Source organism: Burkholderia singularis, assembly GCF_900176645.1.
In the GTDB taxonomy this organism is placed as follows: domain Bacteria; phylum Pseudomonadota; class Gammaproteobacteria; order Burkholderiales; family Burkholderiaceae; genus Burkholderia; species Burkholderia singularis.
This window is the reverse complement of the sequence record NZ_FXAN01000053.1, coordinates 1-53,836: the sequence shown is the minus strand read 5'-3', so window position 1 is coordinate 53,836 and position 53,836 is coordinate 1. Positions and strand designations below refer to the sequence as shown.

The 53,836-nt window shown below is 61.3% G+C and carries 65 protein-coding genes and 2 pseudogenes (1 of these 67 cut by a window edge); 44 read left to right on the top strand and 23 right to left on the bottom strand.

Annotated elements, in window-relative coordinates:
* From BSIN_RS26110 to BSIN_RS25315, 11 genes are all read right to left on the bottom strand, one after another.
* On the bottom strand, nt 1–129 hold the start of the coding sequence (locus tag BSIN_RS26110) for a hypothetical protein (RefSeq protein ID WP_175581865.1). Its footprint begins 465 nt before the window's first position; 129 of the gene's 594 nt are visible here — the first part of the coding sequence; its start codon is at nt 127–129; the stop codon falls past the left edge of the window.
* A 9-nt stretch (nt 130–138) separates the two neighbouring features.
* Entirely contained in the window at nt 139–1,326 is a 1,188-nt protein-coding gene (locus tag BSIN_RS11520; protein ID WP_089340611.1) for a DNA cytosine methyltransferase, read from the bottom strand.
* 40 nt (nt 1,327–1,366) lie between these two features.
* Nucleotides 1,367–2,104, bottom strand: coding sequence for a hypothetical protein (locus BSIN_RS11515; RefSeq protein ID WP_256583758.1), 738 nt, complete (start codon nt 2,102–2,104; stop codon nt 1,367–1,369).
* 123 nt (nt 2,105–2,227) lie between these two features.
* Complete coding sequence (locus BSIN_RS11510) at nt 2,228–2,587, bottom strand: hypothetical protein (protein ID WP_089340609.1); 360 nt, start codon at nt 2,585–2,587, stop codon at nt 2,228–2,230.
* A 136-nt stretch (nt 2,588–2,723) separates the two neighbouring features.
* Nucleotides 2,724–3,308 (bottom strand): Lcl C-terminal domain-containing protein, encoded by a 585-nt coding sequence (locus BSIN_RS11505; protein WP_089340608.1) that lies wholly within the window; start codon nt 3,306–3,308, stop codon nt 2,724–2,726.
* Nucleotides 3,309–3,361: 53 nt separating this feature from the next.
* The gene (locus tag BSIN_RS11500; protein ID WP_089340621.1) at nt 3,362–3,973 is read right to left on the bottom strand and encodes an Lcl C-terminal domain-containing protein; all 612 of its coding nucleotides are present in this window, start codon (nt 3,971–3,973) and stop codon (nt 3,362–3,364) included.
* A 284-nt stretch (nt 3,974–4,257) separates the two neighbouring features.
* Nucleotides 4,258–4,467 carry a hypothetical protein gene (locus BSIN_RS25325; protein WP_143757417.1) on the bottom strand — a complete coding sequence of 70 codons (210 nt, stop codon included), beginning with the start codon at nt 4,465–4,467 and terminating at the stop codon, nt 4,258–4,260.
* A 335-nt stretch (nt 4,468–4,802) separates the two neighbouring features.
* A complete protein-coding gene (locus tag BSIN_RS11495) occupies nt 4,803–5,126 on the bottom strand; it encodes a hypothetical protein (protein WP_089340607.1) in 324 nt (107 codons plus the stop codon).
* A 55-nt stretch (nt 5,127–5,181) separates the two neighbouring features.
* The gene (locus tag BSIN_RS26485) at nt 5,182–5,304 is read right to left on the bottom strand and encodes a hypothetical protein (RefSeq protein ID WP_256583757.1); all 123 of its coding nucleotides are present in this window, start codon (nt 5,302–5,304) and stop codon (nt 5,182–5,184) included.
* 40 nt (nt 5,305–5,344) lie between these two features.
* Nucleotides 5,345–5,545, bottom strand: coding sequence for a hypothetical protein (locus tag BSIN_RS11490; RefSeq protein WP_089340606.1), 201 nt, complete (start codon nt 5,543–5,545; stop codon nt 5,345–5,347).
* 564 nt (nt 5,546–6,109) lie between these two features.
* Nucleotides 6,110–6,418: a hypothetical protein gene (locus tag BSIN_RS25315; RefSeq protein ID WP_143757415.1), complete on the bottom strand. Its 309-nt coding sequence runs from the start codon at nt 6,416–6,418 to the stop codon at nt 6,110–6,112.
* Nucleotides 6,419–6,920: 502 nt separating this feature from the next.
* On the opposite strand from BSIN_RS25315, the gene BSIN_RS11485 reads away from it, so the two are divergent.
* Nucleotides 6,921–7,259, top strand: a complete 339-nt coding sequence (locus tag BSIN_RS11485; RefSeq protein WP_089340605.1) for a hypothetical protein — start codon at nt 6,921–6,923, stop codon at nt 7,257–7,259.
* A 694-nt stretch (nt 7,260–7,953) separates the two neighbouring features.
* Here BSIN_RS11485 and BSIN_RS11475 read toward each other — a convergent pair.
* Nucleotides 7,954–8,355 (bottom strand): hypothetical protein, encoded by a 402-nt coding sequence (locus BSIN_RS11475; protein ID WP_089340603.1) that lies wholly within the window; start codon nt 8,353–8,355, stop codon nt 7,954–7,956.
* 127 nt (nt 8,356–8,482) lie between these two features.
* Between BSIN_RS11475 and BSIN_RS11470 the strand changes: the two genes are divergently transcribed.
* A complete protein-coding gene (locus tag BSIN_RS11470) occupies nt 8,483–8,680 on the top strand; it encodes a transcriptional regulator (RefSeq protein ID WP_256583756.1) in 198 nt (65 codons plus the stop codon).
* Between the two features lie 10 nt (nt 8,681–8,690).
* Here BSIN_RS11470 and BSIN_RS11465 read toward each other — a convergent pair whose 3' ends face one another.
* The 3 genes from BSIN_RS11465 to BSIN_RS11455 form a co-directional block, all read right to left on the bottom strand.
* Nucleotides 8,691–9,032 carry a hypothetical protein gene (locus tag BSIN_RS11465; protein ID WP_089340601.1) on the bottom strand — a complete coding sequence of 114 codons (342 nt, stop codon included), beginning with the start codon at nt 9,030–9,032 and terminating at the stop codon, nt 8,691–8,693.
* Nucleotides 9,033–9,204: 172 nt separating this feature from the next.
* The gene (locus tag BSIN_RS11460) at nt 9,205–9,690 is read right to left on the bottom strand and encodes a hypothetical protein (protein WP_089340600.1); all 486 of its coding nucleotides are present in this window, start codon (nt 9,688–9,690) and stop codon (nt 9,205–9,207) included.
* Between the two features lie 53 nt (nt 9,691–9,743).
* Nucleotides 9,744–10,214, bottom strand: coding sequence for a hypothetical protein (locus BSIN_RS11455; RefSeq protein ID WP_143757414.1), 471 nt, complete (start codon nt 10,212–10,214; stop codon nt 9,744–9,746).
* A 735-nt stretch (nt 10,215–10,949) separates the two neighbouring features.
* On the opposite strand from BSIN_RS11455, the gene BSIN_RS11445 reads away from it, so the two are divergent.
* The 12 genes from BSIN_RS11445 to BSIN_RS11390 all read left to right on the top strand — a co-directional run bounded on the left by BSIN_RS11445 (nt 10,950) and on the right by BSIN_RS11390 (nt 18,188).
* Complete coding sequence (locus BSIN_RS11445) at nt 10,950–11,396, top strand: phage regulatory CII family protein (RefSeq protein WP_089340597.1); 447 nt, start codon at nt 10,950–10,952, stop codon at nt 11,394–11,396.
* A 462-nt stretch (nt 11,397–11,858) separates the two neighbouring features.
* The gene (locus BSIN_RS11435; RefSeq protein ID WP_089340596.1) at nt 11,859–12,704 is read left to right on the top strand and encodes a ParB/RepB/Spo0J family partition protein; all 846 of its coding nucleotides are present in this window, start codon (nt 11,859–11,861) and stop codon (nt 12,702–12,704) included.
* Complete coding sequence (locus BSIN_RS11430) at nt 12,701–13,507, top strand: helix-turn-helix domain-containing protein (RefSeq protein WP_089340595.1); 807 nt, start codon at nt 12,701–12,703, stop codon at nt 13,505–13,507. The genes BSIN_RS11435 and BSIN_RS11430 overlap by 4 nt, the downstream gene beginning before the upstream one ends.
* Nucleotides 13,504–14,151 (top strand): DUF6475 domain-containing protein, encoded by a 648-nt coding sequence (locus BSIN_RS11425; RefSeq protein ID WP_089340594.1) that lies wholly within the window; start codon nt 13,504–13,506, stop codon nt 14,149–14,151. Before BSIN_RS11430 ends, BSIN_RS11425 begins: the two co-directional genes overlap by 4 nt.
* On the top strand, nt 14,148–14,324 hold the full coding sequence (locus tag BSIN_RS26210; protein WP_218192418.1) for a hypothetical protein: 177 nt from the start codon (nt 14,148–14,150) through the stop codon (nt 14,322–14,324). The genes BSIN_RS11425 and BSIN_RS26210 overlap by 4 nt, the downstream gene beginning before the upstream one ends.
* Before the next feature lie 86 nt (nt 14,325–14,410).
* Nucleotides 14,411–14,884: a DUF1064 domain-containing protein gene (locus tag BSIN_RS26015; RefSeq protein WP_256583755.1), complete on the top strand. Its 474-nt coding sequence runs from the start codon at nt 14,411–14,413 to the stop codon at nt 14,882–14,884.
* A complete protein-coding gene (locus BSIN_RS11415) occupies nt 14,884–15,354 on the top strand; it encodes a hypothetical protein (RefSeq protein WP_089340593.1) in 471 nt (156 codons plus the stop codon). The genes BSIN_RS26015 and BSIN_RS11415 overlap by 1 nt, the downstream gene beginning before the upstream one ends.
* Nucleotides 15,354–16,016 carry a hypothetical protein gene (locus BSIN_RS11410; protein ID WP_089340592.1) on the top strand — a complete coding sequence of 221 codons (663 nt, stop codon included), beginning with the start codon at nt 15,354–15,356 and terminating at the stop codon, nt 16,014–16,016. The genes BSIN_RS11415 and BSIN_RS11410 overlap by 1 nt, the downstream gene beginning before the upstream one ends.
* On the top strand, nt 16,013–16,477 hold the full coding sequence (locus tag BSIN_RS11405) for a DUF1364 family protein (protein WP_089340591.1): 465 nt from the start codon (nt 16,013–16,015) through the stop codon (nt 16,475–16,477). Before BSIN_RS11410 ends, BSIN_RS11405 begins: the two co-directional genes overlap by 4 nt.
* Nucleotides 16,478–16,768: 291 nt before the next feature.
* On the top strand, nt 16,769–17,008 hold the full coding sequence (locus BSIN_RS11400) for a hypothetical protein (RefSeq protein ID WP_089340590.1): 240 nt from the start codon (nt 16,769–16,771) through the stop codon (nt 17,006–17,008).
* A 26-nt stretch (nt 17,009–17,034) separates the two neighbouring features.
* Entirely contained in the window at nt 17,035–17,625 is a 591-nt protein-coding gene (locus tag BSIN_RS11395) for a DNA-binding protein (protein ID WP_089340589.1), read from the top strand.
* Nucleotides 17,626–17,732: 107 nt separating this feature from the next.
* On the top strand, nt 17,733–18,188 hold the full coding sequence (locus BSIN_RS11390) for a hypothetical protein (RefSeq protein WP_089340588.1): 456 nt from the start codon (nt 17,733–17,735) through the stop codon (nt 18,186–18,188).
* 115 nt (nt 18,189–18,303) lie between these two features.
* On the opposite strand, the gene BSIN_RS11385 is transcribed toward BSIN_RS11390, so the two are convergent.
* Nucleotides 18,304–18,699 (bottom strand): helix-turn-helix domain-containing protein, encoded by a 396-nt coding sequence (locus BSIN_RS11385; RefSeq protein ID WP_089340587.1) that lies wholly within the window; start codon nt 18,697–18,699, stop codon nt 18,304–18,306.
* Complete coding sequence (locus tag BSIN_RS11380) at nt 18,696–18,953, bottom strand: type II toxin-antitoxin system RelE family toxin (RefSeq protein ID WP_089340586.1); 258 nt, start codon at nt 18,951–18,953, stop codon at nt 18,696–18,698. Before BSIN_RS11380 ends, BSIN_RS11385 begins: the two co-directional genes overlap by 4 nt.
* Nucleotides 18,954–19,015: 62 nt before the next feature.
* Here BSIN_RS11380 and BSIN_RS11375 point away from each other — a divergent pair, with 62 nt between their 5' ends.
* The 27 genes and pseudogenes from BSIN_RS11375 to BSIN_RS11245 all read left to right on the top strand — a co-directional run bounded on the left by BSIN_RS11375 (nt 19,016) and on the right by BSIN_RS11245 (nt 44,180).
* On the top strand, nt 19,016–19,408 hold the full coding sequence (locus BSIN_RS11375; protein ID WP_089340619.1) for an HNH endonuclease: 393 nt from the start codon (nt 19,016–19,018) through the stop codon (nt 19,406–19,408).
* A gap of 128 nt (nt 19,409–19,536) precedes the next feature.
* Nucleotides 19,537–20,016: a terminase small subunit gene (locus BSIN_RS11370; protein WP_089340585.1), complete on the top strand. Its 480-nt coding sequence runs from the start codon at nt 19,537–19,539 to the stop codon at nt 20,014–20,016.
* A complete protein-coding gene (locus BSIN_RS11365) occupies nt 20,016–21,758 on the top strand; it encodes a terminase large subunit (protein ID WP_089340584.1) in 1,743 nt (580 codons plus the stop codon). Before BSIN_RS11370 ends, BSIN_RS11365 begins: the two co-directional genes overlap by 1 nt.
* 7 nt (nt 21,759–21,765) lie before the next feature.
* The gene (locus BSIN_RS11360) at nt 21,766–23,061 is read left to right on the top strand and encodes a phage portal protein (RefSeq protein WP_089340583.1); all 1,296 of its coding nucleotides are present in this window, start codon (nt 21,766–21,768) and stop codon (nt 23,059–23,061) included.
* On the top strand, nt 23,039–23,881 hold the full coding sequence (locus tag BSIN_RS11355) for a head maturation protease, ClpP-related (RefSeq protein WP_089340582.1): 843 nt from the start codon (nt 23,039–23,041) through the stop codon (nt 23,879–23,881). The genes BSIN_RS11360 and BSIN_RS11355 overlap by 23 nt, the downstream gene beginning before the upstream one ends.
* A gap of 4 nt (nt 23,882–23,885) precedes the next feature.
* Nucleotides 23,886–25,163: a phage major capsid protein gene (locus tag BSIN_RS11350; RefSeq protein WP_089340581.1), complete on the top strand. Its 1,278-nt coding sequence runs from the start codon at nt 23,886–23,888 to the stop codon at nt 25,161–25,163.
* Nucleotides 25,164–25,241: 78 nt separating this feature from the next.
* Nucleotides 25,242–25,406, top strand: coding sequence for a hypothetical protein (locus BSIN_RS26010; RefSeq protein WP_173678667.1), 165 nt, complete (start codon nt 25,242–25,244; stop codon nt 25,404–25,406).
* A 3-nt stretch (nt 25,407–25,409) separates the two neighbouring features.
* On the top strand, nt 25,410–25,751 hold the full coding sequence (locus BSIN_RS11345; protein WP_089340580.1) for a head-tail connector protein: 342 nt from the start codon (nt 25,410–25,412) through the stop codon (nt 25,749–25,751).
* A gap of 2 nt (nt 25,752–25,753) precedes the next feature.
* A complete protein-coding gene (locus BSIN_RS11340) occupies nt 25,754–26,083 on the top strand; it encodes a phage head closure protein (protein ID WP_089340579.1) in 330 nt (109 codons plus the stop codon).
* Nucleotides 26,076–26,498: an HK97-gp10 family putative phage morphogenesis protein gene (locus BSIN_RS11335; protein WP_089340578.1), complete on the top strand. Its 423-nt coding sequence runs from the start codon at nt 26,076–26,078 to the stop codon at nt 26,496–26,498. Before BSIN_RS11340 ends, BSIN_RS11335 begins: the two co-directional genes overlap by 8 nt.
* The gene (locus BSIN_RS11330; protein WP_089340577.1) at nt 26,495–26,842 is read left to right on the top strand and encodes a hypothetical protein; all 348 of its coding nucleotides are present in this window, start codon (nt 26,495–26,497) and stop codon (nt 26,840–26,842) included. Before BSIN_RS11335 ends, BSIN_RS11330 begins: the two co-directional genes overlap by 4 nt.
* A 61-nt stretch (nt 26,843–26,903) precedes the next feature.
* Complete coding sequence (locus BSIN_RS11325) at nt 26,904–27,359, top strand: phage tail tube protein (RefSeq protein ID WP_089340576.1); 456 nt, start codon at nt 26,904–26,906, stop codon at nt 27,357–27,359.
* Nucleotides 27,360–27,385: 26 nt separating this feature from the next.
* Nucleotides 27,386–27,850, top strand: coding sequence for a phage tail assembly chaperone (locus BSIN_RS11320; protein WP_089340575.1), 465 nt, complete (start codon nt 27,386–27,388; stop codon nt 27,848–27,850).
* Nucleotides 27,850–28,137: a phage tail assembly protein T gene (locus BSIN_RS11315; protein ID WP_089340574.1), complete on the top strand. Its 288-nt coding sequence runs from the start codon at nt 27,850–27,852 to the stop codon at nt 28,135–28,137. The genes BSIN_RS11320 and BSIN_RS11315 overlap by 1 nt, the downstream gene beginning before the upstream one ends.
* 14 nt (nt 28,138–28,151) lie before the next feature.
* Nucleotides 28,152–32,297: a tape measure protein gene (locus BSIN_RS11310; protein WP_089340573.1), complete on the top strand. Its 4,146-nt coding sequence runs from the start codon at nt 28,152–28,154 to the stop codon at nt 32,295–32,297.
* A 45-nt stretch (nt 32,298–32,342) separates the two neighbouring features.
* Nucleotides 32,343–32,678: a phage tail protein gene (locus tag BSIN_RS11305; RefSeq protein ID WP_089340572.1), complete on the top strand. Its 336-nt coding sequence runs from the start codon at nt 32,343–32,345 to the stop codon at nt 32,676–32,678.
* A gap of 1 nt (nt 32,679) precedes the next feature.
* On the top strand, nt 32,680–34,020 hold the full coding sequence (locus BSIN_RS11300) for a tail fiber domain-containing protein (RefSeq protein WP_089340571.1): 1,341 nt from the start codon (nt 32,680–32,682) through the stop codon (nt 34,018–34,020).
* Nucleotides 34,017–34,706: a phage minor tail protein L gene (locus BSIN_RS11295; RefSeq protein WP_089340570.1), complete on the top strand. Its 690-nt coding sequence runs from the start codon at nt 34,017–34,019 to the stop codon at nt 34,704–34,706. The genes BSIN_RS11300 and BSIN_RS11295 overlap by 4 nt, the downstream gene beginning before the upstream one ends.
* Before the next feature lie 3 nt (nt 34,707–34,709).
* On the top strand, nt 34,710–35,438 hold the full coding sequence (locus BSIN_RS11290; protein ID WP_089340569.1) for a C40 family peptidase: 729 nt from the start codon (nt 34,710–34,712) through the stop codon (nt 35,436–35,438).
* Nucleotides 35,435–36,028 (top strand): tail assembly protein, encoded by a 594-nt coding sequence (locus BSIN_RS11285; RefSeq protein ID WP_089340568.1) that lies wholly within the window; start codon nt 35,435–35,437, stop codon nt 36,026–36,028. The genes BSIN_RS11290 and BSIN_RS11285 overlap by 4 nt, the downstream gene beginning before the upstream one ends.
* 6 nt (nt 36,029–36,034) lie before the next feature.
* The gene (locus BSIN_RS11280; protein WP_089340567.1) at nt 36,035–39,721 is read left to right on the top strand and encodes a TipJ family phage tail tip protein; all 3,687 of its coding nucleotides are present in this window, start codon (nt 36,035–36,037) and stop codon (nt 39,719–39,721) included.
* Between the two features lie 9 nt (nt 39,722–39,730).
* On the top strand, nt 39,731–40,087 hold the full coding sequence (locus tag BSIN_RS11275; RefSeq protein WP_089340566.1) for a hypothetical protein: 357 nt from the start codon (nt 39,731–39,733) through the stop codon (nt 40,085–40,087).
* A gap of 288 nt (nt 40,088–40,375) precedes the next feature.
* Complete coding sequence (locus BSIN_RS11265; RefSeq protein ID WP_089340564.1) at nt 40,376–40,660, top strand: phage holin family protein; 285 nt, start codon at nt 40,376–40,378, stop codon at nt 40,658–40,660.
* A 2-nt stretch (nt 40,661–40,662) separates the two neighbouring features.
* Complete coding sequence (locus tag BSIN_RS11260; protein ID WP_089340563.1) at nt 40,663–41,082, top strand: lysozyme family protein; 420 nt, start codon at nt 40,663–40,665, stop codon at nt 41,080–41,082.
* The gene (locus BSIN_RS11255; protein ID WP_089340562.1) at nt 41,079–41,555 is read left to right on the top strand and encodes a DUF2514 family protein; all 477 of its coding nucleotides are present in this window, start codon (nt 41,079–41,081) and stop codon (nt 41,553–41,555) included. The genes BSIN_RS11260 and BSIN_RS11255 overlap by 4 nt, the downstream gene beginning before the upstream one ends.
* A 1,127-nt stretch (nt 41,556–42,682) precedes the next feature.
* Nucleotides 42,683–42,949, top strand: a pseudogene (locus BSIN_RS26895) (BON domain-containing protein); the annotation flags it as partial.
* A gap of 277 nt (nt 42,950–43,226) precedes the next feature.
* On the top strand, nt 43,227–44,180 hold the full coding sequence (locus BSIN_RS11245; protein WP_089340560.1) for a glycosyltransferase: 954 nt from the start codon (nt 43,227–43,229) through the stop codon (nt 44,178–44,180).
* Between the two features lie 18 nt (nt 44,181–44,198).
* Here the strand turns inward: BSIN_RS11245 and BSIN_RS11240 are convergent, their stop codons facing one another.
* Nucleotides 44,199–45,185, bottom strand: a complete 987-nt coding sequence (locus BSIN_RS11240) for a sigma-54 interaction domain-containing protein (protein WP_089340559.1) — start codon at nt 45,183–45,185, stop codon at nt 44,199–44,201.
* Between the two features lie 339 nt (nt 45,186–45,524).
* On the opposite strand from BSIN_RS11240, the gene BSIN_RS11235 reads away from it, so the two are divergent.
* Nucleotides 45,525–46,892 (top strand): sigma-54-dependent transcriptional regulator, encoded by a 1,368-nt coding sequence (locus tag BSIN_RS11235; RefSeq protein ID WP_089340558.1) that lies wholly within the window; start codon nt 45,525–45,527, stop codon nt 46,890–46,892.
* 515 nt (nt 46,893–47,407) lie between these two features.
* Here BSIN_RS11235 and BSIN_RS11225 read toward each other — a convergent pair.
* On the bottom strand, nt 47,408–48,100 hold the full coding sequence (locus tag BSIN_RS11225; RefSeq protein WP_089340556.1) for a PIG-L deacetylase family protein: 693 nt from the start codon (nt 48,098–48,100) through the stop codon (nt 47,408–47,410).
* A gap of 116 nt (nt 48,101–48,216) precedes the next feature.
* Here BSIN_RS11225 and BSIN_RS11220 point away from each other — a divergent pair, with 116 nt between their 5' ends.
* Complete coding sequence (locus BSIN_RS11220; RefSeq protein ID WP_256583754.1) at nt 48,217–50,670, top strand: ATP-binding protein; 2,454 nt, start codon at nt 48,217–48,219, stop codon at nt 50,668–50,670.
* A gap of 144 nt (nt 50,671–50,814) precedes the next feature.
* On the opposite strand, the gene BSIN_RS11215 is transcribed toward BSIN_RS11220, so the two are convergent.
* From BSIN_RS11215 to BSIN_RS11205, 3 genes are all read right to left on the bottom strand, one after another.
* A complete protein-coding gene (locus BSIN_RS11215; protein WP_059514005.1) occupies nt 50,815–51,303 on the bottom strand; it encodes a PRC-barrel domain-containing protein in 489 nt (162 codons plus the stop codon).
* A 93-nt stretch (nt 51,304–51,396) separates the two neighbouring features.
* Nucleotides 51,397–51,828, bottom strand: coding sequence for a CBS domain-containing protein (locus BSIN_RS11210; protein WP_059514002.1), 432 nt, complete (start codon nt 51,826–51,828; stop codon nt 51,397–51,399).
* Nucleotides 51,829–51,891: 63 nt separating this feature from the next.
* Nucleotides 51,892–52,185 (bottom strand): hypothetical protein, encoded by a 294-nt coding sequence (locus tag BSIN_RS11205; protein WP_089340555.1) that lies wholly within the window; start codon nt 52,183–52,185, stop codon nt 51,892–51,894.
* Nucleotides 52,186–52,493: 308 nt separating this feature from the next.
* Between BSIN_RS11205 and BSIN_RS11200 the strand changes: the two genes are divergently transcribed.
* Nucleotides 52,494–52,799 carry a hypothetical protein gene (locus tag BSIN_RS11200; protein WP_059513996.1) on the top strand — a complete coding sequence of 102 codons (306 nt, stop codon included), beginning with the start codon at nt 52,494–52,496 and terminating at the stop codon, nt 52,797–52,799.
* Between the two features lie 550 nt (nt 52,800–53,349).
* Here BSIN_RS11200 and BSIN_RS26205 read toward each other — a convergent pair.
* Nucleotides 53,350–53,836, bottom strand: a pseudogene (locus BSIN_RS26205) (hypothetical protein); the annotation flags it as partial.

Genomic DNA, 53,836 nt, shown 5'->3' with positions numbered 1-53,836 from the left:
GACATCGCCAACCTCTGGTTTATCAAAAAACGTATCGAGCAACTCGGCGAGCGTGTCGTAATTGAAAGTCTCGTCGTCACAGCTCCAAACAGTGCGCTTTGGTTCGGTATTGCTGTTCGTTTCTTTCATGGTGGTCTCTCAATAGTTCAGGTACTCGCGCGCGGCGAGGATGAACTGCGTCGCCGCTTCGGCGTTGATCGCGTTTCCGTATCCCCGGAGTCGGCCTTGTCGGCTGCCTTGGTCTTTGCGTGGGAGAAGCGCGGTGAGGCGTTCTTGATCGGCGCGCACTCGTCCCAAGCGACCGGCAGACCCATCAACCAACGGGAATGAGCCGGGTTCAACTGGCCGCCACTTTTCATCCCGGCAGAGCAGCCAGTCAGCAGCTCGCCAGAAACCGTTAGTCGGGCCGGCCGGTTCGTCGCGACCAACAAAACGAAGTCGTTCAGATTCGATCCGTGCCGCGTCTCGCCCATCGCCCGTTTCACTTGACCGCCGCCCGTCGAATCCGATGCCTGTGGCGTCGGCCAACTCGATAGGCAAGCCATCGCCGCCAAATCCGGACTGCGCGAGCGCATCGCTTCGCGAATCCCGCCCTCCGTCGATCGAACGCCCTTGTCGGCGAGCGCTGCTGTCGGCGTCGGCCACCCCGCGAGAACCGCTGCATGGTTGAGCGTGATATTGGTCGTCGTGAAGTTGTGCGACGGTTTGCGCAGTGCGTCTGTGCTCGTGGTGCTCGGCCAGCCGGCCAGCCACGCCACTCTGCCGAGCAGCGCGTTCAGCGGCACGTTCGCGCATTCCGCGCCGTCTTTGTGATCGCGCGTGGTCGGCGTAGGCCATCCAGTACGCCCGGTCGCGGATGTGCGGAGCACCGACGCCCGCAGACGGAAACGGGATACACCCGAAGGCGTATTCCAACGCTTCCATGTCAGCGTGTACAAGGTCGATCCAAGGCTCGACACCCTTGCTCGCAACCTGTTCTCCAAAGATGACTGAAGGGCGGCACTCGCCGATGAGCCAGTGCCACGCAGGCCACAGGTGCCGCTCGTCATCAAACCCAAGTCCTTTGCCTGCCGCGGAGAAAGGTTGGCACGGACAGGAACCAGTCCAAACAGGTCGATCCTCTGGCCATCCGGCGCGCCGAAGGGCATACGACCAAACGCCGATTCCGGCGAAGAAATGGCACTGGTCGTAGGCTCGCAGGTCATCAGGTCGGACATCCTCAATGCTCCTTTCGTCAACATCACCGGGTGCGATGTGCCCGGCGGCAATCAGGTTGCGCAGCCATTGCGCGGCGTATGGGTCGAGCTCGTTGTAGTACGCGGCCACGGTCGCGCATCCTCTGTTAAATGGTCAGCCTCAATGGCTGTTACTCCGCGTCGATCATTCGCGAAAAGAGGTCGTGTGCGCTGGCTTGGAGTTGCTGGACGGTGGGTTCAAGCTTCGTACATGCGGCGGCCCGTGCGGCGGCCAATGCGGCGTCCCCTGCGGCGTCCCGTGCGGCGTCCCCTGCGGCGTCCCGTGCGGCGGCCCGTGCGGCGTCCCATGCGGCGTCCCATGCGGCGTCCCATGCGGCGGCCCGTGCGGCGTCCCATGCGGCGTCCCATGCGGCGGCCCGTGCGGCGGCCGCGTCTCTCTTGGCAGCATCAAGTTTCGGCTGAGCCGCGCGCAGATCGGCCACGCAAACGATCGGCGGTAACGCTTTCAGCGCGTCAGCGTGATGGGCCAATCCGGGATTCAGCGCCAGCCACGCAGCCGCGTATGTGCGAATGAGCCAGTCCATCGCCATCCAGCCGCGCTTTTGCGACAAGTCGGGGCCTTTGTTCGTGCCCGGAAGACGGGTGATGTACACCTTTAACTGCGCGCGTTCGTCATCCGATCGCATGCCGTCATTCCACGATCTTCCGAACTGCGCGAGGATTGGATCGACGCATTTGGGCGAGTCGCCAAAATCCTCGCCAGCAAAGAGCGAGACGACCTCGAGCAAACAATGCCCGGACTCGGGCGAGCTGTGTGCGCCATGGTTGAGCATGATGTTGTCGAGATCTTCAATGGTCAGCTTCATGTCGGAATCCTGTTTAATGTTCGGCCTCAACGTCGTCCGCACCGCTCGCGCGCGATACGCGTTTGGCACGTTCAGTTTTGAATAATCAGTTTGTCGGTCGAACAGCAGTCCACGAGCGCGTCGTACACGTCGGCGGTTACGTTATGAAGCGCCATGTTGAATGAATCAAGCAGTGAATCTGCTGACGGCGAGCCCGCGGAGCCCGACGCTCTTGGGGCTGGTGCCCTGGTAGCCGTTGTTGCCGGTCTGGAACCAGGCGGAGGCGGAGTCCCACTCAACATCATCGTCCGTCCAGTACGCCCCAGATTTCACGAGATCGCGGTATTCGTTGTAGATGATCAGTGCATCGATACGGTTGAACAGAATGCCCCCGACACTCTTCGCCCATTCGCGCTGCAACTCACGCGGCAGGCGTTCATCGTTCACGGCGATGAGCACGGTATGCTCGACATCTCCACTCTTGTTGATGCGGCCGTAGAGATAGGTCTGACCTTCAGCAAGCGGCGGTAATTGGATTTGTTGCATGACTTCTCCTAAATAAATTCAAAACGGTGGTTTCTCGGAATATGAGCCACGAGACGACTTGATTCGCATGTCAAATCAAGCGCATCTCTGTAAATCGGCAGATCGTTATGGAGCGCCATGTTGAATGACTAAATAGTTAAAAACTCAATCTGCGGAAGGCTCGGACGCGACCCTTGGTGCCCTTGTCCGCGGTGCCCTGGTAACCGACATCGAAGTCCTGGGGCCAGGCGTAGTTGGCCGAGTACTGCGTAGATGACCAATACCAATACGGCCCAAATATCTGCGCGACCGTCGCCCAGGCCAGCGATAATTCACGTTGTGCCGGCAGATAGAAATCGCTGTGACCGTCTTTCATATATTCGGCGCACCATTCGGCCGCTGGATGGCTCTTCGAGTCGGCGACGAGTGCCCGTGTATTTGCGGCACCGTCGAGTTTGCTGTTCGCATCCGCCGTTGTGTGGTCATAGCCGCCGTATTCGAGGTTCTCGGCCTCGTCAATCGACACAATACGATGCGCGAAGCCGCCGCTCTCGGTCGGCATTACCCCGACATAGATGCCACCTTGGCCTTCCCAATAATCGCCCAAGCGCGGTACGCTGCCGAACTCCTTAGTCGGCGCGTTATTCGTCGCACCGAGCACCTTGTCAAGCCACGCGCGCGCAGCCTGTTCTTGCGGCACAACCAGCTTGCCGCCGTGAAACGGAATGGTGATTTCGCTCATCTGATCCTCTTGGATGTGATCGCTCGGTCAATGCCGTCGAAATGATTGAATGATTAAAGTTTGATGCTGCGGAAGGCTCGGACGCGACCCTTGTCGTCTTTGCTCGCGGAGCCCTGGCGACCATCACCGAAGTCCTGGTTCCAGGCGCCGTAGGCCGAGTACTGCGTGCTGGCCCAATACCAGTCATCGTCGAATGCTTCAGCGCCGCCCTCGCGAAACAACTCGACCTCAGTTTGGCCCGGCAGGTGAATCGTGTACGGATAACCTGGCGGCAGGCTGCTTGGGTTATCGCCATTGCGCCAAACATAGTTATCTTCGGAAGTCGGTTTGAGTCCGCGACAAGCAAGCTCAAGTTGATCGCGTGCCGGGATGAACCAGTCATCGAAATCGCCGATGCGTAGTTCGAGTACGCGTTCGGCGATAGCGAAGCCGGCCTCTGCCATGGCTTTCGTGTTGGACAGACCGTCGAAGAAACTGGAAGCGCCCGGAATTTCGGTGCCGTATTTGCCCCATTCGTGTGTCTTGGGCAGTTGTCCATGTGCCTTTGGAGCTACCACTTGTGCATACACATCGCCACTGAAGCTGAGCAAGCCGACATAAAAGCCGCCTTCCCAGGGAGTGCCGATGGCGGTTGGAACGGCACTCGGCTTGAGAATGGAATTCATGGTTTGATCCATTGAATAAATTTAAAAAGCAGCGCGTTATACGGGTTGCGCCTTCAAAGTTCCGCGCGGAAGAGCCAGGAAACCGCGCGGCAACAACAATCGGCGATTCAAAAAAATGGGCGCTTTACGAGCCGCCCATAAAAAGCGTCGCGCTATCCGAGGGCCACTATTGCGCGCGACGCTGAGAGGGGGTTACAAGTGGGCAGCAATTCTTAATTCGTCCCGTGCGGCCTGTAGGCGCTCGACGGAAATAAGATGTCGCTCCGACGCATGAAGAGCCCTGTCTAACGCGTTTTTCCACGTGCGCACGGTATGAACATCACCTTCCCGCACATGGGGGGGATAACGCTGCCGAGTGCAGTTATTTCGCTGCGGATCACTTTCTTGAGTTGTTCTTGTTCGCGACGTTTCTCTTCGCGCACCTCACGGGCCTTTGCGAGACGAGCCTCGCGCCGCTGTGCGCGCTCTTCATCCGTCAATTTCTTGCGTGACATGATCACTCCTATTAAGGAATGCTTATCATATAAATCAATATATGAAAGGTGGGATAGTTCGGAATTATGTGCAGTGACCAATTGTTACGCGCTCAAGCTTCTCGGCGTGATCCCGCTGGATTGCCAAAATTCCGAGAAAGAGCACAACTGCCGCGAAGGCACCGAGCCAGATTTTCAAAAATTCCATCGAATCACTCCAGCGCGATAGGCGGTACAGAGAAACCAGATACAGCCAGCGGCTACACCGTAGACGAAAGCCATGCCGCACGCACGAGCGGCGCGACCGTGGGCGCGACTACAGCGAGCGAGCAGTGCGTTATCGTTCGCGATGCGCATCATGATTGCCCCCGTGTACGCCAGCCGGCCTTTGCGAGCACTGCGTCGACAACTTCACGCATGCCCGTCGTCAGCACCACTTTCGAGACGACTGCATGGAGAACATGCGTGACTTCACCGACCCTGGATGCATTGAGTGCAGCCATTGTGATTTCGTCGACGCGCGCATCGTCTTTAGCGACGAGTCGAAAATCGGCCGGTCGCATTGTTCCGTTGCTCCATGCTGACCAGATTCGAGTGCAGTCGTAGGCTTCCCCCAGCGATTTGGTAATGGCCGTGCGCACCGCTTCGAACTGCGCCGGCGTGTGCTTAATCACATTCATTTTTAGGTTCCTGTTGCCCTCGGATAATTTGGTCTATGCAGATTCGAGGGTAGATTCAGAGGCCGCCGAGCACACTCGCAACGCCTGGCGCGATAAGGTTTAGCGCCAGGCGGCGCAACTCGGGCGACGCTGGATCGTCGCGGCGCAGTTCAATCAGGTCGCGTGCTGTTTGGCTCACGATGTTTCCCGTTGGATTGGTCGTGTAGCGGGAGCGGTTGTTAGGCGGAAGCGCGGGCAATACGCTCCGCCGTGCGATATGCCGCGTAATGCTCAGGTTCGTTCGCGTACCAATATCCAGACGCGCGGCCGGCGCAATACCCGACGCCTTTGTCCAACGCCCAATCGAAATGGTCCGAACCGAGCAGGTTGCGCGCATCGTCTTCACTCATTTCATCGCGCCAGTAGTCTTTCTTTTGCATAGTCGTTTCCCTTCGAATTGGTTCTGTGATTAGGAATCCGAAACTTAAACAACGCTCAACGAACGACACTGAATCAATGCCGTCCGATCAACGCTGTCGAAACCCTCAAGGGCGCGCACTCAGCAATCAGTGAGGCTTGCAGGTAGGTTGATCGGAGCGGTCGATGCCGCAGCCGAATGCGCGCTCTTGAGAACATTGTTTAACGCCCCCGTCCGGCGACTCCTGGCCGGACCAGCTCCGGATCGGGGGCGGTCGCGACGAGTTACCACGCCACTCATCGCTGGGCGCCTTGCGGAAACAGCTCATCTGGCCGTCATTTCTGCGCTTTTACATTCAGCCGCGCAGGCCAAGGGCTGGGTGCCGAGCACCTATTCATCTTCCAGTCGGGTTAAAGAACACCCTCATTCGAGGGGCGCGCCGATGCGCTTGGTATTTCAATCAGCACTCAGTGGGGACGCCTGCTCTTACCAACTCACTGAAGGAGACCAATACGGGCTATTTAGAGTCGCCGCGCCGACTTCAGGCGCCCCCACTCAGGGTTGAAAACTTAGCTTCGTGATACGGTCAGGACGGGAAGTAGAAAATAAATTTTCTTCCCGGCTTCGCAAACGAACCAAGGAGACCAAAATCAAAATGAACATCCGTTGTGCTCGCGTTTTTGGACCTGACAGGGATCGCTTCACTTGCACTGTCGATGGTCGGACATTCAACGTCGTTCTGCGTCCCGCATCCGCTTTCCCCGATGCCTTGAACATTGACAACCCTGATCTCGATAGTCGGGAAACTCATATCTCGTTGATTGATAAACCCCGCAAGGCCGACAAGGTGATCGGCAAGCCATTCGCGAATGGCTAAATCGGGTGAACTTGTCATCCTGCTTTATGCTGGTGACGAATCCCGCAAGGCGACCCTCACTGTACTTGGCCTTGATGAGCCGATTGCCGCACGCGATCGAGACTAGTTCCCAGTTCTGCTGGTCCATTCTTAGCTCCACGTTGCCGCCCCTCGCCGGGGCGGTGGCGCAGCGATCTGGGCTGCGTTGAGAGAAACTTTAGCGAAACGCGAAAAGTTTGTCTATAGCGAAACGCGAAAATTGGCGAAATTTTTGTATTGCTTTTGGCTCGCTTGCGACGATCGAGATGGGTGCAGACGAAAAAAAGCCCGCCTGTGGCGGGCGGATTCTTCCGTTCGGGTCGATATGCTGGCATGCTTGATTGCATCATGGACAGGTATCCGCACCGGAATAGATGTACTAGGCTGTTTCGGGGTGGGGCAGATTTAGATGAAATCGGTGGGTTAAGACTCGGTGGAAATCAACAGTGGTGTCGGCAAATCCGTGCAGAAGAAAGTCGGGGCGAGCAAGAGAGACTAGAAAATGAACAAATACTGGATCGCAGTCGCGATCATTGCGGGGGGCATGCTCACTGCATGCGGCGATAAAGAAGATGATTTGATGAAGCGGGCGCTGCGCGAGAGGGACGTTCGGGCAATTACCTTGTGCCAAGACTATGCTCGGTCCCAAGCCACCCATCCGAGCACGGTTAGCTTTTCTCTCTTGGGGACGCGGGTTGCTGAGCAGCCGGATGGCAGCGTGATCGCGGCCTCAACCTTCACAGCGAAAAACGGGTTGGGCCTTGAGTTGAAGTACGAGGTCGCCTGCCAGGTCAATGGAAGCGGTATTGTTGAATCTGGCGTTCGCGCGGCTCGCGACTAAAAATCCCGGTGGATCACCTGTGCTACAAAGTTTACCTGGAGCGAGCCATAACGCCCTACGACATGATCACAATCTTCGAGTGGCTGAACGCAGAGGGAAGGGCGTCGGGACGGCCGAACTGAGTGGTTGGCGAGGGCGATAGTGGGCGCTGCGATCGCGACGCAAAGCAAAATTGCAATTATCTTTTTCATTTTGTGGTCTCTCAGTTCCGCGATCCCGGCTCGCGGTTCGCCGTTCATAGCGGCATCTCGCGCTTATCACTGCGACTGCGCGGTCGCGCGATTATATCTGGCCCCGCCGATTCTAGCTTCTGATTACAAATTCCTCATATTAATTAAACACTTACCTGTCATAGATAACAGGGTTGAAAGAGAACGGAAATATTGGCTAGACTGTATGTATATACAGATAATTAGTGTCAATAGCGAGGGCCACGGTGTTCGATAAAGTAAATAGTGGTGGATTGCGATGCAAGCCGGGTGACGAAGCGAAGGTGATTTTCTCGCCAAATGACGCGCTAGTGGGGCGTACCGTAGAGGTGGTGCAACTTCACTACGACGGTCGCTGGGAGTGTGTTCTTGATGGGGGCGCCGTAATTGGTGTGGCCGATGATGGGTTGGGCTTGTTGCTTACGCGCGATTGGTTGTTCCCAGATTCTTTCCTTGAGCCCAAGCGCGTCACGAATGAAACGCCGCTAGCCGCCCTTGCCGAATCGTTTGCTTCCTAATGGAAAGTCAGTTTTCGGCGTGGTTGGTTGCGAAAGTAGCCAGCCAATGAATGACTCAACTTGTGCGCGTTGACCTTCATTCAAACGATCCCATCCAGCCGGAGCGGCGGGATTTTGTGCGATTGGTGCGCTTGCGGAATGATCGGTATCGAGCCACCCGAGCGGTTTCTTTGCATTTTCTTCAATTTTCCGGGCTGTTGCCGTGCGCATGCCACGGGCTCGCCCGGTCTTCGAGTCTTTCGCACCATCGCGTAGATTCGTGAACTGCGATTGCGACATACCAATCGAAGCCGCGGCTGCGGCGGGGCCGCCCATTTCGGCTTCGATGATTTTGAGGTTGTCGCGACGGATTTGGTCAATGTCCTTCATGATGGGCATTCAATAGCAAAACGCTAAAGTCGTATATGCGCGAAACGCTATAGACAAACTTTTTGCGTTTCGCTAAAGTCGCGGTATGGACTTGAGAACCTACCTTGATACTGAGCGCGGAAGACTCGTGAAGCTGGCTTCGGCTATCAACGCGCACGCATCCGATATCAGTGCTTGGGCAAATAAGAAGCGACCAGTGCCGGTGCCCTTCGGCTGGCCGATCGAACGGGAAACCGCGGGCGCGGTCACGCGTTCCGATTTATTTCCAGACGATGTCGTCCGAAGGGTTTGGCCCGAACTCGCACAACAAAAGGAGGTTGCCTGACATGGCGGCGTCAATGCACCCCGGCGCCGGGATCGGAACCAGCCTCTGCGTCTATCTGCGACTTGAGCGCGGCGAACTTGCTGCGAGTATCGGCATTGAGGGGAGCGCGGAAGTGCGCACAGAAGCGTCGGAATTCTGCGAGATCGAACGCAATGCGGACGGGAGTACCACCTGCCCGGCGCACTTGGTCTTCGCGTTGCTCGGCACCAGCCCGCCAGTCTTCATACCGGGCGGGCAGCTTGTGACCGTCGTCCATGACGGACTTGATCTCGCTGTACTCGGCGGCGCTGTACCAGCACTGAGCTACACGCCTTCCATCAAGGGTTTTTCCGATGTTTGATTTTTCAGTCATAGGTGTTCCGCTAACTCAACAGAAAGAGGTGGCGTGATGAAGTTGAATTTCGATGCCATTGTGTTTGCGAACGGGTATGTCGTCATAGAGTCATCTACCGCCGCACCCGAATTCTGGATTGAACTCGGGCCAGATGTTGGCTGGGGACGATTCGAGCGCATGGTTGAGTCCGTCAGGGGCCGATGTGAAGTGCCGTTTGTACTGCGTGAAGTGCGGTCGGCGCGTGGTCCAAGGCCAAGTCCAGTAGTTTCATCGTTAGGTGTTTTGTGGCGTCGGCAGGCAGCGATCGAAGCGCATCAACGAATCGAGGCTTATCGGCGGCAGGTAGATCGGATTCCATGATTTTGGTTTCGATCAGCGACTTGATTGTGTCTTCGTGCAGTTTGATGGTGACGACGCCGAGGATCGCGGACAGACCCCCATCTTGCGCAAGGAAGTCCATCCCATCCTTTGTGATCTGAGCCGGTCGATACGAGACCAAATTATCGACGCTGAGTTGGGCGGACTCAGTGATTAGTCCGTGCTCTGCCAAGTAGTAGAGGTTTGCTGCGCGAATTTCATCGGATACATCGCCAACGTGTTCGGCGTTTCCGAAATGCGGGTAGATCTCAGCAAGCTCGGTCAAGACTTCTTTTTGGTATTCGCGGTTAAGTTTCATGAGGATTACCCATATAGGAAGGAGGTTGCATGAGCGCGGATTTCCATCCCGGATCAGCCATGTTTGCTTCGGCTCCCCGAGCCATGCTGGAGCGCGAAGAGTTCTGCAGTGAGCTTGTCCGATCGCTCGTTAATGCGCTGAATATCCGTGGCGGTGATGTTTTTCCCGGTGTGGGCCAGCCTCGCGATTTCAATGGCGCGGACAAGGAATGTATCGGGTGGCGGAACGGAGCCATTGCCCGTGCTGATGGATTTGTCGATGTGTCCGCGCCACTCTATGGCGGCGAACTCGAAAGCCGCCCCGAGTACTCTCGCGTCCATTTCCGTGCGTCGTTGACGGTGACTGTTGTACAGGGCGACGAGTGCGGTGATGGCAGATCCGATGATTCCACCCAAAAGTCCAGTGGCTAACGAATTCAATTTAATCCCCGGAGAGTGATTGAGATGCGGGTTTTCTTGGCGGTAATGGTTGTGATTTTCGGCACGGTAAGCGGCGTCGAGATCGTCAGCCTTGCAAGCGGCCATATGCCTCGGCGGACGCCGCTGACAGCCGCTTGCGACCTGGTACTCAACATCATTTTCCTTGTTTGGGCAGTCGTTCTGTTGAAGGAGATCGCATGAAGCTCCTGTATGCACGTCTGGTTCTTTGGCTGATTCAGCCGGCGCTCGATTTCAGGGCCGAGCGCCGGCAGCGCATCGTGGATCAGGTCAAGCGAGAGTTTCTGAGCGCTCCTATACGACGGAGGGCTTTGCTCAAAAAGATCGCTGATATGCGTATCAGTCGACGCGGAATCCAATGGCTCGCGGGTCTTCCTGGTCCCCTAATTCGAAGATTGCGAGGACGGCATAGTGAGGAACCTGTAGTGCTCGACGCGTCGCATCTTCCTTTCTTAGGACCGTGGCCCGTAGATAAGGATGCCCGGTGGTATCGAGATCGATGCACCGAAGCACGGGATGTAGCTTCTCGGCGGATCTGAACTGGGTATCGCAGAGGCCGGACAGGAGTTGTGCTGGGCCCGATGTGCAATCTAGAACAACAAGGTAGTTGAAGATTCGATTTTCGGATTCAGTCACGAGGGTTCCCCGTATAGAAATGGTTGTGTGAGAGCTGCCAATTCTAAGACGAAAGCTCGGAACCCTCGCCCAATGCAGTAGATCGCGCCCGCATAGTGCGGTTGAGAAAATCGAATTTTCGTTTGTACCATAGGGACACACTTTAGTAGTCCTTATCGTAACGAACAACGTTCAGATGAGGATCGAATGAACATTATTGACGCCGCATACGCGGTTGTTCACGACTATCCCGGTGGCAGTGAATCGCTTGCTCCACGTGTTGGTCTGTCGGGCGCGATGCTTCGCAATAAGGTCAACCCGAACAACGACACGCATAAGCTGGTTCTTGCGGAGGCGGTGCGGATCACGGACGTAGCGAACGACGATCGTATCTTGGATGCGTGGGCGCGGGAGCGGGGCTATGCACTGGTCAAGATTCCATCGGCGGAAAACTGTTCGGACGGCGAGATCGTCGAGCTGATGGCGAAGACCTGGGAAACCAATGGCGAGATTGGCAAGGAGATTATCCGCACGTTCGAAGACAACCGTGTCGAGAGGCATGAAGTTCTCCGAGTGAAGGAGCGCACGTGGAAGCACTTTCAGGTACTGCTCGGCCTGGTCAGTCGGATTGAAGGTATGGCGGAGGATCAGTGATGGATCTATGCCAGTTGCTCTCGGAGTGTGAACAGCTTGCAACGCGCAGCGGCCAGCCGTTGGAACTGCCGCACGAGCTTGCCGGCCAATTAGCGAAGCCTCCCATTTACTCGCGCACCTGCTTGTCCTGTGGCGCGCGCGAGTCTCTCGACGGCTCTGTGCCGTGCGGCCATTGACATGGCTCGCTTTCACTGCCGCTGCCGCCATTGCGAGACGCGCCGAGTGCTGAAAAAGCGCCCCGACGAGAACATGCGTCAGCCGCAATGCAATGTCTGCGGCCGGCGCGATTTCCGATTGATGCGTGGATGCAGGAGCGCAACACGCGCCTGATGGCGTGTACGTGTGCCGGTTACTGGTTCTGGCATCGCGCGGACGGTTCAGTTCGATCACTTGGCGATCCCGATTTCGCGGATCGCAATCCGCCGCCTGATGTGCTGGCGGCCTGAATTCCTTGGAGGAAGCGTGGCAAAGAATTCCATTGATGCATACGGCGCCATAGGAAAGAGCAATGTGCTCAATTTCGATCCGGAAGATTTGGTGCTGATTACGGACCCGAATCACGCGCTGTTCGATCGACGCGCGTTGATGCCGTTCGATGAGGCGACTGTTCTCAACATCATGGCTGAGGGCGTCACCCAAAGCATCACCATCACAAAGGATGTCGAAACGGGCAAAACAATCGTCGTTGACGGTCGCCGTCGCGTGATCAACGCGCGCGAAGCAAATCGTCGTCTCGTGGCGATGGGGCTGCAACCTTGGCGAGTGCCCGCGCTTCCGCGGCGCGACGGGTTGGCGGCGCTAACAAGCATTATGGTCAGCGCGAATGAGATTCGTCGAGCCGATTCTCCGATCAACCGAGCCGAGAAAATGGCGCGCATGCGTCAGCAGGGCCGGACGAATGAGGAAATTGGCCGCTCGTTCGGCATCAAGCCGGAGTCAGTTGACGGTCAGCTTCGTATTCTTGATTGCTGTGAGGCGGTGCGGATCGCGGTTGAGAGTGACGAAATCACTGCTACGCATGCACTTCGGCTCGCGAAACTCCCGCCAGAACGGCAGCGCGAAAAGGTGAGGGCGCTTATCGCTGCGGCCGAGGGGAAGAAGGGTCATGAGCGTTCACGCGCGCAGAAAGCTGCATTGACCGGCGACGCAGCGCCGCGTATGCGCACGCGCAAACAGATCGCTGCCGAACTGGCGAATGCCACTGGCGAGCGCGCAGAGGCGTTGCGCTGGGTTCTCAACCTCGATGGGGAAACGCCGACCGTAGACGCCGCCGACTCTCGCCAGATGTCGATCGACGAGGCTGTATGAGCTTAGACGCGACAACCTGGGCGCGCCATCAGAAGGTTGGCAAGGGGCCGGCGAAATCGGTCCTGATGGCGCTGGCCGACTACGCGAACGAGAACTTCGTCACGTACCCGAGCGTTGAGACGCTTGTCGCGTGGACCGAGCAGGACCGCAAAACGGTGCTCGCGAACCTCGACCGCTTGAAGGAAGGTGGCTGGATCACGGATACGGGCGAGCGTACCGGACGTACTCGGCAAGTCGTCGTCTACGTGATCAATGTGGGTCGCGGTGTGGAGGTGAAGATCGGGCCGCGAGAGTTATTAACAGGCCCGAATTCGGAACAGTTCCAAAACCGGAACGGTTCCGAAAACGGAACAGTACCGAATTCCACCGGAAACAGTCCCAATTTCGACGGGAAACAGTCCCAAAAACCACCGGAAACAGTCCCAAATTTGGGACACAGAACAGTAGGAACAGTAGAGAACGGTGGGAACAGTGTTGGTGCGCGCGGAACGCGCTTACCCGACGACTGGGTTTTGACCAAGGCATTGGGCGAATGGGCGCTCGCTGAGCAGCCGACGTGGACCGTCGATCACGTTCGCAAGGTTGCCGAGAAGTTCGCGGATCACTGGCGAGCCCAGCCGGGGCAGAGAGGGCGCAAGACCGACTGGGCTGCAACGTGGCGCAACTGGGTTCGCACCGAAAAGCCGCTTGTGGGCGGCGCAACCGGGGGCGAGAACAAGCAGGAATCGTTGGAAGCTCGAAACCGCGAGATAGCTCGCCGGGCTGCCGAGAAATTCAAGGCTCAGAACGGAGGTGCGGCATGACGCCGAACGACTACGAAGAGTTTTCGAACCTGATCGCCGGGGTGTTCGCGTTCTACAAGCGCGACTGTTCGGAGTTCGCACTCGGAGTCTGGTGGACCGCGATGAAGCCTTACGACCTCGCCGCGGTCAACGATGCGCTTGGGCGTCACAGCGTCAATCCGGACTCGGGCCAGTTCATGCCGCTGCCGGCGGACATTGTGAAGATGCTGGGCGGATCGACGCAAGATGCGGCGCTCGTCGCGTGGGCGAAGGTTGATCGCGCGGTGCGGTCGTGCGGAACGTACAACAGCGTCGTTTTCGACGACGCGTTGATTCATCGGGTGATCGTCGAAATGGGCGGTTGGGTGTTGGTCGGCGGCAAGGGCGAGGACGAATGGCCGTTCGTGCGGAACGAGTTCGTCAACCGCTACCGCGGCTACAAGATGCGCAGCGAATCGCCTGAATACCTGCCCGTCCTGATCGGCATTGCTGAGGCGCAGAACAACCGGACCGGGCACAAGAGCCAGCCGCCCGTGCTGATTGGTGATGCGCATGCAGCCCACCAGGTGATGCTCGGCGGCCTGGACAAACCCATGCTCGGCTTTGTACGTATGGCCCCCCAACTAGCGGCCAACCGTCCGGCGCCGATGCTCAGCGCGGTATGACTGCCGACGAGTGCCGCGAGCGGTTCATGGCCGCAGTCCGAGACGCGCGGGCCGGTAGGAACGGCAAGGCGCACGCGCTCATTGCGTCGGTGCGCGAGCGCTTCGGGGAGGCGGCGGCAGAAATCGCACGCCGCGAGTTACGGAACTACGTGGATAGCAAAGAGAAGGCATGACGAAGCGCACATCCTGGCCGATGGTGGTCCCGGCTGGCACGAAGACAGTAGGCACGGCGCACGTGCGAGACGAATCGCGGCCAGCCATGACAGCGGCACAGCGCCGGATCTACGAGGTGACGGGCAACCGGCCACAGATTGACAGCGGCTTTGACGAGATAGCCGACGGCTTCGATCCGGGCGCGCCGATACCGCTCTCGATGCAAAAGCCGACGAAGCCCGCGAAGTACCGCAACACGAAGTGCGAGCACGACGGAATCAAGTTCGACAGCGAGAAAGAGCGTTCGCGTTGGTTCCACCTGATCCAGTTGCAGGCCGCTGGAATGATCGCGGATTTGCAGCTTCAAGTCCCGTATGTCCTCACCGATCGCAAGCAACGCGACGACGGTACATGGGAGCGCGCATCGAAGTACGTCGCCGATTTCGTCTACGTCGACGCGGAGACAGGAAAACAGGTTGTCGAGGACGTGAAGTCCACGGCGACGCGTAAGAACCGGGCGTACATCCAAAAGCGTAAGCAGATGCTGGACAAGTACGACATCTCGATCAAGGAGGTTTGATGGCGGGGAACAGAAAACCGCGCAAGGCGTATCGCCCGCGCGCCATTCGCTGCACGGCCGGGCTCGACGCGCTGGAAAGGCGCACGCCGATGGACGTTAGCCAGACGACGGATCTCGGCATCGCTTACCACGTTGCGCTGAGCGAAATGATCAACGGCCGGGGGACTGAAGAGCATTGGTCGACGATTGCTTGCGCGCTGAACGTCGCGCTTGTGATCGCTGAGACCGGTCCGGGGTTGAGCAGCATTGGGATCATCAAGGGTGCGTTGGCCGGACTCGTGCGTGCCCGTGACCGTGCGCGGCGTACAGGCAAGTGGGGATTCGACGGCGATGCGCTGATCGACGTGAAGATTGCATTGGAGACTCACGATGCGCAAATGGCGACGGTATCAAAGCAGTCGATATTGGCGGCGTTGGCCGAGGTGCATCGACGAATCGACGCGGGCGACGTGTTCAAGGAGGCTGCGTAATGGGCGGCAGACGTTGGACCGATGAAGAAAAAGCCGAGTTGGCGAGTATCGCTCGTGAGGGACTGCATCTCGTATCGCACATGGATCGGCTGCCGGGCCGGACGTATGAAGCCGCGAAGATCTACGCATCGAAGCTCGGTATCGCGCTGTCGGATGCCTCGGCTTGGGCGGATGACGAGCGAGAAACGCTTCGCCGAATCTACCGCGGCAACGAATCGATCAAGTCGGCGGTTCGGCGACTACTTCCGCACCGCAGCTATATCGCAGCCAAGGGAGAGGCGCAGCGGCTCGGCCTGTCGGGGACGAAGAAGCAGACGGGGCGCACTGGGCTGTCGTGGGTCGAGCGCGCGATCGAGATGATGCTCGAGCGCCACGACTTGCTGACCATCCGTGAACTTGCAGAAAAAACCGGGGCGTCGACCCATGGTATCGGTCGAATTCTTGTGCGCCAGCGGGGCAAGAAGTTTCACGTCGGCGGTTGGATTCGCGAGCGAGGCACGGGGGATTGGGCCGGGCGCTGGTCACTCGGTGGCGGCATAGATGCGGCCCGGCCAGCACGGCAGACGGCGACTGAGGCGTGCCGGAAATGGCGGATGAAGCAACGTATCCGCGCTGGTCACGTTGATCCGTTTGCAAATCTGATTCGGCAGGTCACGGCATGAAGCGATCCGCGCCGTTGCAGCGTCGAACACCGCTCAAGCGCACAGGCTTCGGGCGCAAGCCCCATTCGCCATTCAGCAGCCTGACGTGCGTGTCGACGCTGAAGCGTCAAAAGGCGATCGTGCGCCGCATCAAGAAACCGACCGTCGCCGAAGGTTCGAAGTATCTGGCCGCTTGTCGTGGCGAAGAGTGTTATCTCCGCGTACCGGGCGTCTGTTGCTCGATCGGATGGGCTCACGAGTCGGTAGTCGATTGTCACTCGAATCAATCGAAGCATGGAAAAGGAGGCGGGATCAAGGCAATGCACATCTACACCGTACCAGGGTGCGGCCCATGTCATTACTGGTTGGATTTTGGCCCGGCACCCCGCGTGGAAAAGGTCGCAACGTGGGATCGAGCGTTTGAGGAATGGGTGCCGGTGCGCGCCCGGAAGATGGGGTCGGAGGTGACGGATGCGGCTTGAGGTGCGAATCACAAAGCCGTCGCGGCGGGTTCGAAATCGCTGGCGCGACGATTGTGTGACGTTTGAGTGCGTCGTGCAGCGGCTGATCGGCCCGGTCCGTAGTGGACGCGGCATACCGCCGTACATCTACGCGGACATCGATTTACCCGATAAGTACCTGAAAGATGCAATTTGTACTCCAAGAAATCCAGATGGAACACATCGGGTGGAAGTCGTTGTGAATCACAATCGTCGTTCGCTCGCACCGTTTATTGCAAGTGGGGATCTCGAATGGGACGTCAGAGAACTGCCATGAGCGCTCATCTCTATTTCAAATTGCAGCACGTCATAGAGCCGGTAGCGAAGTTTGCAATACGGCGTACCGAGGCGACGACGGGGGATCGTCTGATTTCGTTTCCGGGGTGCCCGCTCACAGGCACAGAGCTGGATAGCGGCGAAGTGGCAGTAGCGTTCCCGCGCAGCGAGGACATTCGCGCCGTGCTTATCAATTGGCTGATGTATTGGGGAATTCCATGGCGAGTGCTTCCGTAAGCGAATCTACAAAGGCGACGGGCAACATGAACGAAATCGAATTCAAATCGGCGTTTGACGCGGTACGCTTCGCGCTCGCGTACTCAACGCAGCAGTACGGCGAGACGATGATGGCGAAGCGCTTGCGCAGCGAATCGGCTGGGAGCGGCATGGGGTTGGTCGGACTGGATGGCGCGGGGCAAGCGGGCATGATTCGCGCTCGGGTTTGGGAACTGCCCGAACTGCACATTGCGGTGATTGTCGCGCGCGCGGCACCTCGCGAACTGCCGTGCTCGTGCGGTAGGACATGCTGTTCAGGAAGCCGACCGAATCCCGAATGGCGAGCCGCTATTGGCTGGCTTACCGATGCATCGGCCGCATACTGTTCGGGCTTCAGCCACTATCAGGTACGGCGCGCGATCATCGAGCGCGTTTTCGGCGTGAAGTGTAGCTTGACCGACGTTGCACAGGATTGCGGTGCGCACGTGAACACGGTGAGCAAACAGAATGCAGCCGTGCGGAAATGGCTCGACGGCGACAACAAGGCCAACGTTACGGGCGTCATCGATACGGCATGGACTGCCATCGAGAGGAAGTTATCTAATATAGGACTACTAAAAAAATGCGAGGTCGCTTGACAATGTGTGTTTGACCCACAATAATCACATCTATTCGATACACGTGATTAGTGCGTCCAAGGCCCGCTTGGTTTCCGCGTGGGCTTTTCTACATGATGGATGGCTAGATGGATCCTCATTTCTTCAGCCTTGAGACGCCCAGAGATCTGTATAACAAGGCGGTGCGGGAGCGGGAACGAATGCGTTCGGATCCGCATATCGACAACGTCTACAATTTTTTTGTTACGATCCGGCATCTGCCGGATTACATAAAGCGAAATTCCACGGTTGCACAGCGTCTGATCAACTCCCTTGAGTCGGGCGACGTGATTAAGGCGTGCCGAGATGTTGGTGACAAGGCGAAGCATCTTGTTCTAACTGGCTCGACGCAAAAGCCGAGAGACGACGTTCAGGCGAGAGTTAAAGGGTATACAGCATTTACCGCTCCGTTCGGTACGGTGCCATTCAACAGCATTCAAACAGTATGGGAGTTGCGAGTAGATGGCAAGATTTTTGACGTATTTCGCCTAGCCGACGAAGCTCTGGAGATATGGGGGCGATTCCTCGGCGAAAACGGGTTGTGATCGCCGAACCAATCTGATGGCAATCTTTTAGAGAGTAGCGTATTAGTGCAACGAGCCCGCAAGGTGAAAACCTCGCGGGCTTTTTCGTTTGTACGCACCGCGCGGGGACTCCGCTTCATGGCTTATCGGTTTGATTGGCAGGTTGTTCGATCAGGTGGTCGATAGGTATGGCGAGCACACCAGCAATCTTGGACAGTACGTCAGTAGTGCCGACGCGCTGCCGGGTTTCGATTTGGCTGAGATACGGTTTGCTGATTCCTGCTCCGGCGGCGAGCGCATCTTGCGTCATGCGTAGATGGTTGCGCCAGGCGCGAACGGGATGATCGCCCGCCAACTCGGCGTCGAGTACGGCGGCCGGGATGCGGTGACCATCGTCGTTTGCCTTGGCTTGGGCGAACAGCGCTTCGTCTTCGAGATCTTCGATCAGGTCTTTCACGCGGTCCCAAAGTTCGATGGGGACCACGGCAAAGGCGCGGTGGCCATCCTGCTCGATAAATTGAACTTCGGTCATTTGTAGGCACCTCCACGGGGTTTGATGGCCAGTACGACGATTACAACTCGGCCATCTTCGATTTCGTACAACACACGCCAATCTCCAACTCGGAGCCGGTAGCTGGGTTGGCCTGCCAGCTTCTTCGCGTTCGGATTCGGTGCGTAGGGATCGACAGCCAGTGCATCGATCTTTGCCCGAATCGTCGCCGAAATATTGCGCGGCATTGCCTTGAGGGCTTGGGCGGCTTGTTTGGTGAATTCGATTGAGTGCATGAATGCATGTTAGCAATTTGCTAACAAATATGCAAACAATGTTTGCGGGTTCGCGAGGGCTCATGGCAAGAAAGCTTGAGACGCTCAAGCCGCGTGTGGGGCAGATGGTCGGCTCGCGTGTCGCGACGGCGACGCCCGGCTCATGGCGAGCGGGCAAGACTAGCAGCACGGCACGAGGGTACGGCTACGCGTGGCAGAAGCTCCGGGCCGAACACCTCGCGAAGCACCCGCATTGTGTGTACTGCTTGCGCGAGATCGGCATGACTGGTTGGGCTCCCGTTGACGTCGTGCTGGCGTGTGCTGCGCGAGGGATCGCCGAGCCGATCGGGACGATTGGCGATCACATCGTGCCGCACCGCGGCGACAGGCGATTGCAGCTTGATCCGAACAACGTTCAAACGTTGTGTAAGCCGCATCACGACGGCGACAAACAGCGGATGGAGCGCAGTCAATAAAGTGTTGCGAAAACGCAACGTCGGTCGAGTCCGACCGGGCAGGGGGTGTCGAAAGTCTGAGGGCTCGTCGGGCCTAGACCGCACGTTCCCTCACGCGCAGAAAATTTCCCCTTTTTAGGAATTTGTTAATGGCTTTAACAGCGAAAAAGCGGAAGTTCGCCGACGCTGTTTTAGCCGGCAAGTCCAATAAGGACGCGGCTATCACGGCAGGCTACAGCCCCGCGACGGCATCGGCGGCCGGGTCGCGCCTTGTTAAAGACAAGGATGTGGCCCTGTATCTCGCCGCGAATCGGGTGCAGACGGAATCTAAGTCGAGCGAACGCGCACAGCAGGCGTCGCCGCCGCAGAAGCCGGCCGGCTTCGACCTGGAGGCGATGACGACCTTCACTGACCCGAAGGCGTTTCTTCTCGCGGCCATGAACGATTCGCGAACCGAACCGAAGCTGCGTATCGACGCGGCGAAGGCGCTGATGCCGTTCGTGCATAAGAAGCTTGGCGAGGGGGGCAAGAAGGAACAGAGCGCCGAGGCGGCGAAGAAGGTCGCGAGCCGGTTTGCTCCGTCGGCACCGCCGCGGCTGGTCGCTAACGGGGGGAAGAAGGTCGACTGATGGAATGGACAACGGCGTGCCCTGACTGGGAAACGCGGCTGATTGAACGTCGATCGATCATTCCGCCGCCGATATTCGCGGATGAGGCCGAGCGCGCTCTGGCAATCTTCAAACAACTGAAGGTTGTGGACCTTCCGAAGATTTGGGATGCCGAAGTCGAGGAATGGCGGCCGCCAACTTTCGGTGAATGTTCCGAAGAGTGGGTATTCGATTTCGTATGCGCCATCTTTGGCGGCTATGACGCTGAGACCGGGAAGCAACTGATCCGCGAATACGGGCTGCTGATCTCGAAAAAGAACACGAAATCGACGATTGCCGCCGGCATCATGCTGACGGCACTGATTCTGTGCTGGCGGGAGGAAGAAGAGCATTTGATCTTGGCGCCGACGAAGGAGGTTGCGGATAACAGCTTCAAACCGGCGGCGGGCATGATCCGGGCTGATGAAGAGCTGTCAACGTTGTTCCACATCCAAGACCACATTCGCACGATCACGCATCGCGTGAATCGAAACAGCCTGAAGGTCGTCGCAGCTGACACGGATACCGTCTCCGGCAAGAAGTCGGGCCGCATTCTGGTCGACGAGCTTTGGCTGTTCGGTAAGCGCGCGAACGCCGCCGCAATGTTTCTCGAAGCGCTGGGCGGTCAGGTATCGCGAGATGAGGGATGGGTCATTTTCCTGACCACTCAGTCCGACGATCCGCCGGCGGGTGTGTTCCGGCAGAAGCTGAACTACTGGCGTGACGTGCGAGACGGGAAGATCGATGATCCGAAGACGCTGGGCGTCCTGTACGAATTTCCTGCGGCGATGGTGAAGGCGAAGACGTACATGCTGCCGGAGAACTTCTACATCACAAACCCGAATCTCGGTCGGTCGGTCAGTGCCGAGTGGCTACAGGACCAATTACGGCTGTATGAGGGAGAGCGCGATGGCACGTTCCAGAAATTCCTCGCCAAGCACCTGAATATCGAAATCGGCATGAATCTGCGTACCGACCGCTGGGCGGGCGCTGATTTCTGGATAAGCGCCGGGCTTCCGGAGCGTGTGACGCTTCTCGACCTGCTAGAGCAATGCGAGGTGATTGCGGCGGGAATCGACGGTGGCGGGCTTGATGACTTGCTGGGGCTGGGTGTTGTCGGGCGCGTGCGCGGTGCGCGGAACTGGCTCGCGTGGGCGCACGCTTGGGCACATCCGTCTGTGCTGGAGCGGCGTAAAGAAATCGCTTCGATGCTTCATGATTTCGAGCGGGACGGCGATCTTACGATCGTCTCTCGGATCGGCGAGGACGTGGTGCAAGTTGCCGAGTATGTGGCGCGTATCGAACGCGCTGGGCTTCTGTACAAGGTCGGTGTCGACCCGGCCGGCATCGGTGCCGTTCTTGATGCGCTGGCGGCTGCGAAAGTGCCGGAAGACAAGGTGATCGGTATCTCGCAGGGCTGGAAGCTATCCGGAGACATCAAGACGACGGAGCGGCGTATCGCGGCAGCGTCCGGGCAGCGAATCGAAGGCGATGAGGCTCCTGACGGCGCGTTGTATCACGGCGGCCAGCCATTGTTGACGTGGGCCGTTGGAAACGCGCGTGTCGTGCCGGTAGGCAACGCCGTGAACATCACGAAGCAGGTGAGCGGGACGGCCAAGATCGACCCGCTGATGGCGTTATTCAACGCCGTGTCGCTCATGGCGCGCAATCCGGACGCGCAGGGCCAATCGGTCTACGAGACGCGCGGTATTCGTTTTCTCTGAGGTGTGAATGGGTTGGTTCGATTTCATCCGGCGCGGTAGCCAGCCGGAGGCCGACGCTCGTCCGCACGTCGAGCCGTCGTTTCAGGTGGCAGCCTCGGCGGCGTCCCCGCCGGGCGAATCGTTCAGCGGGCTCGACGATCCGCGATTGAAGGAGTACATCCGGCGCGGCGAGTTGGACGGCAGCGCGGGGCGCGAATCGCGAGCGCTGCGAAACATGGCGCTTCTACGCTGCGTCACGTTGATTTCCGGAACGATCGGCATGTTGCCGATGAACCTGATCAATAGCGGCGACAGCAAGCAGGTGCAGACGGATGATCCGGCGCATCGGCTGCTGAAATACAGGCCGAACGATTGGCAAACGCCGATGGAGTTCAAGAGCCTGATGCAGTTGCGGGCGCTACTCGATGGTCAGGCGATGGCGCGCGTGATTTGGTCCGGAGGTCGACCGATTCGCATGATTCCGATGGATCGAGGGTTGGCGAAGCCGCGGCTAACGTCTACGTGGCAGATCGTCTATGACTACACGACGCCGGCCGGCGATATGGTCGAGCTGCCGGCGCGCGAGGTGTTTCATCTGCGTGACCTGTCTCTCGACGGGATCAATGGTATTTCGCGGGTCAAGCTGTCCCGCGATGCTCTGGAGCTAGCTGAGCAAGCCGAGCGAGCGGCGTCGCGAACGTTCCGCACTGGCGTGATGGCTGGCGGCGCGATCGAAGTGCCCAAGGAGCTATCCGATAAGGCATACGGGCGCATGAAGTCGTCGATGGACGAGGATTACAGCGGGCCGGAAAACGCTGGCCGATGGTTCCTGTTGGAGGAAGGTGCGACGGCGAAGCAGTTTTCGAACACAGCAGCGGCGGCGCAGCAAATCGAGAACCGGAATCATCAGATCGAGGAAGTCGCGCGCATGTACGGCGTGCCGCGCCCGCTGCTGATGATGGACGACACGAGTTGGGGCAGTGGTATCGAACAGCTTGCGATCTTCTTCATCCAGTACGGGTTGTCGCACTGGTTTGTGGCTTGGGAGCAAGCGGCGGCGCGTTCATTTCTGCCGGAAAAGATGCTCGGGTTGAAGCAATTCAAGTTTAACGAAGGCGCGCTCTTGCGCGGGACGCTGAATGATCAGGCCGCCTTCTTCTCGAAGGCGCTCGGCGCTGGCGGTCAGTCTCCGTGGATGAAGCAAAACGAAGTTCGCGAGACGCTGGATCTACCTCGCGTAGATGACCCGGTTGCCGATCAGCTCCGGAACCCGATGACACAGAAACCAAAGAGAAGCGGTAATGAGTCTCCTCAACCTGCCTGAAATTCGAGCCGACCATCGGCTCAATGCTGCGCAATACGATGTCCGCCCGGATGCACTGGAGCGCTGGGAGCCGGATGTACGTGCCGCAGTCTCTGACGATTCGGCGTCGATCTCAATCTACGACACGATCGGCGATAACTGGGAGGGAACGGGCGTTACGGCCAAGCGCATCAGCGCTGCGTTGCGCAGTATCGGTGCTCGTGACGTGATGGTGAACGTCAACTCGCCGGGCGGCGACTTCTTCGAAGGCGTCGCGATCTACAACCTGCTGCGCGAGCACAAGGCCAAGGTGACGATCAACGTCATGGGTCTGGCTGCTTCGGCCGCGTCGGTGATCGCGATGGCCGGTGACGAAATCCTGATGGGAGATGGCGCGTTTCTGATGATTCACAACGCATGGGCCGTCGCGATCGGCAACCGGCATGACATGACAGCCGTTGCCGCGACGCTGGCGCCATTCGATGCGGCCATGGCAAAGCTATACGCACAGCGCGCCGGCATTTCGGAGGCGACGGCCGCAGCGTTGATGGACAAGGAAACCTGGATTGACGCCGATCAGGCGGTCGAGGACGGATTTGCAAGCGGGAAGCTCGATAGTGCGTCAATCGCGAAAGAAACCCATGCGAGCGCAGGCCGGAAGGCAATGGCGCTCATTGAGGCATCGATGGCGCGGGCGGGTTACTCCCGAACCGTGCGGCGCGATGCACTCAAAGCCCTATTCGACGGCAAGCCGGGCGCTGCCGCCGGACACGCCACGCCGGGCGCTGGCGACGACGTTGCAGCCTCGCTGCATACCCTCATCAACGCTCTTCAAGGATAACCATATGAGCAAAAAACTCCTGATCGCCGCGCTCGCGGCTGCCCTGTCCGGCTCGGCCGGCGCGGTACCGCGCGGCATCCTCTCGGTTCGCGCCGATGGTCCGGGCGAGATCAAGGCATTGATCGACAATCTGCAAAAGGCGTTCCACGACTTCAAGGCGCAACACGCGAAACAACTTGACGAAGTAAAAGCCGGCCTGCCGACGTCGGACACCATGGCGAAGGTCGAGAAGATCGGCGCAGATCTCGAATCGCTTCAGGCTGCCGTCGACGAAGCCAACGTTAAGCTCGCGGCGGCGCAGATGGGTTCGGGCGGTGCGAAGCCGCTGCGCGATGCTGAATACACCGCCGCTTTCAGCGCTCATTTCAAGGGGGGCGAAGTCAACGCCGAGCTGAACAAGGGCGCGGACAGCGAAGGCGGTTATCTGACACCGATCGAATGGGATCGCACGATCACGAATAAGCTCGTGCAGATCTCGCCGATGCGCCAATTGTGCCGCGTGCAATCGGTGTCAAAGGTGGGCTTCTCGAAGCTCTTTAACATGGGCGGCACGGCCAGCGGCTGGGTCGGTGAAACGGATCAGCGCCCGCAGACGAACACGGGTGCGTTCGCATCGCTCGCGTTCGGTCACGGCGAGATCTATGCGAACCCGGCCGCAACACAGGGCATTCTCGACGACAGCGAAATCGATCTCGAAGCGTGGCTCGCGACGGAGGTTCAGACCGAATTCGCGAAACAGGAAGGAAAGGCATTTCTCGCGGGCGACGGCACGAAGAAGCCGATCGGCATTCTCACGTATGTGGCCGGCGGCGCGAATGCGAACAAGCATCCGTTCGGCGCGATCGGCGTGGTGAATAGTGGTGCTGCCGCGGGTATCACGTCCGACGGCATTATCGATCTGATTTATGACCTGCCGAGTGCCTTCACTGGTAATGCTCGCTTCACGATGAACCGCAATACGCAGCGCGACGTCCGTAAGCTGAAAGACGGCCAAGGCAATTATCTCTGGCAGCCGTCGTTCGTCGCGGGTCAACCGGCGACGCTGGCAGGCTATCCGGTGGCGGAAGTGCCGGATATGCCAGACGTTGCGGCGAATTCGACGCCGATCCTGTTCGGCGATTTCCAGCAGACATATCTCATCATCGACCGAATCGGTGTGCGCGTGCTTCGCGATCCGTACACGGCGAAACCGTACGTGTTGTTCTACACGACCAAGCGCGTCGGCGGTGGCCTGCTGAATCCGGAGCCGATGCGCGCGCTGAAGGTGGCCGCGAGCGCGTAATACACCGATCGTCTGGAAGGTGAGGCTTGGAGGGGCATCGTTCGTGGTGCCCCTTCTTTTTTCTGATCGAGAAATCACATGGCGAAATTCATCAAGCCGTTCAAAGGTGTGAAAAACGGCGAAATTTATCCGACTGCGTTTGAGGTTGGCGACGAGTGCCCAGAAGAGTTGGAAGACAGCGCTCACGCGCTCGATGCGCTAGAGGGTTCGGAAGACAAGAATCCAGCGAAGTCAAAGAAGTAAGCAATGGCACTCGTTGATCTGAAACTTGCGTTGGGATTCGTGCGGGCCAATGCCGGTGTCGAGGATGACGTTGTGCAGGCGTTGCTCGATGGCGCAACGCAATCGGCGATCGACTACCTGAATCGGCCGGTTTTCGAGACACAAGATGCAATGGCCGCCGCGATCACCGAGGGCACTGCCGGCGAGAATCCGATGGTCGTGAATGCCGCAGTTCGAGCCGCGATTCTGAAGATCACGGCCGAGTTATACGCGAACCGTGAAGACACGGCATTTGGACCGGTCACCGACCTGCCGCTCAATGCACGTGCGCTTTTGCGTCCGCATCGAATCGTTCCTGGAGTGTAGCCGTGCTCCGTTCAAGCGATCTAACCGAGTACATCGTTATCGAGCGAAAGAGCGGCCGAACGAATGAGAACGACGAGCCGTTGCCCGATGACTGGGTTAAGCATGACAGCGTTTGGGCCAATGTGCGCTTTGTGAGCGGCAAGGAACACGTCATTTCCGGGGCGATTCGCAGCGCGGCGGTTGCAAGCATACGCATTCGATTTCGGAATGACGTCGACAGTGAAATGCGTATTCGATATGACGGATGGCTGTACGACATTGTTGCGGTGCTGCCCAATCGCAAGAAAGGCAGTCTCGACCTGTCGGTAAAGGTGGGGGAAAAATATGTCTAGCATCCAGATTCTCGGATTGGCCGATCTGCGCGCTGACTTCGAGAGGCTTGCGAAGTCGCAGTCGACGAAGGCACTCCGACGCGCGACGCTCGCTGGAGCGAATGTAATCCGAGATGAGGCGCGGATTCGAGCGCCAAAGCGATCAGGGAAATTGAAGCGAAACATCGTGTCAGCAGCACTTCGCCAAAAAGACGCGCCGGGCATTGCGACCGCCGGTGTTCGCGTTCGGACGAAGGGCAAAGCTGATTCACCGAGCAACGCATTTTACTGGCGGTTTGTCGAACTTGGCACGCAATACATGAAAGCCGAACCATTCTTCAGGCCGGCCTTTGATTCATCGTTGGATAAAGCGGAGGGAGCAATTCGAACCGAGTTGTCGCGCGCGATTGACAGCGTGTTCGGAGGCCACTTGTGAGCACGATCGTCGTTCGTGATGCCCTACAGGGGATAGGCGGCGCGAAGGGGTACATCAACGTTGCACCGCCAAAGGCGCAGACGCCGTACTTCGTCGTGACGAGGGTACACGGCGAATTCGACATGTCGCTTGCCGGACCGACCGGTGGCCACTCCGGATCGTACCAAGTCGACTTCTACGCACAAACGTTCACCGACGCCGATCGGATTGCCACGTTGGCGATCGACCGTGCAACGTCGGTTCAAGACAAGTTTTCGGTCGGGGAAATAGATGAATTGCCGGATGACTTCCAGGAAGACACGGGGCTATTCCGGATCAGTCTGGAATTCTCCGTCGAATTCTAATCAGCAACACGACGATTCAATCAGCCCGCCACGTGCGGGCTTTTTTTATGGCGAGGGAAGTATGGCTGAAAAGAGCAAGCGAACCAAATCGCAAGGGACCAAGGTGGAGGTGTCGAAAGTCGCCTCGACCGATCTCGACGCGGCCGATTTGGCGTATGTCGATCTGTCGACGACGGGTAAGCAGATTCAATGGCAAGGCGGACAGTCGGAAGAAATCGACGTGACGACGTTCGCGAGCGACGAGAAAGAATTTGAGCTTGGCTTGCCCGATCCGGGTGAGTTCTCTGTCGAGGGCAACTACAAGGCCGACGACGAGGGACAAACCATTCTGCGCACGGCGCGCGCGACCGGTGAAAAGCACGTGTTCCGCGTCACATTCTCCGACAAATCGCAATTCCTGTTCGTCGGCATGGTGCGTCAATACACATGGTCGTCGTCGGTCAACGGCATCGTAACGTCGAATTACAGCGTGCGTGTCAGCGGGGCACCGAAGCTCGTCGCCGCGCCGGCCGCGTAAATCTGCGAAATTAGACAGGGGTAGGTGTGGAAAACGGAAATCACGAAACGACGGATCTGCGCGCAGCGGCGCTCAATCCGCTGACGGGTTGGCGGCACGAAGAATTGCAGGTGCCGGAATGGGGTGGTGTGACGGTCGCCGTGCGCGAACCGACGCTCGACGATCGTTTGTTTTGGGTCGGGCCGCTGAACGACGCGGCCGCCGTAGCGGATGGCGACGATGAGGAGGCGGTGCGTTCGAAATATCGCAAGGTCGGTGTCTCGGCGCATACATTCGCCAATGCACGCCTGTTCGTTCGCGTGCTGTTCGAGCGAACGCCGGCGGGCTGGCGGCGATTGTTCGCCGACGAGGATGTGCCTGCCGTCGTGACAGCCTTTGGCGCGGTCCACGAGCAGATCGTGGTGAAAGCAATCCAGCTCGGCAAGCTCGACGTCGATCCGGTCGAAGACGGAAAAAAGCCTTCCGCCGAAACCCAAGCCTCCGATTCCTGATGTCGCTTGCGCTGCGGCTCGGCAAGACGATTACCGAGTTGCGCGAGCAGATGTCGTCAGCCGAATTCAATCTCTGGATTGCATACGACGCCGAGTCGCCGATTGCGGACGACCGTGGCGATTTGCACGCGGCGATGGTTGCGGCGGCGGCATTCCAGTCGCAGGGCGCGAAGGTGAAGGTGTCGGACATGATGCCGAACTGGACCGGCGAACCCGGTGGTGAACAACAGGATGACGAGGGGAGTGCCGACCCATTCCAGGCGGCGCTCTTGCGCATGGCGAAGTAGGCGGAAAAATCATTATGGCAACCAGTCTGCGCGAGCTGATCGTCAGCGTTTCCGCGAACACGACCGAATACGACCGACGGATGCGTGGTTTGTCATCGACGGCCGGTTCGTATTTCAATGCCGTGCGCGATGGTGGGCGCGTGGCCGATGCGGCGTTCGCGTCGAATGCGTCAAGCGTGCAAGTGACCGTGCGCGCGATCGAGGCCGCGCGCGGATCGATTCGCGAGTATGCGCAGGCCGCGGCGGCGGCATTCGGCGCGCACAAGTTGGTCGAGTACGCGGACGAATGGACGAATCTCAGCAACCGGCTGAAGATCGTTACACGTGACCAGATCGATTTCGCGGTTGCGCAAAACGACGTGCTGCGGATCGCGCGCGATACACGGCAACCGCTGGACGCAACGGGCGAGTTGTATCAGCGTATCGCGAACAACGCGACGCATCTCGGCATGTCGATCAAGCAGATCGGGCCACTCGTTGAGACGATCAGCAAGGCCGTCGCGCTGTCGGGCGTATCGGCGGACACGGCCCGGCTCGGGATTATCCAGCTTGGGCAGGCGTTCGCCGCAGGCCAGTTGCGCGGGCAGGATCTGCGCAGCGTGCTCGAGGAACTGCCGGGTGTGGCGGATGCCATTGCGCGCGGCATGGGGACGAGCGCGTCGCAGCTCAAGACCCTGGCCGAAGAGGGCAAGCTCACCGTCGAAAACCTCATCGACGCGTTGACGAAGGCCGGTTCGAGCACCGATGCGTTGTTCGCCAAGGTCAAGGTGACCGTTGGGCAGGCGATGACCCGGTTGCAGACCGAGATCGAAGCGTATGTCGGGCACGCTGACGAGGCGACGGGCGCCAGCGCAAAGCTTGCGGAGGGCATCGTCTATGTCGCCAAACACCTCGACGGCTTGGTCAAAATCGGCGTGTCGCTCGCGGCGGGCCGAATCGCGGTGTACTTTGGTCAATCGGCCGTCGCGGCAACACAGGCGACTACCGCGTGGCTTGCCGCACGCAGGGCGCTCGTCGAGGAAACGACAACCCAGCACGAAGCCGCACAGGCGGCGCTTGCGAAGGCGCAAAGCGATCGCGATGCGGCGGCGGCGAAGCTACAGAACGCGCAAGCCGCCGAGGCTGCGGCCCAGGCTGAGATCGCGGGCATGCGCGCGATGCGCGAAAGCCTGGCGATGCAATCGGCGCTCACGGCCGGGTCGATCGAACTCGCGCAGGCGAAGCTCGCCGAGGCGCGGGCGGTCGAGGCGGCGGCACAGGCGCACGTCGCGAGCGCGAGCGCGAATCTGGCCGGCAGTCAGGAAATCGGCGCGCGCATCATCGGTACGCCATACGCGGCGATCATCGCGCGTGAGACGGCCGCCGCACAGCAGGAGCTTGAGCGCGCCGAGGCGTCATTGGCGCTCGCGCAGCAGCGGCGGGCGGCGCTGGAAGCGGCGGCAAGTCAGGGGCTTGTCGACCAAAAGCGCTACGCGGCATCGCTGGCGGAGACCGACCGCGGGCTTGCCGCGGCCGAGCGCGACGTGGCGCTCGCGACGCAGGCGCGCGAGCGGGCAGAACGTGGGGCGGCTGCCACGGCGGCCAGTCTGACGGCGGCGACCGAGCGGGCGACGGCGGCGCAGACGGCGCTCGCGCGCACGGGCACGCTGATGCGCTCGGTCGGCGCGGGGCTGTTGACGGCTGTCGGGGGGCTTCCCGGTATTCTGATGACGGTCGGGACGGTGGCGCTCGGTGCGGCGGCGAACTGGCTGCTGTTTCGCGACAATGCGAACGGCGCCACGTCGAGCCTGATCGACATGCAGGCGCCGCTCGATCAGATCATCGACAAATACCGACAACTCACGCCGCTGCTACAGGAGGCCGAACGGCTTCGCTTTGAAAAGGGCAAGGAGAGCGCGAACGATGATGCTGCCGCGGCGTATCGATCGCTGGCTTTTCGGGGCACACAGGCGGTTATGCCGCCGTCAATGGATGGTGGAATTGCGTTTATCCCGAGGGAAACGCAGGAGGCGATCGATAAATTCAATGCGTCGCTGCGTGCCGTCGAGGAGTCAACTCAGAGCGTTGTCGAAAAATCGAGAGTTCGCCTGGAGATTATCGATGAGTTTGTCAGGGCGACTGATGGTTCACGGGAGCTTCGTGAATCGCTCATCAGTGCTGCGTCGGCGATTGATTCGGCGGAAGGTGTGGCACAGAAGGACGCGCAGGCTCTCAATGCGATGGAGGTGTCGGCTCGCGGTGCGGCCAACGCCGTTCAATTGCTGACCGACGCGAACAATTTCTTTGCCGGTGGGATGGCGGAGGAAGGATGGACGAAATATGTCGAGAAATTAAAAGAGGCGTCCGACATCATCGGCATGACGGCGCGCCAGAAGGCAGAGTACGAGGCCAAGAGCAAGGGCGCGAACGCGGCCGAGCAGAAAATGGCCGGGCTGATCACTGGCCGGGCCGAAGAATACAAGACGCTGGAAAAAGCGATCCAAGATAAAGATGCAAAGGCTGCGGCGGGCGCACGGGCCAACATCGACAATCTGACACGCGAACTCGCGTTGATGAATCAGCAGATGAAAGTGGCTAGCATCCTGGCAGGTTTCCAGGCTGCGCTCATCAACAAGAAGTATGACGAGTTCGGCGTCGGTGCCGGCACTCCCGAACCAATTGCTCGGGAAGTAGCCACCAATGTGGCTCGCGCAAGAGCAAATGCGCAGGGTCAGCAGGCATATGACAAAACCCTTGCTGATGCCGCTGCGCAGACCGCACGCATTACGGTCAACGCGCCGGGGCTGAAGCACGCATCCGGGGCGCATAAGGAACGCTCGACGCTGGAAGGCGAGCGCATGCTCGAAAACATTCGGCAGCGTATTGCGCAATTGCGCGTCGAGGCGGTTGCAACGGACAAGTTGACGCAATCCGAAAAGGATTTGCTCGCGTTCGATCAAAAAGTTACGGATTTGCGCGGCAAGCGCAAAAAGCTGTCCGACGACGATAAGAGTGTGCTGCATGACGAGGCTGAAATCCGTGCAGGCTATGAGCAGCTCGCGCAGCTTGAGAAACAGGCGCGCTACCGCGACGCCATCAATAAGCTGAAAGAGCGTAGCGCACAGATCGATGCGGAACTCGCGGATTATGCAACCGAGCGGCAACGTGATTTTGAGCGTGAACTCGCGGCAATGTCGATGGGCGACAACGCACGTGAACTTAATCAGGCGCTCAGCCGCGTTAGCGATGAATTCAGACGGCGACGTGATGAGCTGGCGAAGGGAGCCAGGAAAGACGGCACGCTCGGTTCGCCGGAATACCTCGCGGAAATCAGCCGGATCAATCAGGCGCAGGCTGAAGAGGAAGAGAATGAGCGCGGGCGTCATGCTCGCCGCTTGGAGAGGGAATCTCAATGGCGTGTTGGGGCGAGCCGTGCAATGGAGCAGTATCAAGAATCTGCACAAAACGCCGCACAGATGGCGGAAGACGCGTTTTCAGGATTTTTCCGCAATGCGGAGGATGCGTTCGTGTCGTTCGCGATGACGGGCAAGCTGAATTTCCGGGGGCTGATCGACGGCATGTTGTCGGATCTCGCACGGTTCGCCGCACGCGCTGCGATGTCGCAAGCCTTCGGGTTGCTCGGCTCGATGCTCGGGCTTGGCGGTGCGGCGTTAGGATTCAGCTCAAGCAGCTTGCTTGGTGGCGTCTCGGGGTCGATGACTGGCGCACTTGGGGGCGGTGCGGCAGCGGTGGGCGGGAATGCCTTCGGGTTCCATCTCGCAACCGGTGGGCCAGTGTTCGGGCCGGGCACGTCGACGAGCGACAGTATCCCTGCACAGTTGTCGAACGGCGAGTTTGTGATGCGCGCTGCGGCGGTGAGGCGGCCGGGCGTTCGCGCACTGCTTGAGCGTTTGAACGCCGGGGGCGATGCTGGTTTCGCGCGCTTTGCGTCAGGCGGCTATGTCGGTACTGGCGGGGCTGCGGCTAACCGCGATCCGAATATCTCGGTGTCGGCGAACGTCGACGTGAATATGTCCGACTCGCAGGGAGAGGGGCGCGATGCTGGCGGCACTGCCGGCGCCCAGCTTCGCGCAATGATTGAGACGATGATGCGGCAGCTCATGCTAAGCGAAATGCGACCCGGCGGGCTGTTGTGGCAGATGCGAGAACAGAGACGGTAACGAGCGGCCCGCGGAAGCGGGCCGTTTCACTTTCTGGTGGCGGGTATGAGGGAAACATTCACTTGGGCGCCGCTGCTCGGCGGACAGGGTGACACAACGTTCGCGGTTCGAGCGGCGAAGTTTGGCGACGGATACGAGCAGCGTGTGGCGGACGGAATCAACAATGAATCGGACGCGTTTCAGTTGTCGTTTCGAGGGCGGGCCGAGGTCATTGCCGCGATTCGCGCCTTTCTGCGGCGGCATGCCGGCGTGCGAGCGTTCAATTGGACCCCGCCGCTTGGCGAGCCGGGCCTGTACGTCTGCAAGAAATTCAGTCGGGTTTTTCAAACGAAGCATGTCTTCACGATAACCGCAACATTCGAGCAAACCTTCTCACCTTGATATGGCAAATCTGGAAAAAATCAATTTAGGTGCGCCAGGAACAGGGGTTGGTGGCGATACGCCTCGTAGTGCCAACGAACGGATGAATCACAACGTCGACATATTGAGTGCACAGCTGCCACTCACGTCGGCACTTCCGATAACTGAACCGTGGACCGCGCTGACTCCCGTGCACATTGGAAAGCGCGTCAACATTAATTTTCCCGTAGGGCTCTCGAATACGCCGGGGATCAAGATGCCTGTCGCCGCGCAATGTCCGGCGGACGGGGTCGTATTGCTTCGCAATATCGGCCCGACCGCGTGCTATTTGCAGATAGCGGACGGCTCGGGTGATGCCATAGGTTTGTCCCGGCTCAATTCTGGCGAGTCAGCGTTTATGGATACGGACGGGGTACATGCGTGGAATGTCGCCATGCGTGGGCGCACGTCGTGGTTAGACGAGTACGTTCAGGGAGATTTGTACGTCGGCCGCGATCGAGCCGAGGCACATCTCGCAGTAGGCGATACGGACGGCTACTTTTATGCTGGTGCAGCGGGGGCGGGATGGTGGTCAAAAAAGTACGGCGCATTCCAATATGTCGTTTCCGATAAGACATTCCGGATTAATGGACTACCGGTCGTAACGTCAGCGGACGGACATACAGTGCGTTTCGACTGGGCGAAAAATGTAGCCGGTCAATTGGGAATCACGGTTGATTCGACCGTTATAGGTTACGCATGGCATAGCGGAAATTTGACGCCGCTCGATTTGAACTCCGGAGGGAAAGTTCGAGGGGAGCTGCTAGTCAGCACATATATAAAAAACGATACCCTCACTCGTAGTAGCGGGATCGGAGCAGCTATCAAGGGTGCGATTAATCCGCGCGGATTGGAAGCTAGTGTGCAACTCTGGATGGAGTCTCAGCCGACCATATCGTATGGGATTCTGGCAGTGGATGGTTGGCAGCCCACACGGTACTTTCGCTTCGAAGAAAGTGGGAATGCGCTCGCTCCGGGGGCTTGGACCAACTATTCCGACCGAAGGCTCAAGCGCGACATTGAGCCGATTCGGGATGCGCTGCAAAAATTGGGGCAGCTGACCGGATGCACATTTGAGAAGTTCGGGAAGAGACAGGCGGGCCTCATCGCTCAGGATATGCTCAACGTTTTGCCTGAGGGCGTGATTAATACCGGTACGTTCAAAGCCGATGACGGCGAAGAAGTGAAAGATTGCTTGTCCGTGTATCCAGATGCAGCAGTTGCCTTATTAGTTCAGGCAGTCAACGAACTTACGGCGCGTGTCAATCGTCTTGAGTCGGTTGATATTGACAAAAAAGAAATCGAGCCATCGGTGAGAAAATGACGATAACTGCCGATGTACAAAAACTCGAACCTGGCGCGCAGCTAGAGCTTTTTACGCTTGACGCTACGCAGATCGGTGGGCAGGTCGCGCACTTTCACGGGCACTTGCAACATGGGCCCATAACATGGCAGGGCGTGCAGTATGCTGCATGGCCCGTCAATACTGAAGGGTTTGAAATATCCGGATCGGGCAAACAGCCAGCGCCAACGCTGCGCGTTGGTAACGTCGATGGGTCGATTTCATCGCTATGCATTGCGCTTGGCGATCTAGTTGGTGCGCAGATCACACGGCGGCGCACGCTGTCAAAGTATCTCGATGCGGTCAATTTTCCGGATGGGAATCCTGGTGCCGATCCGAACGAGGAAATGCCGCCGGAAACCTGGCTGATCGAACGCAAGTCGCACGAAGACAACGAGACGATCGAATTTGAACTATCGTCACCGCTCGACTTTGATGGCGAGCAGTTGCCTCGGCGGCAGATCATTCCGAACCTGTGCATCTGGCTCTATCGCGGGCCGGAATGCGGCTATACGGGTGGACCATGCGCCGATGCGAACGATGCGCCGACCGACGACCCCGCCAAGGATCGATGCAGTCAGAGCCTACGCGGCTGCAAGCTGCGATTCGGCGCAAATAATCCACTGCCTTACGGCGGCTCTCCTGCCGCGGGCCTCGTCCGCACCTGATCTATGCAAAAAGAAACTTTGGACGCGATCCGCGCGCACGCGGTTCGCGCGTACCCGCGCGAGTGTTGCGGGCTGGTAGTCGTCGCGCGCGGGCGCGAGCGATACGTCGAGTGCAGCAATGCAGCGACGGGAGGCGATCACTTCATCCTGCCGGCACAGGAATTTGCCGACGCCGAGGAAATGGGCGCGGTCGTCGCCGTGGTGCATTCGCATCCCGACGCGCCCGCCGAGGCGTCCGATGCGGATCGCGCGGCGTGCGAGGCGTCGGGCCTGACATGGCACATCGTCGAGGTGCGCCAGCGCGATGGCGGAGCGGTCGAGGCGACCGATATGGAGACGATCGAGCCGGCCGGCTATCAAGTGCCGCTCGTCGGCCGCATGTTCGCGCACGGCGTGCTCGACTGCTACACGCTGATTCGCGATTGGTATCGGCAAGAGCGCGAGATCGTGCTGCGAGATTTCGCGCGGCGTGATGACTGGTGGTCGCAAGGCGGCGATCTATACATGCAGCACTACCGCGACGCAGGCTTTGTTGCGCTGCCCGAAGGCGCCCCTCTTGAGCGTGGCGACGTGATTCTGATGCAGGTGCGCGCGCCCGTGCCGAATCACGCGGGTGTCTATCTCGATGACGGCACGATGCTGCACCACCTGTACGGCCGGCTGTCGAGCCGGGATGTCTACGGCGGCTATTGGCGGGAAATCACGCGATTGATTCTGAGGTTCGAGGGATGAGCGAGAAAGTTCGCACGATTCGATTGTACGGCGCGCTCGGCGCGCGCTTTGGCCGCCTGCACCACTACGTCGTGTCGAACTCGGCCGACGCAGTGCGCGCGCTCTGCTCGATGATTCCAGGGTTCGAGCGCGAAATGATGCAGAGCCGCGATCAGGGCGTCGCGTACGCGGTTTTCGTCGGCAAGCGCAATCTGTCGGTCGAGCAGTTGCAGCATCCTTGCGGCGACGATGACATTCGAATCGCCCCGATATTGCAAGGAGCGAAGACGGGCGGCTTGTTTCAATTGATTCTCGGCGCGGCACTCGTCGCGGCGGCGTTCTTCAATCCGGGGGCATTGCTCGGCGCAAAGGCGGCGATCGCGGTTTTCGGCATGGGCGTCTCGATGGCGATGGGCGGCATTGCGCAGTTGCTTGCGCCGTCGCCGAAAGGGCTGTCGGTGAAAGACCGGCCGGAGAATACGCCGAGCTACGTCTTCAACGGGCCGGTCAACACCACGGCGCAGGGCGGGCCGGTGCCTCTTCTATATGGGGAGCTGGAAATCGGTTCGGCAGTCGCGTCGGCCGGTATTTACGCTGAAGATCAGATGTAGGGGAATATGGGCGAAATTGTCGGCTACAAGAAAGGTGGCGGCGGTGGGCGCGGCCCTGTCGAAGCACCGGATTCCGCACGGTCGATTTCATACGCACGCGTATTGGACATTCTGTCCGAAGGCGAGATTGAAGGGCCGGTGAATGGTCTGCAATCGGTGTTTCTCGATGGTACGCCGATGGAGAATGCGGACGGCACGAGGAACTTTCCAGGGGCGTCGGTTGAGTTTCGGCCAGGATCGCAGGATCAAGATTACATTCCAGGCTTTCCGGCTGTCGAAAACGAAATTGGTGTCGGCGTCGAGTTGCGGTCGGACGCGCCGTTTATGCGCGCTGTGACGAATCTCGATCTATCGGCCGTGCGTGTGCGGCTATCGACGCCGCAGTTTCAGCGGATCGACGAATCGACCGGTGACGTGTCGGGATACCGCGTCGAATATCAGATCGAGGTTGCGACGGACGGCGGCGCCTATCAATTGATGCTGAAATCGGCGTTCGATTTCAAGACATCATCGAAGTACGAGCGCTCGCATCGCATCAACCTGCCGCCCGCGCAGCGCGGTTGGATGCTGCGCGTGACGCGGTTGACGGCGAACGCGAACAGCACGCGGATCGCCGACGTGATGACCATCGAGTCGGTGACCGAGATCATCGACGCGAAGCTGCGTTATCCGAACACGGCGCTGGCCGGCGTGATGGTGGACGCGTCGCAGTTCCAGCGTGTGCCGACGCGCTCGTATCGCGCGCGCGGGCGCCGCATCCGCGTGCCGTCGAATTACGATCCGCAGACGCGGGCGTATGTCGGCGCGTGGGATGGCACTTTCAAGGTCGCCTATTCGAACAATCCGGCGTGGGTGTACTACGATCTCGCGTTGCATCAACGTTACGGCATGGGGCATCGGATCGCGCCGGCGCAGCTTGATCGCTACGAACTCTACCGAATTGCTCAGTATTGCGACGAACTCGTGCCTGACGGCAAGGGCGGCGTCGAGCCGCGGATGACGTGCAATGTCTATATCCAGACGCGCGCCGACGCATTCAAGGTGCTGAGCGATCTGGCGAGTGTATTCCGAGGCATGACCTACTGGTCGGCGTCGAAGATCTGGACGGTCGCCGACATGCCGGCTGACCCGGTATATACGTACACGGCGGGCAACGTCATCGGCGGCAAGTTCGTGCGGCAAGGAACCGATCGCAAGACGCGCTATACGGTCGCGCTGGTGTCGTGGTGCGATCCGGCGAACCGGTATCAGCAGGCGGTCGAGCCGGTCGAGGATCGCGACGGCAAGCTGCGGTACGGCGTGCGGCAAACGGAAATCACGGCATTCGGCTGCACATCGCAAGGGCAGGCGCATCGCCTTGGTAAGCATGCGTTGCTGACGTCTCGAATGGAGACGCAGGAAGTCGCGTTTTCAGTCGGCCTCGATGGCGTGTTCGCGCGGCCGGGACAGGTGATCCGTATCGCGGACGCGGCACTCGCCGGCCGGCCGATCAGCGGGCGCATTCATGCGGTGAACGGCCGGACGATCACGGTCGACCGTGATCCGATCGTCAAGCGTGGCGACACGCTGATCGTGAACCTGCCCACAGGCCGCAATGAGGCGCGCGTCGTCGCGGCGGTGCAGGGGCGCGATATGACGGTGGCGTCGGACTGGTCGACGCCGCCGCAGGCTGAGGCGGTGTGGGCGGTCGAAAGTGCCGATCTGGCGCTGCCGACGTACCGCGTCGTGTCGGTAGCCGAGAAGAGCGACGCGCAGTCGATCCAGTTCGAAATCCGCGCGGTGCAGCACGAGCCGGGCAAGTTCGATAACGTCGATTTCGGCACGCGGATCGAAGATCGGCCGATCACGATTATCCCGCCGTCCGTGCAGCCGCCGCCGACGAACGTGCGCGTGTCGAGTTATTCGCGGATCGACCAGGGCCTGGCGGTCACGGCGATGGTGATCGCGTGGGACGGCGTTCAGGGCGCGGTGCAGTACGAGGTGCATTGGCGCAAGGATAACGGCGACTGGATTCTCGCCGGCCGCACGGGCGCGGCGAGCATCGAAGTGCCGAGCATCTACGCCGGGCAATACGTGGCGCGCGTCGTCGCAATCAATGCGATGAATGTGCCGTCGCTGCCGGCGATGAGCGTGGCGACCGACTTGAAGGGCAAAACGACGCCGCCACCCGCCGTGACGTTTCTGCGCGCGACGTCGCTCGTGATGGCGATCAGCCTCGAATGGGGATTCCCGGAGGGCGCGCTCGATACGCAGCGCACCGAGATATGGCGCTCGGCGACGCCGAGTCGGGACGATGCGCAAAAGCTCGGCGATTTCGCGTACCCGCAGCACCTGTACACGCTCGATGATCTGCGCTCGGGCGCGGAAATTTATTTTTGGGCGCGGCTCGTCGACCGGTCGGGCAACGTCGGGCCGTGGTATCCCGAGGGCGCGGGCATCTTGGGGCGGGCGAGCGCGGATGCCGGGCCAATCCTGGAATACCTGCACGGCAAGATCGACAAAGAACAGCTCGCGAAAGATCTGAAATCAGAGATTGAAGGTGCGACGACATTCGCAAGCGAGGCAAGGCAGTCGCTGCAGCAACTCGCAAATGCGGTAGGAGATGTGAAGTCGGAGGTTGAGCGTGTCGATGGGGTTGTGGCGAAGTGGGAGCCGGAATGGGCAGGTGCAACGACCGGATCGGCGGGCGACGAGACAAAACTGGCCGGTGCGTGGACGACGTATTCCGCACTCACTGATGCGATGTCCGCGGTGGCACGTCGAGTCGATCGTGTGGCGAGTATCGCTGGCAATTCGGCCGCGCAGATCCGGATTGAGCAGGTCACGCGCGTCAATGAAACCGAGGCGATGGCGCAGAAGATCGAGACGACCGAGGCGACGATGAACAGCAAGCTCGGTCAGGTGAGCGCCGCGGTTCAGCAAAACAGCGAGGCGGTGACTAACATCGACGGCAAGGTCAAGGCGTACTACACGGTCAAGGTGCAGATGACTGCGGACGGGCGCATGTATGGTGCCGGGATGGCGATCGGCGTCGACAACAACAACGGCGTCGCGCAGACACAGATATTGTTTCAGGCCGACCGATTTGCGTTGCTCAGCATGGCGAACGGCACATCGTATGCGCCGTTCGTCATTGAGAACGGGGACGTTTTCATCAATCGCGGCTTCATCGGCAATGGCTGGATCACGAATGCGCACATCGGCGATATGCAGGTCAGCACGGCCAAGATCGCGGATGCGGCCATCACGTCGGCGAAGATTCAAAATGCGGCGATCGGGAATGCGCATATCGCAAATGGTGCGATCGATAACGCAAAGATTAGAGAGGCGTCGATTCGCACGGCACATATCCAAGAGGCGCAGATTGACACGCTTCGAATTGCTGGCAATGCGGTCACGACAGGCGCGTCATTTACGTCGCCAGGGAGTGATGTGACCTTCAATTATCAAACGAGCGGCGGGCCATTTGTCATCGTATTCGGTGGTCAGGCACTAAGCACAAATGTTGGCGTTAGCTTGTATGTCGACGGTACATATTATCCAAATGCAACAATTCAGTCTCCAGTGGCGGGTGGAGGCGGGTATGGCGTATATGCCGGGATTTGGGGGGCGGGTAATCATTCAATTCGAGTTCTTAACATGGCGGCAGGAGATCACAAACTTGGCGCAACGATTTTTGAATTCAAGCGATAGGAGGGGACGATGATTGATTTTCTAATCCATGACGCAAATGGTCGGATTACGCTCAGCGCACGCGCGCCGGAGAGTATGGCGGATATTCAGGAGATTCCTGAAGGCGGCGGTGTTCTGCGTAAGCCGTGCGACATCGACCGTGACTATGTGAGCAACGGTATGGTCGCTCCGCGGCCAGCCAACACGGTGAGACTCGATGGAACAACGTTGAAAAATCTTCCCGCTGCTTATACGGTGGAGATTGACGGGAAGGAGTATCCGGGTACTTCGCCGACGTGCGATCTGACCTTCGAGCATGCAGGTACATACGATGTAACGGTCAAGGCGTTTCCGATGCTCGATGCGATTTTCACTTTGACTATATGAAGATCCACCACGAACGAGCGTTGACCGAGCCGGATCTGGAACAGCAGGTGGCGGCGCTATGGAGCTTGGTCGATGCAATACATAAGAATCGGCCGCTGCCTTGCCCATTGGCGGAGGCTGTTCGACAGCAGTTGATAAAGGTGCGAGGTGGTGTGACCGGTTCTGTTGAGACAGACTAAAAAAAGTAGCACACGCGCCTGAGACACCGCGCTATTCGAACGCCGCCCGATGGGCGGCTTTTTTATTTCTACCGGTCGCGACACGAGGCCGAATCATGGAAACGGGGATATGCAGGAACACGAGAAAACGATATTGGAGTTGATCGTCATGGGGGCATTGATCGGCATTGCGAAAGTGCTGGTGGGACATGAGCAACTTACATTTCGGCTCGTCATTGGGCGGGCCATGCTCGGGTCGGCTACATCGATGGTTGCCGGCATTGCGCTGTTGCAGATTCCTGATTTGCCGCCGATCGCGCTGCTCGGTATCGGCAGCGCACTTGGCATCATCGGGTCGCAGTACTTGGAAGTACTGCTGCGCCGGAAAGCCAAGGTGATTTTCGGGGAGAAGTAAGCATGAGTGGCTACGACGTGGTGAAGCTGAAGGCGGAACTGACGCGCGACGAGGACCGGCGAAACCGGATTTACGTCGACACGGTGGGCAAGGTGAGCGGTGGGATTGGCCGCAATCTATCTGACAAGGGGTTTCGCGATAACGAGATCGACTTGATGTATGAAAACGACCGAGCCGATACCGAGGCGTGGCTTGATCGAAATCTGCCGTGGTGGCGCTTGCTTGATCCAGTTCGACAGCGCGTATTGATGAACATGGCGTTCAACATGGGAGGCAAGCTGCTCACATTCGTCAATACGCTGGCCGCGGTGAAGCGCGGCGACTACGGGGCGGCGGCTGATGGGATGCTTGCGTCGAAGTGGGCCGGGCAGGTCGGTGCCCGCGCGCAGCGGCTCGCCGCGATGATGCGGAGCGGGGCATGACTTGGGTCGATCCGCGCATCTGGCTTGCCGTGATTGTCGCCGCCGCAATGGGCTCGGCAACCGGCTATTTCAAGGGCCACACCGACGGCGCGCGCGTGACGGCCGCTGCCGCTCAGAAATCGCAGCTCGATGCCGTTACTGCGGCTCGTGCCGAGGAACAACGCCGCACCGCGGCACAACAGGAGATTGCTGAGGATGCTGCGAAACAACGTGATCAGGCGCGCGCTGATGCTGTCGCCGCTGCTTCTGCTGCTGACAGCCTGCGCAAGCAGGTTGCCGTGCTCGTCGCCAGCACTCGCCATTCCGCCTCTGCCGCCGGAAGCGCGCCAACCGACGACGCCCTTGATTTGCTCGCCGACGTGCTCGGCCGGGCTGACGCGCGAGCGGGAGATCTGGCAAAAATCGCTGACGAGCGGGGCATCGCCGGGCGCCAGTGCGAGCGCGACTACGACGCGCTGACGGCCGTAAAATAGATCCCGGTCGCCGGTTCGATTCCCCCATCGAGCCGGCTCGCAAATTCACATTGCTGCTACAAATCTGCACCACAAATCCGCAAGTTATTGATTTTCTGAATTTCTGTCTTCCGGTCCCCGGCACCAGTTCGTTTTTCAAGCCGTTCTTCCGATGTGATCTGAAACCCGCGATGGCGCAACGCTTCGCGGGTTTTTTGCTGTGGGCCGCGGCCGGGGCGAGGCCGGGATGCCGGCGTGACGGGGCGCGCGCGGCTGTCCGGCGCGCACGGCGCAAAACTGAATATCGGCGTGTCCTGCTCTATCCCGATGCGTTTGCCGCGTCCGGCAGCAATACCCTCCAAGCGACGCGCGGGCGCGCGCACCGGCCGACGGCGTCGCGGCGCTCGGCGGTCGCGCGCATATCGACGCGGCTCGCGCGCGCGACTCCACCCCGGACGCATTCGATTGCGGCCACGTATCGCATCGGGCCGCGTACACGAAAAAACTGCAACGGAATGGAAGATAGGAACAACCGGCCCGCTTCGGCGCGCCGTGCCGTGCATCGCCCGTGGCGCGCCGCGTCGGCACGGGGATTGCGGCACGCTGACCGGCATAAGGCGCGGAGCCGCGCCGTTTGCGACACGCAATCAAGGAGAGGCACGATGAAGCGACGATACCCTGAACCTGGAGCGGGCCGGCAACTCGAGCGGCAACGGCCGCCGGATTGGCCCGCGCGCGACGAGTGGGCGTGGCGGGGCATAGGCGAGCCGGACATGGCGGGCTATGACGAATCGCTGCTGCCGGACGATAGCCGCGAATTCGCCTACCGATTCGCAAGCGATGACGACAGTCCGCCGCACTGGGGCGGCGAATGGGGCGAACCGCCGCCTCGTCCGCTACCTCAGGTGGGGCGGCGCGACGCGGGCTGGCGCGGCGCGCCGGCGGGTTACGCGCGCGAGCGCGGCTATGGCGAACCGGACAGACGCGCGGACGGACGCCGCGGCGGCAACGAGCAGGCGGCGTATCGCGGGCATTTCCGGATCGGCCGGTATATCGACGAGCCCGATGACGGCGGCGCGCGGCAGCCGGTTGGCGAAGCGCACGGGCTGTCCCGCTGCGGCGCGGGCGGCGAGTGCGACACGCTTCGGCATCGGCAGGGGCCGAAGGGCTACACGCGCTCGGACGAACGCATTTGCGAGGACGTATGCGAGCGGCTCACGCGTGCATTCGACATCGACGTCAGCGACGTCAGCGTGCAGGTGCGCGACGCGCGTGTCGAACTCGACGGCACTGTGCCCGCGCGCTGGATGAAGCACGGAATCGAGGATATCGCCGATAGCTGCATGGGCGTGCGTGACGTCGACAACCGCGTGCGCGTGCGCCGCGACGCTCGAGATGAAGACAAAGGGGAAGCAATGCGTGAAGACAGCGGCCACGGCGATGCCGGCACGGTGCTGAATCCGTCGCAGCGGATCGTCGCGCCGACGCCGCCTGCCGGCCGCGCGTCCGAGCCGGACATGTCCGGCCGCGAGCCGCCTCGCCGTTGACGGGCGATCCGCGCGGCGCGCCGGCAGCGGCGCAATGGGCCGCGTATGTTCGACGCATGCGCACCGGCTCCCGCGTGCGCGACGGCGATCGGCGCGGGCGACGTGATCGATCGGGCAACGGCATGGCTCGCGAAGGAGCGGCATCATGCAACGTAACAAGCGTTTGCGCGTACTGACTTGGCATGTGCACGGCAATTATCTGTATTACCTGTCGCACGCGCCGCACGATTTCTTCATCGTGACCAAACCGCAGCATCCGCCCGGCTATGCGGGCCGCGTCGGACATCTGCCGTGGGGGAACAATGTGCACGAAGTGCCGGCCGAGTGCGTGCGCGACACGGCGTTCGACTGCGTGCTGTATCAGCATCACAGCCACTATCGGCACGATCGCGTGCGGCTGCTCGGCGACGAACAGCGCGCGCTGCCCGCGCTGTTCGTCGAGCATGATCCGCCGCGCGAGCATCCGACCGACACGCTGCATCCCGTGCAGGACGAAAACGTGCTGCTGGTTCACGTCACGCCGTTCAACGCGTTGATGTGGGACAACGGCATCACGCCTGCCCGCGTGATCGAGCACGGCGTGCCGGTGCCCCGCGATGTCGCGTATCGCGGCACGCTGCCCAAGGGCGTGACGGTGGTGAATCATCTGGCCCGCCGCGGCAGGCGTCTCGGCGCGGATCTGTTCGACCGCGTGCGCCGCAGCGTGCCGCTCGATCTCGTCGGCATGGGTTCGGCCGAACTGGGCGGAATCGGTGAAGTGCCGAACCCGGCGTTGCCGCGCCTGCTGTGCGATTACCGGTTTTTCTTCAATCCGATTCGCTATACGAGCCTCGGGCTTGCCGTCATCGAGGCGATGATGATCGGCCTGCCGGTGATCGCGCTGGCCACCACCGAGATGGCGCAGCTCGTGAAGACGGGGCGCAACGGCGTGGCCGACACGCGGATGGCGGTGCTGACCGACGCGATGCACATGCTGATTCGTAATCCGGGGCTGGCGCGGCAGTGGGGCGCGGCCGCGCGCCGCGATGCGCTCGAGCGCTTCGGCATCGAGCGGTTCGTGCGCGACTGGGATGCGGCGCTGCGCGATGTGACGGCGTGAAATAGCGATATGGCAGCTTTAGCGGGAGGCGGCGCGGGTCGTTTTCGCGATGTCGCGTTCGTATTCGGGCATCAGCGCAAGGCGGTTGTACAGCGTCTTCAGGCTGATGCCGAGCGCTTTCGCGGTGCGCGGCTTGTCGCCATTGAAGTGCCGCAGCGAGCCGGCGATGAAGCGCTGCTGCGTATGCGCAAGCGTCGTGCCGATGTGCAGCTTCATCGCGTCGTGGCACAGATCGTCGCGCGGCGGCGGCCTGCGCGGCAGATGCAGCTCGATTTGCTCGTCCGCGAGGATGAACGCGCGTTCGAGCGCATTGCGCAACTCGCGGACGTTGCCGGGCCACGTATAGGCGCGCAGCGCCTTCATCGCCTGCGTCGACAGCCGCTTGCGCGTGCGGTGCTTCGCGTTCAGACGCTCGACGATTTGCACCGCGATGTCGCCGACGTCGTCGTCGCGCTGGCGCAGCGCGGGCACGTGCAGCGCGATCGCGGCGATCCGGTAGAACAGATCTTCGCGCAGGCGGCCGCTACGCACGGCCTCGACGGGATCGTGATGGGTGGCCGCGACGATGCGCAGATCGAGCGCAACGGGTTCGTGCCCGCCCACGCGCAGAATCGTGTTCGTCTCGAGCGTGCGCAGCAGCTTGACCTGCAAATCGGCCGGCATCTCGGCGATTTCGTCGAGAAACAGCGTGCCGCCGCGTGCGGCTTCGAACATGCCGATGTGCTGAGCGACGGCGCCCGTGAAGCTGCCTTTCTCGTGGCCGAACAATTGCGACTCCGCGATATCGCGCGCAATCGCGCCGCAATTGACCGGCACGAACGGCCCGCGCCGGCGCGGGCTCATATCGTGCACGAGCCGTGCGACGATATCCTTGCCGGCGCCGCTTTCGCCGACGATCAGCACGCTGGCCCGCGTGGCGGCCACCCGCGAGATCTTCAGCAACAGGTTTTGAATCGAAGGCGAGCGGCCGAACAACCGCCCGCCGTCATCACCGGGTTTCGACATGGCGCAATGGGAAATGGAGACGTGCCGACAAACCGCGTCGAGACAGAATGAAAATCACACACGTTGCTTTACCGTGTTGACCCCTCGTTCAGCTTATATTTTTTACCGTGACGGAGCATTGAATCTCGCAATGCCAATGTATGCCGCGGATAGATTTATTCGATGATTGCCGCAGCGCGCCACGACTCTTCTATACTGCTAAGCATATTTTTTTCATGGCAGGCGCTCTCTATCCAGTCGCGAGCCGCGCGCCGAACGCGCCGCGCTCGGCGCACGGATGCGCCGCATGCTCGCCGCGGTTCCGTCGTTTGCGCGCCTGCCGCATTGCAGGAGGGTCCGATGCCCTATGTCTTGATCGTCGAAGACGATGCCGACACGCGCTCGATGCTCGCAGCGGTGGCGCAAACCCAGCAACTGTCGTGCGATACGGCGGCCACGCTGGAGCAGGCGCGCACGCTCGTCGCCGCCCATACACCCGATCTCGTGCTCTGCGATCTCGTTTTGCCGGACGGCAGCGGGATGGATTTGTTCGATGCGCTGCCCAAGCGCGCGCATTGCGAAATCGTGCTGACGACCGGGCATGCGAGCCTCGAAACCGCGATCGACGCGCTGCGCCGCGGCGCGACCGACTATCTCGTGAAACCGCTAAACATGCAGCGCCTCAACAGCATCTTTGCGCGCGTGCCGCGCACGGGCGCGCTGCACGAGGAGATTGCCGAGCTGCGCTCGGAGCTGCAGCGCCTTGGCCGCTTCGGCCGCATGCTCGGCATTTCGCCCGCGATGCAAACTGTTTACGACGCGATCGGGCGCGTCGCGCGCACCGAGGCCTCGGTGTTGCTGACGGGCGAATCGGGCACCGGCAAGGAGCTGGCCGCGCAGACGATTCACGATCTGAGCCTGCGCCGCCGCGGGCCGTTCATCGCGATCAACTGCGGCGCGATTGCGGCGAATCTCGTCGAGAGCGAAATGTTCGGCCACGACCGCGGCAGCTTCACGGGCGCCGAGCGTCAGCACAAGGGTTTCTTCGAGCGCGCCGACGGCGGCACGCTGTTTCTCGACGAAATCACCGAAATGCCGCTCGAATCGCAGGTCAAGTTGCTGCGCGTGCTCGAGACCGGGCGTCTCACGCGGCTCGGTTCGATGCGCGAGATCGACGTCGATGTGCGCATCGTCGCCGCGACGAACCGGGACCCCGAGGCCGCGATAGCCGGCGGCAAGCTGCGCGAGGATCTCTATCACCGCATCAACGTGTTTCCGATCGCATTGCCGCCGCTGCGCGAGCGCGGCGATGACATCCCGATGCTCGCCGACGCATTCCTGCAGCACTACAACGCGCAGAGCGGGCGCAATCTGCGCTTTGCGCCGGCCGCGCGCGAAGCGTTGAAGCGCTATGCGTGGCCCGGCAACGTGCGCGAGCTGCGCAACTTCGTGCAGCGGGCGAGCATCTTCAGCGACGCCGACGTGATCGATTCGCTGCCTCCGCCGATCATGGAGGAACTGTCGGACATGGTGGATGCGCACGAGGAGCGCATGACCGTGCCATTCGGCACGACGTTGGAGGAAGTGGACCGGCGCCTGATTCTCGGCACGATCGAGCAGTGCGGCGGCGTGCGCTCGCAGGCGGCCGAGGTGCTCGACGTGAGCCTGAAGACGCTGTACAACCGGCTCGCGCAACACAAGAGCGGGGCGGACAAGCCCGATTCCTGATGTCGAGCCGATTGTCGTTTCTGCGCTCGCTTCGGCGCGGCGGCGTGTGCTGCCGGCGCGCAGGCGTTCGACGCTCGGCACAACGACGCGGCGTTCGCGCACGGTCCATCGCACGCCTGCAAGCATCGGCGCGGGGCCTTCGCGCCGCAGGCGCGGCGGCCGTCGCACCGTTTGCGCGCGGCGTGGCCGGCGCGTTGCCGCGTCGCGCAGCGCCAGCGGCAAGTGAAGGACCGTCAATTGCTACGTTCAAACAGGCCACGCGCCGGCGCGGCACCGCACGAGCGCACGCCGCACCGGTGGGCCGCCGAGCGGCGAAGGCGCGCGGCCGCCGCGCGCCTGCATGAGCGCCGCGCACCGCCGGGCCGCCGCTTCGGCCGGGCAGCGTGGCGCGATCGGGCTGCCCGGCAGGGCGAACCGCCGTGTCGGCGTAAAAGAGGGGGCGGCCGCGTGCCGCCGCGCCGGGTCGATGGCGATGATGCGCGTGTCATGCGGCGGCGCTGCGATTCACGCGGACGTCATGCGGATGCCGTGCCGCATTCAAGCCGCCAGTATGTTTCGGGTTGATGGAGGTCGACGAGCGCATGGGGCTCGAACAGCGCAATCTGACTCGCATAGCTGTCAATCGCGGCCGCCTTCGCCGTCAGGCTGTCCGCGTGGTACACCGGCGCGGCGACCGGATGCGCAATCCAGCCGCATTCGCGCCATGCCGCGATGCGTGTGGCCATCAGTCCGCGAATCCGGCGGTATGGCGCGTCTTCGAAGAATCGCCAGGTGCGCGTTTGGGCGCTGTCACGCAGCAACGACAGCGCAGCGTACTGAACCCGCACGTGATCGCGATGAAACAGGCCCGCCGGCGCGAGCACGCCGAAACCCGGATGCGCGTCGATCACCGCGCCGATGCATGCGGCAATCGACATTGTCGGGGCCGGTACGCCGTATTGATCGTCGAGAAAATCGAGCCAAACGGGCCGCGCGCCGAGCCGCGCCAATGCATGGCGATCCTCGTCGCGGCGTGCGCGCATCGCCTCGTCGGCCGTGGCGAAACCCGCGCGCCGGTCCCACGGCGGCGCAGCCGTGCCCGGCGGCGGAATGCCGGCGAACACGGTGACGACGACCGAACCGGGCGCTTGCGCGAGCCACTGCCCGCAACTGAAGACAGCATCGTCGAGATGCGGCGAGATGACGAGCCAGTATGTCGGAGAGGTCATGGCAGGACAGCCTCGAGCGTGCGCGGATGGGCCCGCGGGCTGACCTGGCGAGCATGGGCCATGCCCGCGGGCGTTACCGGCGGCGCGCGCCTGGCAAGCGCAACGGAGGGCGTGTGATGAGTGAGGCGAATCGAACGCGGGCGGGCGATTACGTCATTGCCGTGATGATGGTCGCCATTGCGACCGTGCTGCAGGCGCTCGCGATCCGCTTCGGCGGCGTGAATCTGCCGCTGATCCTGTATTACCCGCTGCTCGCGGGCGCTGCGTGGGCGACGTCGTTCGGGTTCGGCACGGCCGCGACCGTGGCAAGCGCGTTGCTCGTCTGGACGCTGTTCCTGTCCGACCCGTCGGCCTATACGGAGCCGTTGTCCATCCGCGTGATCCGGCTCGGCGCGTTCGTGATCATCGGCGTGCTCGTTTGCGCGGGCGCGTCGATGCTGCGTCACGCACGGCTCACGAACGAGCGGGCGCGCCGGCGCGAGGCCGCCGCGCGGGCGCGGCTCGAGGCCGTGCTGCATGCGCTGCCGCACGGCGTGATCGCGATCGACGCGCAGCGCCGGATCACGCACTTGAACGCGGCGGCGGCCGATCTCGTGGGCTGTCCGCTCGACGGCACGATCGGGCGCCCGGTGCACGACGTGCTGCGCCTATGCGACAGCGACGGCCGCAGCGTGCGCACGGCACCGCTCGATCGCGCGCTCGGTGGGGCCGCGGCGGTGGCGTGCCGGCACTGGCTGCACTCGCCGGGGCGCGGCGGCCTCGTGCCGGTGGCCGGCATCGCGTCGCCGATCGGTGGCGCGCGCGGCGATATCGACGGCGCGGTGCTGTTGCTGCACGACGAGCAGACGCAGAGCGATAGGCGCGATGCGCATCGCGGACACGGCGAACTAGGTGAGCACGGCGAGCGTGGCGAACGAAGCGCGCACGATGAGCACGATAAGCACGAAGGGTGCGAAGGACGAGAAGGACGCCAAGAGCACGAAGAACACGAAGAGCGGGCGCGCGTCGACGCGTCGCGATTGCCGCATGCGCTCGTCGACGCATCGCCGGACGCGATCGTCGGCATCGATCGCGAAGGCCACATCGTCGGTTGGAATCCCGCCGCGCAACGGATGTTCGGATACGACGAGCGCGAGGCGATCGGGCGCGAACTGGATAGCTTGATCGCGATGCGCTGGTTAAAGCGCGAGCCGGCCGTCAAGACATTCGACGGCGTGAGCGGACCGCTCGATCTGCTTTGTGTCAACCGCGATGGCCGGCGGTTTCGCGTGACCGCGTCGGCGGGCCGGGTGCGCAGCGACGCGTTCGCGCGGGTGGCGCTGTCGCTTACGCTGCGCGAGACCGGCGAGCAACGGCGGCGCGATCTGCGCGCGCGGCGTTCGCTGCAAGGCGCGCGCGACGCGCGCGATCAGGCGCACACGTCCAACCGCCTCAAGGACGAACTGCTCGCGACCGTATCGCATGAACTTCGCACGCCGCTGAACGTGATCTACGGCTGGGTGGAAGTGTTGCGCAATTCCGGCGACAAGACACTGCAACAGCAAGCGATCGATGCGATCGACCGCAGCGCGCGCTCGCTGACGCGGATGGTCGCCGACATTCTCGATGCGTCGTCGCTGTCCACCGGCAAGCTGCGGCTCGACTTGATGCCGGTCGATATCGTGCGCTTGTTTTCCGATACGGTCGACGCGTTTCAGACAGCGGCAGCGGCGGCCGGCATCGCGCTGCGTTTCGATTGCACGGTCGTCGCGTGCGTCGTGTCGGGCGATGCCGAGCGGCTACGGCAGATGTTGTCGAATCTCGTATCCAATGCGCTGAAGTTCACGCCCGGCGGCGGCACCGTGACGGTCGCGCTCGCGCGCGACGACGCGCACGCGGTGTTGCGCGTCTCCGATACGGGGCAGGGCATCGCGCCGGAATTCATGCCATACGTGTTCGACATGTTTCGCCGCGCGGACGATTCGCCGGCGTCGTCGCGGCGCGGGCTCGGCCTCGGGTTGTCGATCGTGCGTCATATTGCGCATTTGCACTGCGGAAGCGTGGCCGTCGACAGCGAGGGCCGCAACCGCGGCGCGACGTTTACGGTGACGTTGCCGGCCAGCCCGTCGTTCGCCGGTGCGATGGCGTGGAGCGCCGCGCCGGCCGATGGCGGGCGCGATCCGCTCGCGCTGCATGCGCAGCGTGTGTTGATCGTCGATGACGATGCGACGACGCGCGCGAGCCTGACTGCGGCGCTGACGACGTTCGGCGCCACCGTGGCCATCGCGGCGTCCGGGCGCGAGGCGCTCAAGGTGGCGGCCGACATGCAGCCGAGCGTTGTGCTGTCGGATCTGGCGATGCCCGACGGCGACGGCTTCTGGCTGCTCGATGCGCTGCGGCGCGGCGCGAAGGGCAACGGCGGCGAATCGCCCGAGGGGCGCGATGTGCGCGTGTTGGCCGTCACCGCGCATGCGGGCCTCGCCGACGAGCGGCGCGTTCGCGAAGCCGGTTTCGACGGCTATCTGCGCAAGCCGATCGACGTGCGTCAGCTCGCGCGGGAGATTGAACGGGTCACGAAGCGAGACGGTTGAAACGTGGTGCCGAAACGCACTGGCCCGCCGTTGCGTGGCGGGCGGACGGCCGGTTGCGGGTGGCGCGTTTGCATTCGCGCGGGCAGGCGCGCCACGATCCCGCATGCCAGGCGCGGAATCGACGCGCCGGCGTGCGGCCGCCGGTCAGAGGCGAGTGCCGCGCCCGAGCGAGCCGCTCGGCTCCTCGGTGGGATCAGTCAGCCCGAGTTCGTCGCCGGCGGCCCAGTACGGCGCGCTGCCGTAGAACTGATGCAGCGGCTCGGCCCATTGCGGGTCGGCCATCCTGGGCCAGTGATCCTTGTCGAAGCCCGGCGCGCTGCGAATACGCTCGGACGAAACCGACAGCAGAAAACCCTTGCGTTCGGTATCGAGCGTGAGCGCGCTCCACGGAATCGCGAGCAGCTTGTCGCCGATGCCGAGCAGGCCGCCGCTGGAGAGCACCGCATACGCAATGCGGCCCGATTGCACGTCGAGCATGATGTGCTTGATCTTGCCGATGTTCTCGCCGTCGGTCGTATAGACCTTGTCGCCTTCCAGCGTGTCGGCCGCCATCACGTCGGGACCGGGGCCGGCCGCCGTCGCGGCGCCCTTGCCGATGATGCGGGTCTGGCCTTGCTGTTCGGGTGTTTGCATGATCGTCCTCCTTACTGGCTGCATGAACGCGCCTGCGCGCTGAGCGGCGCGCAGGCGCACGGGTGACCGAGACGCGGGCCGCGTTGCGCTCCGTCAGGTTTGCTTGGGTTGCGACACGCCTTCGAGCGTGTTCGCCACCTCGCTGTGCGAGGCGTCCTGCGTGCGGGTCGCGATATCGGCGAGCGACAGCATGCCGACGAGTTGCTTGTCGCGATTGACCACCGGCAGCCGGCGCAATTGGGCGTCGGCCATGTAGCGCTGGATTTCGTCGATCGAATCGTCGTCGAAACACCATGCGATCGGCCCGGACGCCACTTCCTGAACCCGCGTCTCGGGCGGCTTGCCGGCCGAGACGGCCCGCACCGTGACGTCGCGGTCCGTCACCATCCCGATCAGCCGGCGGTTGTCGCACACGGGCAGTGCGCCGATGTCGTAGCGCTTCATCAGTTGGGCGGCTTGGCGGATCGAGTCGGTCGGCGCGATGCGCACGACGTCGTGCGACATGATTTCGTTGACGCGATGCATGACGTTCTCCTTGCGTTTGGTTGGGCGAATCGCGCGCCTCCGGTTCGGCGGGCGGTGCGCCATTCAGCGGGGTGGGCCGCGGCGCTCGCGGCTGTCCTGCCACGGTCCTTCGTCGTGCGTGCCCGGCGGCGTATCCGGATCGATACGCGTCGCACGCGTGGCGGCGGGTGGGTTGCCGGCCGCACCGGCGCCATCGCGCGGCGGGACGGGGCGGCGCTCCGGGTGGCGCGGCTGATGCGTGCGGTGGCGCGCGCGCGTGACGCCGCGCTCGTTCGAAGGCGGTGGTTCCGTTTGCCGCTGGCCGAATGGTGCGTTGGCGTCTGAGCGGGGCGGGCCCGAGCGGGTCGAATTGTTCATCGTGATGCTCCATGCTATGACGTCGGTGAGGACGCATTTGCCGTGCCCGGTGCGTCCGCGGCACGCGGCTTGCCGCGTGCTGGTGGGGGGGCGGGGATGGCGAGGGACGGTGCAATGGCACCAAGCGCGATGGAATGGCGCCAAACAGCGCGATGGCGCGAAGTGGCGGGATGGCCCCAAACAGCGCGGGGCGGGGCGCGCAACAGTGGGGGCGGTGTCGAACGGGCGGAGGCGGTGTCTGCCGAACGGCGTGCTCGTCGCGCCGCGGCGGCGCGACCGCCACGCGATGGCAAGCGGGAGGCGCAACGATGATTGCAGCGAAACAGCAGCAAAGTATTCATTACGAAGTCAATGTATGCGGCGGTGGGTTCGATTCCGTGACGCGCCGCTTCACTGCGTGGAAGCAGGAGCCGCTGATCTATCGGCCCGAGCGCCGAATGTTCGAAGGCAAGACCGACGTGCGGCCGCTCGGCGACGAGACTTTCGCCGCCGCCGAATCCGCCCGGCTCGCGCTGCAGCGTGCGTGCAAGCCGCAGGACCGGTATGCGCTCGCGGCGCGGGTGCGCGACGACGGGCGCGAACTGTGGATCGTGATGGCTGCGTATGAGATCTGACGGCGCGCGATGCGCCGCGCGCCGCGCGCAAACGGCAGGGCGAATGTGCCGCGCGGCAGCGCATCGCGCCGGCGCGTGAGGTATCGGCGGGCGTTGGCCGAGCGTTTTGCCGCGAATCGCGCCGCCTGCGTCGACGTGAAGCGATGACGGCGTGTTGCGCCACCGAACAAGGCGGCTCGCCCCAAGGCGGCGGTCGTATTGGCCGCATCGGTTCGCGAACCGATGCGGGGTGCCGCGCCCGATGTGTTGCTGGCGGCCTTTGGCGGGCGGCACCCACGCGCCTAAAGTTTCCAGCCTTTTGTAAAAAAGAGGTCTTCGCCGAGGGCGCGGAGGGATACGGCGCAGCGACAAGCGACAAGCGACAAGCGACAAGCGACAAGCGACAAGCGACAAGCGACAAGCGACAAGCGACAAGCGACAAGCGACAAGCGACAAGCGACAAGCGACAAGCGACAAGCGACAAGCGGCTGGCACGAAAGCTGCACGGATGGCGCGATGACGAATCCCGCGAACCTTGAGGAGTCTGATCGATGCGCGTCACGCTTGCATTTCAGAGGCAACCGTATCTGCCGCGCTCACGCGCACTCTCGCGGCGCGCGGCATCCTGTTTGCGCGCCGCCGTCACGAAATGCCGGCCGGCGATGAGGATTGCGCCGGCCGCGCGGCGGAGGAGCACTGCGTGGCGAGCCCGCGCCGATGCGCACGGCACGCATTGGTTCGGCAGCGGCGAAACCGTGCCGGTGCCCTTGCCGGCCGCACGGTGTTTCGCACGGCCATCATGCAGGCGAACCCGGCCGTCTCGGAAATCAAGCCCGTCAGATGAAGCCATCTCAAGCGATGGGATGTGACGTGAAGTGACGCTTGCGGCTCGAGCGCGCCGCGCCCGGCAGCCGCCATCGGCTGCCGGGCGGCAGAACGGCAGAACGGCAGAACGGCAGAACGGCAGAACGGCAGAACGGCAGAACGGCAGAACGGCAGAACGGCAGAACGGCAGAACGGCAGAACGGCAGAACGGCAGAACGGCAGAACGGCAGAAC

What these genes read in the sequence shown, in the direction of transcription:
- BSIN_RS11510 (WP_089340609.1), bottom strand. Translation starts at nt 2,587, where the DNA reads ATGCAACAAATCCAATTACCGCCGCTTGCTGAAGGTCAGACCTATCTC.
- BSIN_RS11505 (WP_089340608.1), bottom strand. Translation starts at nt 3,308, where the DNA reads ATGAGCGAAATCACCATTCCGTTTCACGGCGGCAAGCTGGTTGTGCCG.
- BSIN_RS11500 (WP_089340621.1), bottom strand. Translation starts at nt 3,973, where the DNA reads ATGAATTCCATTCTCAAGCCGAGTGCCGTTCCAACCGCCATCGGCACT.
- BSIN_RS25325 (WP_143757417.1), bottom strand. Translation starts at nt 4,467, where the DNA reads ATGTCACGCAAGAAATTGACGGATGAAGAGCGCGCACAGCGGCGCGAG.
- BSIN_RS11495 (WP_089340607.1), bottom strand. Translation starts at nt 5,126, where the DNA reads ATGAATGTGATTAAGCACACGCCGGCGCAGTTCGAAGCGGTGCGCACG.
- BSIN_RS11490 (WP_089340606.1), bottom strand. Translation starts at nt 5,545, where the DNA reads ATGCAAAAGAAAGACTACTGGCGCGATGAAATGAGTGAAGACGATGCG.
- BSIN_RS25315 (WP_143757415.1), bottom strand. Translation starts at nt 6,418, where the DNA reads ATGACAAGTTCACCCGATTTAGCCATTCGCGAATGGCTTGCCGATCAC.
- BSIN_RS11485 (WP_089340605.1), top strand. Translation starts at nt 6,921, where the DNA reads ATGAACAAATACTGGATCGCAGTCGCGATCATTGCGGGGGGCATGCTC.
- BSIN_RS11475 (WP_089340603.1), bottom strand. Translation starts at nt 8,355, where the DNA reads ATGAAGGACATTGACCAAATCCGTCGCGACAACCTCAAAATCATCGAA.
- BSIN_RS11465 (WP_089340601.1), bottom strand. Translation starts at nt 9,032, where the DNA reads ATGACTGAAAAATCAAACATCGGAAAAACCCTTGATGGAAGGCGTGTA.
- BSIN_RS11460 (WP_089340600.1), bottom strand. Translation starts at nt 9,690, where the DNA reads ATGAAACTTAACCGCGAATACCAAAAAGAAGTCTTGACCGAGCTTGCT.
- BSIN_RS11455 (WP_143757414.1), bottom strand. Translation starts at nt 10,214, where the DNA reads ATGGCCGCTTGCAAGGCTGACGATCTCGACGCCGCTTACCGTGCCGAA.
- BSIN_RS11445 (WP_089340597.1), top strand. Translation starts at nt 10,950, where the DNA reads ATGAACATTATTGACGCCGCATACGCGGTTGTTCACGACTATCCCGGT.
- BSIN_RS11430 (WP_089340595.1), top strand. Translation starts at nt 12,701, where the DNA reads ATGAGCTTAGACGCGACAACCTGGGCGCGCCATCAGAAGGTTGGCAAG.
- BSIN_RS11425 (WP_089340594.1), top strand. Translation starts at nt 13,504, where the DNA reads ATGACGCCGAACGACTACGAAGAGTTTTCGAACCTGATCGCCGGGGTG.
- BSIN_RS26210 (WP_218192418.1), top strand. Translation starts at nt 14,148, where the DNA reads ATGACTGCCGACGAGTGCCGCGAGCGGTTCATGGCCGCAGTCCGAGAC.
- BSIN_RS26015 (WP_256583755.1), top strand. Translation starts at nt 14,411, where the DNA reads ATGACAGCGGCACAGCGCCGGATCTACGAGGTGACGGGCAACCGGCCA.
- BSIN_RS11415 (WP_089340593.1), top strand. Translation starts at nt 14,884, where the DNA reads ATGGCGGGGAACAGAAAACCGCGCAAGGCGTATCGCCCGCGCGCCATT.
- BSIN_RS11410 (WP_089340592.1), top strand. Translation starts at nt 15,354, where the DNA reads ATGGGCGGCAGACGTTGGACCGATGAAGAAAAAGCCGAGTTGGCGAGT.
- BSIN_RS11405 (WP_089340591.1), top strand. Translation starts at nt 16,013, where the DNA reads ATGAAGCGATCCGCGCCGTTGCAGCGTCGAACACCGCTCAAGCGCACA.
- BSIN_RS11400 (WP_089340590.1), top strand. Translation starts at nt 16,769, where the DNA reads ATGAGCGCTCATCTCTATTTCAAATTGCAGCACGTCATAGAGCCGGTA.
- BSIN_RS11395 (WP_089340589.1), top strand. Translation starts at nt 17,035, where the DNA reads ATGAACGAAATCGAATTCAAATCGGCGTTTGACGCGGTACGCTTCGCG.
- BSIN_RS11390 (WP_089340588.1), top strand. Translation starts at nt 17,733, where the DNA reads ATGGATCCTCATTTCTTCAGCCTTGAGACGCCCAGAGATCTGTATAAC.
- BSIN_RS11385 (WP_089340587.1), bottom strand. Translation starts at nt 18,699, where the DNA reads ATGACCGAAGTTCAATTTATCGAGCAGGATGGCCACCGCGCCTTTGCC.
- BSIN_RS11380 (WP_089340586.1), bottom strand. Translation starts at nt 18,953, where the DNA reads ATGCACTCAATCGAATTCACCAAACAAGCCGCCCAAGCCCTCAAGGCA.
- BSIN_RS11375 (WP_089340619.1), top strand. Translation starts at nt 19,016, where the DNA reads ATGGCAAGAAAGCTTGAGACGCTCAAGCCGCGTGTGGGGCAGATGGTC.
- BSIN_RS11370 (WP_089340585.1), top strand. Translation starts at nt 19,537, where the DNA reads ATGGCTTTAACAGCGAAAAAGCGGAAGTTCGCCGACGCTGTTTTAGCC.
- BSIN_RS11365 (WP_089340584.1), top strand. Translation starts at nt 20,016, where the DNA reads ATGGAATGGACAACGGCGTGCCCTGACTGGGAAACGCGGCTGATTGAA.
- BSIN_RS11360 (WP_089340583.1), top strand. Translation starts at nt 21,766, where the DNA reads ATGGGTTGGTTCGATTTCATCCGGCGCGGTAGCCAGCCGGAGGCCGAC.
- BSIN_RS11355 (WP_089340582.1), top strand. Translation starts at nt 23,039, where the DNA reads ATGAGTCTCCTCAACCTGCCTGAAATTCGAGCCGACCATCGGCTCAAT.
- BSIN_RS11350 (WP_089340581.1), top strand. Translation starts at nt 23,886, where the DNA reads ATGAGCAAAAAACTCCTGATCGCCGCGCTCGCGGCTGCCCTGTCCGGC.
- BSIN_RS26010 (WP_173678667.1), top strand. Translation starts at nt 25,242, where the DNA reads ATGGCGAAATTCATCAAGCCGTTCAAAGGTGTGAAAAACGGCGAAATT.
- BSIN_RS11345 (WP_089340580.1), top strand. Translation starts at nt 25,410, where the DNA reads ATGGCACTCGTTGATCTGAAACTTGCGTTGGGATTCGTGCGGGCCAAT.
- BSIN_RS11335 (WP_089340578.1), top strand. Translation starts at nt 26,076, where the DNA reads ATGTCTAGCATCCAGATTCTCGGATTGGCCGATCTGCGCGCTGACTTC.
- BSIN_RS11325 (WP_089340576.1), top strand. Translation starts at nt 26,904, where the DNA reads ATGGCTGAAAAGAGCAAGCGAACCAAATCGCAAGGGACCAAGGTGGAG.
- BSIN_RS11315 (WP_089340574.1), top strand. Translation starts at nt 27,850, where the DNA reads ATGTCGCTTGCGCTGCGGCTCGGCAAGACGATTACCGAGTTGCGCGAG.
- BSIN_RS11310 (WP_089340573.1), top strand. Translation starts at nt 28,152, where the DNA reads ATGGCAACCAGTCTGCGCGAGCTGATCGTCAGCGTTTCCGCGAACACG.
- BSIN_RS11305 (WP_089340572.1), top strand. Translation starts at nt 32,343, where the DNA reads ATGAGGGAAACATTCACTTGGGCGCCGCTGCTCGGCGGACAGGGTGAC.
- BSIN_RS11300 (WP_089340571.1), top strand. Translation starts at nt 32,680, where the DNA reads ATGGCAAATCTGGAAAAAATCAATTTAGGTGCGCCAGGAACAGGGGTT.
- BSIN_RS11295 (WP_089340570.1), top strand. Translation starts at nt 34,017, where the DNA reads ATGACGATAACTGCCGATGTACAAAAACTCGAACCTGGCGCGCAGCTA.
- BSIN_RS11290 (WP_089340569.1), top strand. Translation starts at nt 34,710, where the DNA reads ATGCAAAAAGAAACTTTGGACGCGATCCGCGCGCACGCGGTTCGCGCG.
- BSIN_RS11285 (WP_089340568.1), top strand. Translation starts at nt 35,435, where the DNA reads ATGAGCGAGAAAGTTCGCACGATTCGATTGTACGGCGCGCTCGGCGCG.
- BSIN_RS11280 (WP_089340567.1), top strand. Translation starts at nt 36,035, where the DNA reads ATGGGCGAAATTGTCGGCTACAAGAAAGGTGGCGGCGGTGGGCGCGGC.
- BSIN_RS11275 (WP_089340566.1), top strand. Translation starts at nt 39,731, where the DNA reads ATGATTGATTTTCTAATCCATGACGCAAATGGTCGGATTACGCTCAGC.
- BSIN_RS11265 (WP_089340564.1), top strand. Translation starts at nt 40,376, where the DNA reads ATGCAGGAACACGAGAAAACGATATTGGAGTTGATCGTCATGGGGGCA.
- BSIN_RS11260 (WP_089340563.1), top strand. Translation starts at nt 40,663, where the DNA reads ATGAGTGGCTACGACGTGGTGAAGCTGAAGGCGGAACTGACGCGCGAC.
- BSIN_RS11255 (WP_089340562.1), top strand. Translation starts at nt 41,079, where the DNA reads ATGACTTGGGTCGATCCGCGCATCTGGCTTGCCGTGATTGTCGCCGCC.
- BSIN_RS11245 (WP_089340560.1), top strand. Translation starts at nt 43,227, where the DNA reads ATGCAACGTAACAAGCGTTTGCGCGTACTGACTTGGCATGTGCACGGC.
- BSIN_RS11240 (WP_089340559.1), bottom strand. Translation starts at nt 45,185, where the DNA reads ATGTCGAAACCCGGTGATGACGGCGGGCGGTTGTTCGGCCGCTCGCCT.
- BSIN_RS11235 (WP_089340558.1), top strand. Translation starts at nt 45,525, where the DNA reads ATGCCCTATGTCTTGATCGTCGAAGACGATGCCGACACGCGCTCGATG.
- BSIN_RS11225 (WP_089340556.1), bottom strand. Translation starts at nt 48,100, where the DNA reads ATGACCTCTCCGACATACTGGCTCGTCATCTCGCCGCATCTCGACGAT.
- BSIN_RS11220 (WP_256583754.1), top strand. Translation starts at nt 48,217, where the DNA reads ATGAGTGAGGCGAATCGAACGCGGGCGGGCGATTACGTCATTGCCGTG.
- BSIN_RS11215 (WP_059514005.1), bottom strand. Translation starts at nt 51,303, where the DNA reads ATGCAAACACCCGAACAGCAAGGCCAGACCCGCATCATCGGCAAGGGC.
- BSIN_RS11210 (WP_059514002.1), bottom strand. Translation starts at nt 51,828, where the DNA reads ATGCATCGCGTCAACGAAATCATGTCGCACGACGTCGTGCGCATCGCG.
- BSIN_RS11205 (WP_089340555.1), bottom strand. Translation starts at nt 52,185, where the DNA reads ATGAACAATTCGACCCGCTCGGGCCCGCCCCGCTCAGACGCCAACGCA.
- BSIN_RS11200 (WP_059513996.1), top strand. Translation starts at nt 52,494, where the DNA reads ATGATTGCAGCGAAACAGCAGCAAAGTATTCATTACGAAGTCAATGTA.